The sequence below is a fragment of the Nocardia jinanensis genome (assembly GCF_014645735.1).
Lineage (GTDB): Bacteria > Actinomycetota > Actinomycetes > Mycobacteriales > Mycobacteriaceae > Nocardia > Nocardia jinanensis.
In genome coordinates, this window is record NZ_BMMH01000020.1 from 1 (window position 1) to 57,671 (window position 57,671).

At 66.9% G+C, this 57,671-nt stretch carries 48 protein-coding genes and 2 tRNA genes (1 of these 50 running past the window's edge); 30 read left to right on the plus strand and 20 right to left on the minus strand.

The window, feature by feature from the left end:
- The first annotated feature begins 697 nt into the window (after positions 1-697).
- The 6 genes from IEY68_RS29410 to IEY68_RS29435 all read left to right on the plus strand — a co-directional run bounded on the left by IEY68_RS29410 (position 698) and on the right by IEY68_RS29435 (position 12,416).
- Positions 698-1,234: a DUF732 domain-containing protein gene (locus IEY68_RS29410; protein WP_063000386.1), complete on the plus strand. Its 537-nt coding sequence runs from the start codon at positions 698-700 to the stop codon at positions 1,232-1,234.
- Between the two features lie 9 nt (positions 1,235-1,243).
- Complete coding sequence (locus tag IEY68_RS29415; RefSeq protein ID WP_063000380.1) at positions 1,244-2,230, plus strand: cutinase family protein; 987 nt, start codon at positions 1,244-1,246, stop codon at positions 2,228-2,230.
- 171 nt (positions 2,231-2,401) lie between these two features.
- A complete protein-coding gene (locus tag IEY68_RS29420; RefSeq protein ID WP_063000382.1) occupies positions 2,402-3,421 on the plus strand; it encodes an LLM class F420-dependent oxidoreductase in 1,020 nt (339 codons plus the stop codon).
- Positions 3,422-3,608: 187 nt separating this feature from the next.
- Complete coding sequence (gene fadD32 / locus IEY68_RS29425; protein ID WP_058854791.1) at positions 3,609-5,519, plus strand: long-chain-fatty-acid--AMP ligase FadD32; 1,911 nt, start codon at positions 3,609-3,611, stop codon at positions 5,517-5,519.
- A 112-nt stretch (positions 5,520-5,631) separates the two neighbouring features.
- Complete coding sequence (pks13, locus tag IEY68_RS29430; protein WP_082681326.1) at positions 5,632-10,875, plus strand: polyketide synthase Pks13; 5,244 nt, start codon at positions 5,632-5,634, stop codon at positions 10,873-10,875.
- Positions 10,872-12,416 carry an acyl-CoA carboxylase subunit beta gene (locus IEY68_RS29435; protein WP_058854790.1) on the plus strand — a complete coding sequence of 515 codons (1,545 nt, stop codon included), beginning with the start codon at positions 10,872-10,874 and terminating at the stop codon, positions 12,414-12,416. The genes pks13 and IEY68_RS29435 overlap by 4 nt, the downstream gene beginning before the upstream one ends.
- Before the next feature lie 59 nt (positions 12,417-12,475).
- Here IEY68_RS29435 and IEY68_RS29440 read toward each other — a convergent pair whose 3' ends face one another.
- Positions 12,476-12,976 carry a peptidylprolyl isomerase gene (locus IEY68_RS29440; protein ID WP_058854789.1) on the minus strand — a complete coding sequence of 167 codons (501 nt, stop codon included), beginning with the start codon at positions 12,974-12,976 and terminating at the stop codon, positions 12,476-12,478.
- 193 nt (positions 12,977-13,169) lie between these two features.
- On the opposite strand from IEY68_RS29440, the gene IEY68_RS29445 reads away from it, so the two are divergent.
- The 5 genes from IEY68_RS29445 (at position 13,170) to IEY68_RS29465 (ending at position 22,628) form a co-directional block, all read left to right on the plus strand.
- Positions 13,170-16,487 carry an arabinosyltransferase domain-containing protein gene (locus tag IEY68_RS29445; RefSeq protein ID WP_058854788.1) on the plus strand — a complete coding sequence of 1,106 codons (3,318 nt, stop codon included), beginning with the start codon at positions 13,170-13,172 and terminating at the stop codon, positions 16,485-16,487.
- A 47-nt stretch (positions 16,488-16,534) separates the two neighbouring features.
- The gene (locus tag IEY68_RS36870) at positions 16,535-16,663 is read left to right on the plus strand and encodes a hypothetical protein (protein ID WP_267886574.1); all 129 of its coding nucleotides are present in this window, start codon (positions 16,535-16,537) and stop codon (positions 16,661-16,663) included.
- A 118-nt stretch (positions 16,664-16,781) separates the two neighbouring features.
- Positions 16,782-18,794, plus strand: a complete 2,013-nt coding sequence (locus tag IEY68_RS29455) for a galactan 5-O-arabinofuranosyltransferase (RefSeq protein ID WP_058854787.1) — start codon at positions 16,782-16,784, stop codon at positions 18,792-18,794.
- 322 nt (positions 18,795-19,116) lie between these two features.
- Complete coding sequence (locus IEY68_RS29460) at positions 19,117-22,344, plus strand: arabinosyltransferase domain-containing protein (RefSeq protein ID WP_229719109.1); 3,228 nt, start codon at positions 19,117-19,119, stop codon at positions 22,342-22,344.
- Between the two features lie 122 nt (positions 22,345-22,466).
- On the plus strand, positions 22,467-22,628 hold the full coding sequence (locus IEY68_RS29465; RefSeq protein ID WP_169333235.1) for a hypothetical protein: 162 nt from the start codon (positions 22,467-22,469) through the stop codon (positions 22,626-22,628).
- Positions 22,629-22,793: 165 nt separating this feature from the next.
- On the opposite strand, the gene dprE2 is transcribed toward IEY68_RS29465, so the two are convergent.
- A complete protein-coding gene (gene dprE2 / locus IEY68_RS29470; protein ID WP_058854784.1) occupies positions 22,794-23,573 on the minus strand; it encodes a decaprenylphospho-beta-D-erythro-pentofuranosid-2-ulose 2-reductase in 780 nt (259 codons plus the stop codon).
- Entirely contained in the window at positions 23,570-25,051 is a 1,482-nt protein-coding gene (gene dprE1 / locus IEY68_RS29475; protein ID WP_058854783.1) for a decaprenylphosphoryl-beta-D-ribose oxidase, read from the minus strand. The genes dprE2 and dprE1 overlap by 4 nt, the downstream gene beginning before the upstream one ends.
- Before the next feature lie 457 nt (positions 25,052-25,508).
- Between dprE1 and IEY68_RS29480 the strand changes: the two genes are divergently transcribed.
- Positions 25,509-25,946: a GtrA family protein gene (locus tag IEY68_RS29480; RefSeq protein ID WP_082681331.1), complete on the plus strand. Its 438-nt coding sequence runs from the start codon at positions 25,509-25,511 to the stop codon at positions 25,944-25,946.
- 96 nt (positions 25,947-26,042) lie between these two features.
- On the opposite strand, the gene IEY68_RS29485 is transcribed toward IEY68_RS29480, so the two are convergent.
- The gene (locus IEY68_RS29485) at positions 26,043-26,540 is read right to left on the minus strand and encodes a hypothetical protein (RefSeq protein WP_189094552.1); all 498 of its coding nucleotides are present in this window, start codon (positions 26,538-26,540) and stop codon (positions 26,043-26,045) included.
- Between the two features lie 192 nt (positions 26,541-26,732).
- Here IEY68_RS29485 and IEY68_RS29490 point away from each other — a divergent pair, with 192 nt between their 5' ends.
- Entirely contained in the window at positions 26,733-27,389 is a 657-nt protein-coding gene (locus IEY68_RS29490; protein WP_058854782.1) for a DUF4282 domain-containing protein, read from the plus strand.
- 119 nt (positions 27,390-27,508) lie between these two features.
- Here IEY68_RS29490 and IEY68_RS29495 read toward each other — a convergent pair whose 3' ends face one another.
- Together IEY68_RS29495 and rfbA are read right to left on the minus strand one after the other, a co-directional pair.
- Positions 27,509-28,063: a dTDP-4-dehydrorhamnose 3,5-epimerase family protein gene (locus IEY68_RS29495; protein WP_058854781.1), complete on the minus strand. Its 555-nt coding sequence runs from the start codon at positions 28,061-28,063 to the stop codon at positions 27,509-27,511.
- Positions 28,064-28,071: 8 nt separating this feature from the next.
- Positions 28,072-28,944, minus strand: a complete 873-nt coding sequence (gene rfbA / locus IEY68_RS29500; RefSeq protein WP_058854780.1) for a glucose-1-phosphate thymidylyltransferase RfbA — start codon at positions 28,942-28,944, stop codon at positions 28,072-28,074.
- A gap of 567 nt (positions 28,945-29,511) precedes the next feature.
- Between rfbA and IEY68_RS29505 the strand changes: the two genes are divergently transcribed.
- Positions 29,512-30,525: an ATP-grasp domain-containing protein gene (locus IEY68_RS29505; protein ID WP_229719110.1), complete on the plus strand. Its 1,014-nt coding sequence runs from the start codon at positions 29,512-29,514 to the stop codon at positions 30,523-30,525.
- A gap of 69 nt (positions 30,526-30,594) precedes the next feature.
- Positions 30,595-32,550: a hypothetical protein gene (locus IEY68_RS29510; RefSeq protein ID WP_058854778.1), complete on the plus strand. Its 1,956-nt coding sequence runs from the start codon at positions 30,595-30,597 to the stop codon at positions 32,548-32,550.
- 4 nt (positions 32,551-32,554) lie between these two features.
- Here the strand turns inward: IEY68_RS29510 and IEY68_RS29515 are convergent, their stop codons facing one another.
- Positions 32,555-33,376: an LLM class F420-dependent oxidoreductase gene (locus IEY68_RS29515; protein ID WP_058854803.1), complete on the minus strand. Its 822-nt coding sequence runs from the start codon at positions 33,374-33,376 to the stop codon at positions 32,555-32,557.
- 199 nt (positions 33,377-33,575) lie between these two features.
- Between IEY68_RS29515 and rfbB the strand changes: the two genes are divergently transcribed.
- Positions 33,576-34,586: a dTDP-glucose 4,6-dehydratase gene (gene rfbB / locus IEY68_RS29520; protein WP_058854777.1), complete on the plus strand. Its 1,011-nt coding sequence runs from the start codon at positions 33,576-33,578 to the stop codon at positions 34,584-34,586.
- A gap of 51 nt (positions 34,587-34,637) precedes the next feature.
- Here the strand turns inward: rfbB and IEY68_RS29525 are convergent, their stop codons facing one another.
- Together IEY68_RS29525 and IEY68_RS29530 are read right to left on the minus strand one after the other, a co-directional pair.
- The gene (locus IEY68_RS29525) at positions 34,638-36,158 is read right to left on the minus strand and encodes a DUF2142 domain-containing protein (protein WP_229719111.1); all 1,521 of its coding nucleotides are present in this window, start codon (positions 36,156-36,158) and stop codon (positions 34,638-34,640) included.
- Positions 36,155-37,204 carry a glycosyltransferase gene (locus IEY68_RS29530; RefSeq protein WP_229719112.1) on the minus strand — a complete coding sequence of 350 codons (1,050 nt, stop codon included), beginning with the start codon at positions 37,202-37,204 and terminating at the stop codon, positions 36,155-36,157. The genes IEY68_RS29525 and IEY68_RS29530 overlap by 4 nt, the downstream gene beginning before the upstream one ends.
- 119 nt (positions 37,205-37,323) lie before the next feature.
- Here IEY68_RS29530 and IEY68_RS29535 point away from each other — a divergent pair, with 119 nt between their 5' ends.
- Both IEY68_RS29535 and IEY68_RS29540 read left to right on the plus strand, forming a co-directional pair.
- The gene (locus IEY68_RS29535; protein ID WP_058854776.1) at positions 37,324-37,866 is read left to right on the plus strand and encodes a GtrA family protein; all 543 of its coding nucleotides are present in this window, start codon (positions 37,324-37,326) and stop codon (positions 37,864-37,866) included.
- Positions 37,867-38,047: 181 nt separating this feature from the next.
- Positions 38,048-39,952, plus strand: coding sequence for a glycosyltransferase (locus IEY68_RS29540; RefSeq protein WP_058854775.1), 1,905 nt, complete (start codon positions 38,048-38,050; stop codon positions 39,950-39,952).
- A gap of 60 nt (positions 39,953-40,012) precedes the next feature.
- Here IEY68_RS29540 and IEY68_RS29545 read toward each other — a convergent pair whose 3' ends face one another.
- The 6 genes from IEY68_RS29545 to IEY68_RS29570 form a co-directional block, all read right to left on the minus strand.
- Positions 40,013-40,864, minus strand: a complete 852-nt coding sequence (locus IEY68_RS29545) for an SDR family oxidoreductase (protein WP_058854774.1) — start codon at positions 40,862-40,864, stop codon at positions 40,013-40,015.
- 257 nt (positions 40,865-41,121) lie between these two features.
- Positions 41,122-41,808 (minus strand): hypothetical protein, encoded by a 687-nt coding sequence (locus tag IEY68_RS36500; RefSeq protein WP_229719113.1) that lies wholly within the window; start codon positions 41,806-41,808, stop codon positions 41,122-41,124.
- 125 nt (positions 41,809-41,933) lie between these two features.
- Positions 41,934-42,845, minus strand: coding sequence for a galactofuranosyltransferase GlfT1 (gene glfT1 / locus IEY68_RS29555; protein WP_058854801.1), 912 nt, complete (start codon positions 42,843-42,845; stop codon positions 41,934-41,936).
- A gap of 284 nt (positions 42,846-43,129) precedes the next feature.
- On the minus strand, positions 43,130-44,002 hold the full coding sequence (wzt, locus tag IEY68_RS29560; protein WP_058854773.1) for a galactan export ABC transporter ATP-binding subunit Wzt/RfbE: 873 nt from the start codon (positions 44,000-44,002) through the stop codon (positions 43,130-43,132).
- A gap of 13 nt (positions 44,003-44,015) precedes the next feature.
- The gene (gene wzm, locus IEY68_RS29565; RefSeq protein WP_082681328.1) at positions 44,016-44,906 is read right to left on the minus strand and encodes a galactan export ABC transporter permease subunit Wzm/RfbD; all 891 of its coding nucleotides are present in this window, start codon (positions 44,904-44,906) and stop codon (positions 44,016-44,018) included.
- A 168-nt stretch (positions 44,907-45,074) separates the two neighbouring features.
- The gene (locus tag IEY68_RS29570; protein WP_156426161.1) at positions 45,075-45,665 is read right to left on the minus strand and encodes a bacterial proteasome activator family protein; all 591 of its coding nucleotides are present in this window, start codon (positions 45,663-45,665) and stop codon (positions 45,075-45,077) included.
- Between the two features lie 168 nt (positions 45,666-45,833).
- On the opposite strand from IEY68_RS29570, the gene IEY68_RS29575 reads away from it, so the two are divergent.
- Entirely contained in the window at positions 45,834-47,036 is a 1,203-nt protein-coding gene (locus IEY68_RS29575) for a cysteine desulfurase-like protein (protein WP_058854772.1), read from the plus strand.
- A 55-nt stretch (positions 47,037-47,091) separates the two neighbouring features.
- Here IEY68_RS29575 and IEY68_RS29580 read toward each other — a convergent pair whose 3' ends face one another.
- Complete coding sequence (locus IEY68_RS29580; RefSeq protein WP_058854798.1) at positions 47,092-48,102, minus strand: NAD(P)H-quinone oxidoreductase; 1,011 nt, start codon at positions 48,100-48,102, stop codon at positions 47,092-47,094.
- Positions 48,103-48,173: 71 nt separating this feature from the next.
- Here IEY68_RS29580 and IEY68_RS29585 point away from each other — a divergent pair, with 71 nt between their 5' ends.
- The 3 genes from IEY68_RS29585 (at position 48,174) to IEY68_RS29595 (ending at position 50,342) form a co-directional block, all read left to right on the plus strand.
- Positions 48,174-49,349: an alpha-hydroxy-acid oxidizing protein gene (locus IEY68_RS29585; protein WP_058854797.1), complete on the plus strand. Its 1,176-nt coding sequence runs from the start codon at positions 48,174-48,176 to the stop codon at positions 49,347-49,349.
- A 76-nt stretch (positions 49,350-49,425) separates the two neighbouring features.
- Positions 49,426-49,513: transfer RNA gene (locus IEY68_RS29590), tRNA-Ser, on the plus strand.
- A gap of 214 nt (positions 49,514-49,727) precedes the next feature.
- Positions 49,728-50,342 (plus strand): putative glycolipid-binding domain-containing protein, encoded by a 615-nt coding sequence (locus IEY68_RS29595; RefSeq protein WP_267886573.1) that lies wholly within the window; start codon positions 49,728-49,730, stop codon positions 50,340-50,342.
- A gap of 7 nt (positions 50,343-50,349) precedes the next feature.
- Here the strand turns inward: IEY68_RS29595 and IEY68_RS29600 are convergent, their stop codons facing one another.
- Positions 50,350-51,318, minus strand: coding sequence for a prephenate dehydrogenase (locus IEY68_RS29600; protein WP_229719114.1), 969 nt, complete (start codon positions 51,316-51,318; stop codon positions 50,350-50,352).
- A 58-nt stretch (positions 51,319-51,376) separates the two neighbouring features.
- Between IEY68_RS29600 and IEY68_RS29605 the strand changes: the two genes are divergently transcribed.
- The 3 genes from IEY68_RS29605 (at position 51,377) to IEY68_RS29615 (ending at position 52,661) form a co-directional block, all read left to right on the plus strand.
- The gene (locus tag IEY68_RS29605) at positions 51,377-51,916 is read left to right on the plus strand and encodes a tRNA adenosine deaminase-associated protein (protein WP_058854770.1); all 540 of its coding nucleotides are present in this window, start codon (positions 51,377-51,379) and stop codon (positions 51,914-51,916) included.
- A gap of 28 nt (positions 51,917-51,944) precedes the next feature.
- Positions 51,945-52,379 (plus strand): nucleoside deaminase, encoded by a 435-nt coding sequence (locus IEY68_RS29610; RefSeq protein WP_058854795.1) that lies wholly within the window; start codon positions 51,945-51,947, stop codon positions 52,377-52,379.
- 191 nt (positions 52,380-52,570) lie between these two features.
- A tRNA-Ser gene (locus tag IEY68_RS29615) sits at positions 52,571-52,661 on the plus strand.
- A gap of 132 nt (positions 52,662-52,793) precedes the next feature.
- Here the strand turns inward: IEY68_RS29615 and IEY68_RS29620 are convergent.
- Positions 52,794-53,600 (minus strand): ferredoxin reductase, encoded by an 807-nt coding sequence (locus IEY68_RS29620; RefSeq protein WP_058854769.1) that lies wholly within the window; start codon positions 53,598-53,600, stop codon positions 52,794-52,796.
- 174 nt (positions 53,601-53,774) lie between these two features.
- Between IEY68_RS29620 and IEY68_RS29625 the strand changes: the two genes are divergently transcribed.
- The 3 genes from IEY68_RS29625 to IEY68_RS29635 all read left to right on the plus strand — a co-directional run bounded on the left by IEY68_RS29625 (position 53,775) and on the right by IEY68_RS29635 (position 55,977).
- Positions 53,775-54,386 (plus strand): TetR/AcrR family transcriptional regulator, encoded by a 612-nt coding sequence (locus tag IEY68_RS29625; protein ID WP_058854768.1) that lies wholly within the window; start codon positions 53,775-53,777, stop codon positions 54,384-54,386.
- Positions 54,387-54,459: 73 nt separating this feature from the next.
- On the plus strand, positions 54,460-55,011 hold the full coding sequence (locus IEY68_RS29630) for a VOC family protein (RefSeq protein WP_229719115.1): 552 nt from the start codon (positions 54,460-54,462) through the stop codon (positions 55,009-55,011).
- Between the two features lie 117 nt (positions 55,012-55,128).
- Complete coding sequence (locus IEY68_RS29635; RefSeq protein WP_058854767.1) at positions 55,129-55,977, plus strand: class I SAM-dependent methyltransferase; 849 nt, start codon at positions 55,129-55,131, stop codon at positions 55,975-55,977.
- Between the two features lie 97 nt (positions 55,978-56,074).
- Here the strand turns inward: IEY68_RS29635 and IEY68_RS29640 are convergent, their stop codons facing one another.
- Positions 56,075-56,695 carry a DUF4352 domain-containing protein gene (locus IEY68_RS29640; protein WP_058854766.1) on the minus strand — a complete coding sequence of 207 codons (621 nt, stop codon included), beginning with the start codon at positions 56,693-56,695 and terminating at the stop codon, positions 56,075-56,077.
- A gap of 326 nt (positions 56,696-57,021) precedes the next feature.
- Between IEY68_RS29640 and IEY68_RS29645 the strand changes: the two genes are divergently transcribed.
- The gene (locus tag IEY68_RS29645) at positions 57,022-57,186 is read left to right on the plus strand and encodes a hypothetical protein (RefSeq protein ID WP_156426160.1); all 165 of its coding nucleotides are present in this window, start codon (positions 57,022-57,024) and stop codon (positions 57,184-57,186) included.
- Positions 57,187-57,221: 35 nt separating this feature from the next.
- Here IEY68_RS29645 and IEY68_RS29650 read toward each other — a convergent pair whose 3' ends face one another.
- Positions 57,222-57,506 carry a hypothetical protein gene (locus tag IEY68_RS29650; protein WP_156426159.1) on the minus strand — a complete coding sequence of 95 codons (285 nt, stop codon included), beginning with the start codon at positions 57,504-57,506 and terminating at the stop codon, positions 57,222-57,224.
- A 138-nt stretch (positions 57,507-57,644) separates the two neighbouring features.
- Here IEY68_RS29650 and IEY68_RS29655 point away from each other — a divergent pair, with 138 nt between their 5' ends.
- Positions 57,645-57,671, plus strand: partial view of a helix-turn-helix domain-containing protein gene (locus IEY68_RS29655; protein WP_058854764.1) — the beginning only. Its footprint extends 786 nt past the window's final position; the window shows 27 of its 813 coding nt (coding positions 1-27); its start codon is at positions 57,645-57,647; its stop codon lies beyond the right edge, outside the window.

Sequence of the window (57,671 nt, forward strand, 5' to 3'; positions counted from 1 at the left end):
ACCTTCGAGGAAGTGTGCCCCACGGCTCACTCCCCAAGACTGATTAGGGTTGAGGCCGTCTCGCCGTTCAGGCCTCGAAGCGCATGCGCGAAGCGCGAGTCTCGAGGCCTGAACGGCGAGACTCAGGGCCTCGACCCCCGCGCGCGCCAGCGCGCCGAAAACACAGCACCTTTGCGAGTGAGCCAGCCTCTCGCCTTTGCGAGTGAGCCAGCCTCTCGCCTTTGCGAGTGAGCCAGCCTCTCGCCTTTGCGAGTGAGCCAGCCTCTCGCCTTCGCGAGTGAGCCAGCCTCTCGCCTTCGCGAGTGAGCCAGCCTCTCGCCTTCGCGAGCACGCTCACCCCCACCATCGCAAGCAAGCCACTACCGACCTTGATCCGTGGTCTGTTCACTGCTCACGGCGATCCCCCGCCGATTTGTGAACTGAATCACTGCCCGGTCTCATTCTGTCGACTCGGCTGTCACCTTCACAAACCCGCCATACGCCGTCCGTCGGGCAGGCTCGCACAGTACCGCCACCGCTCCCCACCGGTCGGGGAGTCGACGGCACTCCACAGTCTGGTATTACCCTCGGTGGTCGCGGCCCGGGGCAACCCGCCGGGCCGGGACGCAAACCAGACGGTCAACCCAGTAGTTCTGCGGCCCCGATTCGAGCGGCCGTGAACCCCGCGCACCGCGCGCCGGAACACAGGATGGAATGTATGTATCGGACCCGAGGCACATTGCTCGGTGTGGTGGCGGCGGTCGCGGCCGCCGGATTGCTCGCCGGCTGCGGCGACGAAGAATCGACCGCGACCAGCACTCCCACGCTGTCGACCCCGGCCGCCGCGCCGTCCGCGAGTTCGGCTCCGGCTTCCCCGGCCGAGAGTCAGGCCCCGGCCCCGGAGGGTGAGGCGCCTGCTCCGGAGCAGCCCGCCGAACCCGAGGCACCGCCCGTGGAGCCGGAGCGTCCCGCCCCGGTGCCGCCGGAGGCGACCGAGTCCGGGCAGCTCGGTGAGAAGGAACAGACCTTCGTCGACGAGCTGGGCAAGCAGGGTGTGACCCCTTCGTCGCCGGATATCGCACTGAGTATCGGCAACTACGTCTGCCAGGGCGTGGCCGCCGGGACCTCCGATGCCGATATGGCGACATTCGTGAACGCGATGGCCGGTTCGGATCCGTCGTTCGACCCGGCGAAGATGCCGGTCGAACAAGCGGGTCAGATCTACATCAACACCGCCAAAGCGCACTACTGCTAGTGGTTGCCGATGAGTAGGGGACGTACCGGGCGCCGTCGGCCCGGAGGTTGTCTGACCGCGCTCGCGGTGGGAGTCGTCGGGCTCGTCATCGTGATTGTGCTCTGGTATCTGCTGGCCGGTTGTCTGCGGGAGCCCGGGCCCGGCCCGGGTCCCGAGCCGGGGCCGGGCGAGCCGACCAGCCAGCCCGCGAGCTGCCCGGATGTGCAGATGATCTCGGTGCCGGGTACCTGGGAGTCCAACAGTGACGACGATCCGCACAATCCGGTGGCCAATCCGGCCTCGCTGATGCTCAATGTGAGCAATCCGGTTCAGGAACAGTTCCCGGCCGGGCGGGTCGATGTCTACACCGTCCCCTACATCGCGCAGTTCTCGAATCCGGTGGCGTTCCCGCCGGACGGTCAGGCCTCCTACAACGTGAGCCGCACCGAGGGCATGCGACGGACCTTCGATTTCCTGACCCAGCGTCATCAGGAGTGCCCGCTCACCACCTATGTGCTGGCCGGGTTCTCGCAGGGCGCGGTCATCGTCGGAGATATCGCCGAGCAGATCGGCAAGGGTAACGGCCCGGTGCCCGCGGACCGGGTGCTCGGGGTCACGTTGATCGCCGACGGCCGGCGGTCCGGTGAGACCGGCGAAGGTCAGCCGATCCAGGTAGGCACCCCGCCGCCCGGGGTGGGCGCGGAGGTGGCGCTGGCCGGTCTGACCGTGCCCGGGATAACCATGACGGGTGCCCGCAAGGAAGGGTTCGGGGAATTGGCCGACCGGGTGTACACGATCTGCGCTCCCGGCGATCTGATCTGCGACGCGCCTCGCAACGCGCTGACTCCGGCCAATATCCTCGGCAGTGTCGGCACCCTGGCCCAGGCGGTGGGTAACCCTGTGCACAGCCTCTACCACAACTTCGTGGTGGATCCCGACGGCACAACCGCCACCCAGTGGGCGGCCGACTGGGCGGTCGGTCTGGTCGGTAGCGCGCCGACGCCGCCGCACTCGTGATCCGCGGATACCGGGGCGGGCGGCGGCGTGTCGGCCGTCTTGTGACAATTCACCGCCCTCAGCGTGTTCCCCGGCGCCCGGCAGGCTGTAAAGTGCGCTGGTGATCGCGCATCCAGCGGCCCTGCGCCGGCCCGGGGTGCGCAGACTTCCGATATCCAGGAGCATGAGTTCATGACAGAAGCCGCCGTACCGGTGGATGAGTTGAGCGCGCTGGGCACTCCGCTGCGTAGGTTCCGCTTCGCGGCCGCGGGTGAGGGAAACAAGCAGGAGGGCGGCGCCCGCAAGTTCATCCAGACGGCGCAGCAGGCCGAAGAGTACGGCTACGACACCTTCGTGGTGCCCGACCATCTCGGTGACCAGATCGGTCCGATCGCCGCTCTCGGTGCGCTGACCCAGGCCACCGACCGGATTCGGCTCGGTACGTCGGTACTGGCCAACGGTTTCCGGCATCCGGTGGTGCTGGCCAAGGATCTGGCCACCATCGATGTGCTGTCCAAGGGCCGGCTCGAGGTGGGCATCGGAGCGGGCTGGAAGGCCGACGAGTTCGAGGCCGCCGGGCTGGACTACGACCGCCCGGGCGTGCGCCTGGCCAAGCTCGACGAGACGCTGACCATTCTCGATACGCTGCTGCGCGGCCAGGAGTGCACCTTCGAGGGCAAGTACTACCAGGTACACGGTGTCAAGGGGACGCCACGCCCGCGGCAGGGCCCGCGGCCGCCGCTGTGTACCGGAGGCGGCGGGCCCCGGATGCTGAAGCTCGCGGCGAAACACGCCGACATCATCTCCATCGTTCCGGTCACCACCTCGAACGGTAAGGGTCTGCTCTCGGGTATCACCCTCGAGAAGACGATCGAGAAGGTCGAGCTGATCAAGGAGGCCGCCGGGGACCGGTTCGATCAGATCGAGCTGAACTGGGCGATCACGGCCATCGTCATCACCGACGACCGGGAGAAGACCGCCGAGATGGCGTTGTCCGCCATCGAACGCGGACTGCACCCGGACCTCGAGGTGGATGTCCGGCTCTCCGTCGAGGAGATCTTGAACTCGCCTTATGTGGCGATCGGCACGTTCGAGGAGATCGCCGACCAGATGCGACGTGTGCGGCAGCTCACCGGATTGTCCTACGTGGGCATATTCCCCACTCAGATGGACGCATTCGCTCCGGTGATTCCCTTGCTCCGGGAGGAGTGAGAAGCTCGTCTCTGTAACATGTCTCTGGTTTGAGAACATCTAGCCGATAGCGGTCACCGCGCAGACCGCACCCAAAACCCGCAGGGTCGGTTCTCGAATGGAGAGCACCCGCGGCGAAAGCGAGTCGGGGCCACACAGTAAATAGCGGCTATCGTGCCGTTGCCGCGTGCGCCTCGGAGGAGAAGGAATGGACGAGACTTTCGACGACTACCTGGACGAGAACGGGAACATCACAATTCCCGATGATCGCACCCTGGTCGACCACGTCGAGAAGCACACCCGCAACGACGCGAACACTCTGGCGTACCGCTACATCGACTACTCGCGCGAGCGCGATGGTGAGGTACACGAGCTGACGTGGCAACAGTTCGGGGTCCGGCTGCGCGCGGTGGCCGGTCGCCTGCAGCAGGTCACCAAGCCCGGTGACCGCGTGGCGGTGCTCGCGCCGCAGGGACTCGACTATGTGATCTCTTTCTTTGCCGCGATCTACGCGGGCACGATCGCGGTGCCGTTGTTCGATCCCGACGAGCCGGGTCATACCGACCGGCTACACGCGGTGCTCGGCGACTGCAAACCGTCGGCCATCCTCACCGCCAGTTCGGCGGCTGCCGGGGTACGCCAGTTCTTCCGTTCGCTGCCCGCCGCGCAGCGGCCGCGCATCATCGCCGTGGACGCGATTCCGGACAGTGTCGGCGACAGTTGGGTGCGCCCGGATATCGCGGTGGACGATATCGCCTACCTGCAGTACACCTCGGGTTCCACCCGGACCCCCGCGGGTGTGGAGATCACCCACCGCGCAGTGGGCACCAATCTGCTGCAGATGGTCGACGCCATCAATCTCGACTGGAACTCCCGCGGTGTCACCTGGCTGCCGCTGTTCCACGATATGGGCCTGCTGACCGTGATCCTGCCGGCCGTGGGCGGCAAGTTCATCACCATCATGTCGCCGGCGTCGTTCGTGCGGCGCCCGTACCGGTGGATCAAGGAGCTGGCCGCGGCGTCCGACGGCGCGGGCACCTTCGCCGCCGCCCCGAACTTCGCCTTCGAGCACGCGGCCGTGCGCGGTCTGCCCAAGAACGGCGAAACGCTGGATCTGTCCAATGTGATCGGCCTGATCAACGGCAGTGAACCGGTGACCACCTCGTCGATGAAGAAGTTCAACGACGCGTTCGCGCCCTACGGACTGCCCAAGACGGCCATCAAACCGTGCTACGGCATGGCCGAGGCCACGCTGTTCGTCTCGGCGACCAAGGCCGAGGACGAGGCCAAGGTCACCTATGTGGACCGCAACGAGCTCAACGCCGGGCGTATGGTTCGGGTCGAACAGGGCACCGATAACGCGATCGCCCAGGTGAGCTGCGGTTATGTGGCCAAATCCCAGTGGGCGGCGATCGTCGATCCGGAATCGGTCGACGGTGACGCCCGGGAGCAGCCCGACGGCCACGTGGGTGAGATCTGGTTGCACGGCAAGAATATGGGCATCGGGTACTGGGGCCGGGAGGCCGAGACCGAGGCGACCTTCCGGAACAAGGTCGTCATCCCGCTGGCCGAGGACAGCCACGCCGAGGGCACCGCGCCCGACGCCCACTGGATGCGCACCGGCGACTACGGGGTCTACTTCGACGGCGAGCTCTACATCACCGGCCGGGTCAAGGATCTGGTGATCGTCGACGGGCGTAACCATTACCCGCAGGACCTGGAGTTCTCCGCGCAGGAGGCCAGCAACGCGCTGCGCCCCGGGTTCGTGGCGGCGTTCTCGGTACCGGCCAATCAGTTGCCGTCCGAGGTGTTCGCGCAGGGCAGCCATTCGGGCCTGAAATTCGACGCCGACGACGCCTCCGAGCAGCTGGTGGTCGTGGCGGAGCGTGGCCCGGGCGCCGGTAAGGCCGATCCGCTGCCGATCGCCGACGCGGTGCGGGCCTCGATCTCGCAGCGCCACGGTGTGACGGTACGAGATCTGCTGCTGGTGCCGGCGGGTTCGATCCCGCGTACGTCCAGCGGCAAGATCGCCCGGCGCGCGTGCAAGTCCGCATACGTCGAGGGCACCCTGCGGGGCGGCTACACCCAGCAGGCATTCCCGGACGCGCCCGAGGAATAAGCCGGCAACGAGCCGGGTCGCGACTCGAGTGAGCGAAGCGAAGCGCCCATCCACCACAGCGATGCGCAGGCTGTTGCCGGGCACCGCGTACAGACAGGTAGCTTGAGGACTGATGGCTGATAACGAGGGCATGTCGCCGGAGACGACCGAGAACCTTCCCGCCGCCGAGGAGGATCGCGCCGCCGGGACCGGCGACGTGCCCTCGTCCGGCGATACGGCACCGGGTGCCGAGCTCTCGGTCGCCGAACTGCGGGAATGGCTGCGGCGCTGGGTCGCCGATGCCACCGGGCAGTCGGTCGACAAGATCACCGTGGACCGTCCGATGGAGGAGTTCGGCCTGGCCTCCCGGGATGCGCTGGCACTCGGCGGTGAGATCGAGGAACTCACCGGGGTGGTGCTGAACGCGACTGTGGTCTGGCAGCATCCGACGATCGCCTCGCTGGCCGATGTCATCGTCAACGGCCCGCCGGAGGTCACGCTCGAGGCGCTCGACGATCAGTTCTACACCGCCGGATACGTGCCCGGCGACGCGCACGATATCGCCATCGTGGGTCTGTCGACCCGGCTGCCGGGCGCGGGAAACACCCCGGAATCGACCTGGGAATTCCTGATCAACGGTGGTGACGCCATCCGCGACCTGCCCGAGGGCCGGTGGGCGGAGTTCCTGAGCGAACCGCAGGTGGCGGCCGAGGTCGCCGCGGGCAATGTCCGCGGCGGCTATCTCGACCAGCGGGTCGTCACCGACTTCGACGCCGAGTTCTTCGCCATGTCACCGATCGAGGTCGAGCGGATCGATCCGCAACAGCGGCTGGTGATGGAACTGACCTGGGAGGCGCTCGAGCACGCGCGGATCCCGGCCAGTGAGCTGCGCGGGGAATCGGTCGGTGTCTATATCGGCACCTCGACCAACGATTTCCAGCTGATCGCCGCCATGAGCCTGGGCGAGACCGATCCGAACGTGCCGGCATCGGCCGAGGCCTACAAGATCATGGGCAGCGCGAGCAGCATCATCGCCAACCGCGTGTCCTATTTCTATGATTTCCGCGGTCCGTCGCTCGCCGTGGACACCGCGTGCTCGTCCACCCTGGTGGCGGTGCACCAGGCGGTGCAGGCACTGCGTGCCGGTGATGCCGACGTGGCGTTGGCCGGTGGCGTCAACATGCTGCTGATTCCGATGACCACGCTCGGATTCGACAGCATCGGTGCGGTGGCGAAGGACGGCCGCATCAAGGCGTTCTCCGCCGATGCCGACGGGATGGTGCGTTCCGAGGGCGCCGGGCTGGTGGTCCTCAAACGGCTCGCCGACGCCGAACACGACGGCGACAACATTCTCGCGGTGATCAAGGGCTCCGCGGTGAACAGCGACGGCCGGTCCAACGGCCTGGTCGCCCCGAACCCCGATGCCCAGGCCGATGTGCTGCGCCGCGCCTACCGCGACGCCGGGATCGTCCCGTCCACCGTCGACTACATCGAGGCGCACGGCACCGGAACCCTCATCGGCGACCCGATCGAGGCCGATGCCCTGGGCCGGGTGGTCGGCGCCGGTCGCGCGGCCGACGCCCCGGCTCTGCTGGGGTCGGCGAAGACCAATTTCGGGCATCTGGAATCCGGTGCGGGCGCGGCGAGCCTGGCCAAGGTGCTGCTGGCGTTCCAGCACGATGTGCTGCCCGCCAATATCAACTACGCGGGCCCGAATCCCTACATCCCGTTCGAGCAGGCCCGGCTGAAGGTCGTCGACGAGCCGACTCCGTTCCCGCGCTACAGCGGTACCGCGACGGTCGGTATCTCCGGTTTCGGCTTCGGTGGGACCAATGCGCATGTGGTCGTTCAGGAGTACGTACCCGCCGCGCCGGTGGCTGTCTCCGAACCGTTCCTGCCCGATGCGGACAGCGACACGCTGGAGGTGGCGAGCACCGATGTGGTCGCCGAGGCCGAGGCGGTCGCCGCCGACGCCGCCCCCGAACCCGAATGGTCGGCCGACCGTGCCGAGCCGCTGCCGGTGATCCTGGCCGTTTCCGCCTATCTGCCCTCGCGCCGCCGCCGTGCCGCCGCGGATCTGGCCGACTGGCTGGAAACCGAAGCCGGACAGCGGACTCCGCTTGCGGATGTGGCCCGGTCGCTGGCCAAGCGCAGCCATTGGCGTTCGCGCGGTGTGGTGCTGGCCAAGGATCACACCGAGGCGGTGGCCGGTTTGCGGGCGATCGCCGCGGGTAAACCGGGGCAGGGCGTCTTCACCGCCGATTCTCCGGCCGCACAGGGACCCATGTGGGTCATGGCCGGTTTCGGCGCCCAGCACCGCAAGATGGGCAAACAGCTCTACCAGGAGAACTCGATCTTCCGGCGCACCGTCGACGAGGTCGACGAACTGGTGCAGGACGAGTCCGGCTACTCGGTGCGCGAGATGATCCTCGACGACGCCCAGGACTACGACGTGGGCACCTCCCAGGTCGGTATCTTCACCGTCCAGCTCGGCCTCGCCGCGCTGTTGCGCGCGCACGGTGCCGAACCCGCCGCCGTGGTCGGGCACTCCATGGGCGAGGTGGCCGGTGCCTACATCTGCGGCGGTCTCCCGCTGGAAGATGCCGTGCGCACCATCTGCGCGCGGTCGCGGCTGATGGGCGAGGGCGAGCAGATGCTCTCCGACGCCGATGTGCGGAATATGGCACTGGTCGAGATGAGCGCCGACGAGGTCGCCGCGCTGCTGCCGGAATTCCCCGATGTCGAGGTCGCGGTGTACGCGGCGCCGACCAACACGGTGATCGGCGGTCCGGTGGACCAGGTCTCGGTGATCGTCGGCCGGGTGGAGGCCGCGGGCAAATTCGCTCGTGTCCTGCAGACCAAGGGCGCCGGGCACACCTCGCAGATGGACCCGCTGCTGGGCGAACTCGCCGCCGAACTGGCCGGGATCGAACCGACGAAATTGAAGGTCGGCCTGTACTCGACAGTCGACAAGGAGCAGTACTACGCGCCCGGGCACGACCCGGTACACAACGAGGACTACTGGGTGAAGAACATGCGGCACAGCGTGTACTTCACCAACGCGGTGAAACTCGCGGTCGATTCCGGGATCACCACGTTCCTGGAACTCGCGCCGAACTCGGTGGCGCTGATGCAGGTGCTGGGCACCACTTTCGCCGCCGGGCTGCCCGACGCCCAGCTGATCCCGACGCTCAAGCGCAAGGAAGACGAATCGGCCGGGGTCATAGCCGCACTCGCTCAGCTGTACGTGCACGGGCATCCGGTGGACCTGGGCTCGCTGGTGCCGGACGGGCCGTACGCCGATATCCCGCGCACCGCGTTCGTGCGTAAACCGTACTGGCCCAAGGTGAGCGGTTTCTCGGCCGGCGGGAACACCCGGGCGCCGGGTGTTTCGGTCGCGCTGCCGGACGGCCGGCACGTATGGGAGGTCCAGGCCGCGTCGGTCGACGATCTGCCCACGCTGGTGCGGTCGGCCGCGACGCAGGTACTCGCCGAGGTGAACCCGGGCGCCAGTGTCGCGTACGCGCCGCTGCCCGCGTCCGGTTCGCTCACCACGACACTCACCCCGCATCCGGGTGGTGCGTCCATCCAGGTGCATGCCCGTGACGGCGCGCAGTTCCGGCTGCTGTTCGACGCGGTGGTCACCTCGGGCTCCGCTTTGCCCGTCCCGGCCGAACCGGCCGCGCGCCCGGCCGCGCCCGCGCTCACCGAATCCGAGGTCGTCGAGACCGTCGACACCGCCGGTTTCGGGGACCGCTGGAAACCGGACAGCGGTCAGACGGTGGAAGAACGGTTGGCGCTGATCGTCGCCGAATCCATGGGCTACGCGGTCGAAGACCTGCCGATGGAAATCCCGCTCATGGAACTCGGGCTGGATTCGCTGATGGCCATGCGGATCAAGAACCGGGTCGAATACGAATTCGACATCCCGCAGCTACAGGTCTCGGCTGTCCGCGACGCCAGCCTGCACGAGGTCGGCAAGGTGCTCCACTACGCGATCGAGCATCGCGACCAGGTCCAGGAAATGGCCGATCAGCAGGCCAGCGGGGAATCCGGCGCGCTGAGCGTGGACGATGATTTCGTGAACGCCGCCAAGGCCGCCATGGAGTCCGGGGAGGACCCGGTCGCCGCGCTGAACCAGGCGACAGGTGGCGTCGTCGAGAGTTCCACAACTACGAGTGAACCGGCCACGCAGGAAAGCCCCGTTGCGCCGAAGGCCGAGCCGGCGCCGGCCGCCGGTGCCGCGCTGTTCGGCGGCGGTGCCGCGGCCTCGGATGAGGACAACGTTCCGCCACGTGACGCGGCCGAACGCCTCACCTATGCGTCCTGGGCCACCATCACCGGCGAATCGGCCGGGGGGATCTTCAACACCCTCCCGATCCTGGACGAGGACACCGCGGAGAAGCTCGCGGCCCGGCTCACCGAGCGGGTCGGTGCGGAGGTCACCGTCGATGATGTGCTGGATTCGGAGACCATCGAACAGCTCGCCGATGTGGTGCGCACGCTGCAGGACAGTGGTGCGGACGTGGACGGTTTCGTACGTCCTATCCGGGCACGGGGTGAGAATTCCGACGCGGTACCGGTGTTCGTCTTCCATCCCGCCGGCGGAAACACCCTGGTCTACGAGCCGCTGCTCAAGCGGTTGCCCGAGGGCACGCCGATGTACGGCTTCGAGCGGGTCGAGGGCGCGATCGAGGAACGTGCCCGGGAGTACGTGCCCGAACTTCGCAAACTCCAAGGTGAGGGCCCATACGTCCTCTACGGCTGGTCGCTGGGCGCCGTCCTGGCTATGGCTGTCGCGCAGATTCTGCGTGCCGAGGGCGCCGATGTGCGTCTGGTCGGCCTGATCGACCTCGCCATCCCGGCCGAACCGGAGAACAACAGCCCGCAGGAGCGGTTGGAACGGATGCGGCGCTATCAGGTCTTCGCCAAGAAGACCTTCAATATCGCCGGCGAGCTCGACGACGATCAACTCCGTGAACTGGCCGACTCGACCGAGGAGGAACAGTTCAAGATGATCACCGATCTGATCAAGATGACCGGTGCGAAGATCCCGGGCGGCGTGCTCGAGCATCAGAAGACCTCCTGGGTCGAGAGCCGCGAGCTGCAGCGGGTCCGGCCCTCGCACTACGACGGCGATGTGGTGCTCTATCTGGCCGACCGTTACCACGACGGCGCCATCGAACTCGAACCTCGTTTCGCCGATCGCCGACCCAACGGCGGCTGGGACGAGTACCTGCCCAACTTGGATATCGTCCGTATCCCCGGTGACCATCTCCAGATCATCGATGAACCCAGAATCGGCCGAATCGGCGCAGACCTGACCGCTAAACTCGCCCAGATCACCTCGAGTGCAGCTGGGAAAGGGCGCAAGTGAGCACGACTGCCGAGAAACTCGCCGATCTGCGTAAGAGGCTGGAGCTGGCGCAGGAACCGGCGGGGGAGGCTGCTGTCGCGAAACGGGCGCGCAAGGGGATCCCCAGTGCTCGCGACCGGATCAAGTTGCTGCTCGACCCGGGTTCGTTCGTCGAGATCGGTGCCCTGGTCCGCCGGCCCGGCGATTCCGACGCGCTGTACGGCGATGGTGTGGTGACCGGCCACGGGCTGGTCGGCGGCCGTCCGGTCGCGGTGTTCTCCCATGATCAGACCGTGTACGGCGGGTCGGTCGGGGAGATGTTCGGCCGCAAGGTGGCCGCGGTGATGGAGTACGCCGCCAAAGTGGGCTGCCCGCTGGTCGGTATCAACGACTCCGGCGGTGCCCGGGTACAGGAGGCGGTGTCCTCGCTGGCCTGGTACGCCGAACTGGCGACCCGGCAGGAATTGCTGTCGGGGATGGTCCCCACCATCTCGCTGATTCTGGGCAAATGTGCCGGTGGAGCAGTGTATTCGCCGATCAACACCGATGTCGTGGTCGCCACCGAGGCGGCCTATATGTTCGTCACCGGGCCCAAGGTCATCCGCGAGGTCACCGGTGAGGACGTCAGTCTGGAGGAACTGGGCGGCGCACACAGCCAGGCGCAGTACGGCAATATCCACCATGTCGCCAAGGATGAGCAGGCGGCCTTCGACTGGGTGCGCGAGTACCTGTCGTATATGCCGACCAGCTGTCAGGAACAGCCGCCGATCATCAACCCCGGCCTGGAGCCGGAAGTCACCGATTCGGACCGGGAACTGAACGGGATCGTGCCGGATTCCGACAATGCCGGTTACGACATGCACGAAGTGCTGTTGCGGATCTTCGACGACGGCCACTTCCACGAGTACGGCGCCGAGGCCGGCCGCAACATCATCACCGGGTTCGCCCGGGTGGACGGTCGCAGTGTGGGTGTGGTGGCCAATCAGCCGATGGTGTACGCGGGCGCACTCGACGCCCGCGCCTCGGACAAGGCCTCGCATTTCGTCCGGCTCTGCGACGCCTACGAGATCCCGCTGGTCTTCGTGGTCGACACCCCTGGCTTCCTGCCCGGCGTGGAACAGGAGAAGGTCGGCGTCATCAAACGCGGCGGCCGGTTCCTGTTCGCCTTCGTGGAGGCGACTGTACCGAAGGTGACCGTCGTGGTCCGCAAATCCTACGGCGGCGGCTACGCGGTGATGGGGTCCAAACAGTTGGGCGCCGATATCAACTTGGCCTGGCCCACCGCCCGTATCGCTGTGATGGGTGCGGAGAGCGCGGTCAGTCTCATCGGGGCAGCACAGATCGCGGCCGCGCCCGAGGATCAGAAAGCGGCCGTGCGCCGGCAGATGATCGATTTCTACAATGCCACCGTGGCCACACCGTGGGTGGCCGCCGAGCGCGGTTTCATCGATGCGGTGATCGAACCGTCGCAGACCCGGCTGGAACTGCGGCGGGCGCTACATCTGCTGCGGGACAAGACCGTTGTCCGCAACCCGCGCAAACATCACCTGCTGCCGCTGTAGACGGTTCCGGTTCGGGTTGCTCCGATCAGAACAACCCGAACCGTCGCGTACGGACGTGCTCAGCCGGTGATGGTCGCGGATTCGATGACCACGTTCTCGACCGGTACGTCCTGGTGCATGCCCTGCGACGAGGTGGATACGGCGGCGATCTTGTCGACCACCTCGGTGCCGTCGGTGACCTCGCCGAAGACGGTGTATCCCCAGCCCTGGCCCGCGGGCTGGGTGTGATTGAGGAAGTCGTTGTCCGCGACATTGACGAAGAATTGCGCGGTCGCCGAATGCGGATCGTTGGTACGCGCCATGGCGACCGTGTACTTGTTGTTCTTCAGGCCGTTGGCGGCCTCGTTCTGGATGGGCGCCTGAGTCGGTTTCTGCTGCATCTGGCTGTCGAAACCACCGCCCTGGACCATGAAGCCCGGGATAACGCGATGGAAGATCGTGCCGTCGTAATGTCCCGACTTGACGTATTCGACGAAGTTACGGACGGTGTCCGGCGCCTTCGCCTCGTCGAGCTGGAGGCCGATGGTTCCGTAGTTCGTCTCGAGATTCACCTTGGTCATGCCCCTACCTTTCCATTATCGCCGCAATACCCCGCGCATAAGGGGGTGTTTCCCGGCCGATTGTGCCAGCCGCCCCTCTTTACCCCATTCCGGTGGTTCATATGCCCCGGATGCCGGGTGTGTTTTCGCGCGGTTCGGGTACGCGCCGGGGCACCACCGGGCCCTGCGGGTCGCGTCCAAGTAGCATGCCAGCGTGCCAGAAGTCGCCACCGCAGTACTGACGAAGACGCCACCGGAGCCAGAGCCGAGGGTCGCGCCGAAGGATTTCCGGATCGCGCGTCTCGTCGCGATCATCACCGGTGTGCTGGGGGCGCTGTTCGCGATCGCCACGCCCTTCCTGCCGGTCACACAGACCACGGCGACGCTGAGCTGGCCGCAGAACGACACGCTGGCGAACGTGGAAGCGCCGCTGATGTCGCAGGTGCCGATCGACCTCACCGCGACCATCCCGTGTTCGGCGGTGAACCAATTGCCCCCGCAGGGTGGCATGCTGCTGGCGACCGCGCCCCCGCAGGGTGACCGGGCCGCGCTCGAAGCACTGTTCGTGCGCGTTTCGGAGACCTCGGTCGATGTGGTGGATCGCAACGCGGTGGTGGCGACCGCCGACCGCGCGGCGATGGCCGACTGTTCGGCCATCACCATCCATTCCGACAGCGCGGCCACCACCGCGGCGTTCGAAGGGCTCACCACCGGCACTGGCGAGCCCAACGCCGGTCGGCTGGTCGGGGACCTGCGCCCGCAGATGGTCGGTGTGTTCACCGATATGACCGGTGGTATCCCGGCCGGACTGAGCCTGGACTCGACGCTCGACACCCGGTTCACCTCCAGCCCGACCTGGATCAAACTCGTCGCGATCGTCGCCGCGGTGGTGTGCACGCTGCTGTCGCTGGTGGCGCTGGCGCGACTGGACACCAGCGACGGGCGCGGCCACCGCCGATTCCTGCCCGCGCACTGGCTCAAACCGACCATTGCCGACGGAGGTGTGATCAGCACCCTGCTGATCTGGCATTTCCTGGGCGCCAACACCTCCGACGACGGCTACATCCTGAGCATGGTGCGGGTGGCGCCGGACGCGGGCTATATGGCCAACTACTTCCGCTGGTACGGCGTACCCGAGGCCCCTTTCGGCTGGTACTACTACGTGATCCAGCTGTTCTCCGAGGTCTCCACGGCGAGCCCGTGGGTACGGCTGCCCGCCCTGGCCTGCGGGATCCTGTGCTGGATGGTGATCAGCCGCGAGGTGGTACCGCGGCTGGGCAACGGACTGCGCGGAGCGCGCGGACGGGCCTGGTTCGGCAGTGTTCCGCTGTGGACCGGCGGCCTGGTCTTCCTGGCGTTCTGGCTGCCCTACGACAACGGTCTGCGGTCGGAGCCCATCGTCGCCCTGGGTGCCCTGCTCACCTGGGTTTCCATCGAGCGTGCCATCGCGACCGCCCGGCTGCTGCCGGCCGCGGTAGCCGTGGTGGTCGCGGCGTTCACGCTGGCCGCCGCGCCCACCGGCCTGATGTGTGTGGCCGCCCTGCTGGCCGGTATCCGGCCCATCACCCGCGTCATCGTGCGCCGGCACCGGGAACACGGGACCATCGCGCTGCTGGCGCCGCTGGCCGCCGCGGGCTTCCTGGTACTCACGGTGGTCTACAGCGATCAGACCTTCGCCGGGATCCAGGAGGCCAACCGGGTCCGGCAGCTGGCCGGCCCCAATCTGGCCTGGTACGAGGACTATCTGCGTTACTACTACCTGTTCGTCGAAACGGTCGACGGTTCGCTGTCGCGCCGTTTCGCCTTCCTGGCCATGCTGCTCTGCCTGTTCACCACCATGCTGGTGCTGCTGCGCCGGCGCCGGGTGCCGGGTATCGCCGCCGCTCCTACCTGGCGGTTGATGGGTGTGGTGTTCGGCACGATCTTCTTCATGATGTTCAACCCGACCAAGTGGACCCACCACTTCGGCGCGTACGCGGGTATCGCTGGTTCGCTGGCCGCGGTGACCGCGGTCGCGGTGTCGGCATCGGCGTTACGGGCGCGGAAGAACCGGGCGATCTTCCTGGCCGGGCTGCTGTTCACGCTCGCGTTGGCCTTCTCCGGTATCAACGGCTACTGGTACGTGTCCAGCTACGGAGTGCCCTGGTTCGACAAGAGGGTGGTGCTGGGTGGTATCTCCTCCAACACCGTGATGCTGGTGTTGTTCGCGGCTGCCCTGCTGCTGGTGGCCTGGCATGTCCTGCGTGAGGGCTACGCCAAACCGCCCACCTCCACGCGCACCGCCCGGGGGCGGCGGGTCCGCAAGTTCGCGGCCATTCCGCTCACCCTGGTGGCCGCGGCCATGGTGTTGTTCGAGGTGCTCTCCATGGCCAAGGGCGCCTACTCGCAGTACCCGGCGTATTCGCTGGGCCGCGGCAATATCGACGCGCTGACCGGGCAGAGCTGTGGTCTCGCCAACGATGTGCTCGTCGAGTCGAACGCCAACGCCGGGCGGTTGAACCCGATCATCGATCCGGCGCATCCGCCGACGAACCCGAACGATCCGCTGGCCGGTGTCGACCCGGTCGGTTTCGATCCCAATGGTGTACCCGACGATCTGTCCGCGGACGCGGTCGAGGTGAAACCGGGTACCGGTAACACCTCGAACCAGTCGGTGGGTGCCGCGTTCGCCGAAGGCCAGAACGCGGGAACCGGTGGTGGTCAGGGTGCGCAGGGTGTGAACGGCAGTACCGTGGCCCTGCCCTTCGGCCTGGATCCGGCCGCCACACCTATCCTGGGCAGCTACCAGGACGGTGTGCAGCAGCCCGCGTTCGTCTCGTCGAGCTGGTACGAGCTGCCCGAGCGCTCGCCCGACCATCCGCTGGTGGTCATCACCGCGGCCGGTCGCATCCTGTCCTACGACGACACCGGTGCCATGGAGTACGGCCAGTCGCTGACCGTCGACTACGGCAAGCGGCAGCCCGACGGTTCGATCACCCAGCTCGGGACCTACCTGCCCCGCGATATCGGTCCGTTCCCGTCCTGGCGCAACCTGCGGGTTCCGCTGGACGAGATCGCCCCCGAAGCCGACGCGGTCCGGGTGGTCGCCAATGATCCGATCCTGATCGGCGACCAGTGGCTGGCGTTCACCCCGCCGCGGGTACCGAAACTGGAGTCGGCCAACGATTACCTCGGTTCCGAGCAGCCGGTCCTGCTGGACTGGGCGGTCGGCCTGCAGTTCCCCTGCCAGCGTCCGTTCCGGCACGTGAACGGCGTCGCCGAGGTGCCGAATTTCCGTATCCTGCCGGACCGCCCGCTGGCTGTGAGCTCCACGAACACCTGGCAGGCCCAGGAGTTCGGTGGCCCGCTCGGGTTCTCTCAGATGCTGGCGAAGTCGACCACGATCCCGACCTATCTGAAGAACGACTGGGGTCGTGACTGGGGCACGCTGGAACGCTACGACCAGTACTACGACGCGGTTCCCGCGCAGCTGGCGACCGGTACCGAGACCCGCAACGGGTTGTGGGATCCGGGCAGGCTGCGGGTTTTCTGATCTGCTGACGACAGTGCCGACCGGACTATTGGAATGTACAATTTCCAGTGTCCGGTCGTGCGCATCACGGTCTGGTGATCGTGCACGATGATTCGGACTTTGTGACTGCGACAAGGCTCTCGGTCGAACTCCAGCAGATCAATGTGCACGAAGGCCCGTCCGATTCCGGCTACTGACCTCCCTGCTCCCAGAGAGCTTCAATCTGTCGCTCCGTGCGAACGGCGGCCCCCGCGAATCCTGCACTAGGCTGACCGACGCCCAGTAGGTGGATCGGAGCCGGAGGTAAGTACGCCGATGACGACGAGTCGCGGCGCGCGGTTGGTGCGTCAGGTCGGGGCCGGAGTCGGCGAAGCGGTGCTGGCGACGGTGGTCGCCGTAGTGGTGGTCGCCGTGGGGCTGATCGCGTTCTCACTGGTGCAGTGGCCGGCGTTCAATTCTTCCAACGTGGTGCGCGCCCTGACCACGGTGGGCCAGGTAGGGGCGGCGGCGCTGATCGCGGGTTCGATCGCCCTGCTGCGGTCGCGGCGGTCGCGACGGCTGGCGAAACTGCTGTCCTGGACCGGTATCTCGGCGTTCGTGACGGTAACCCTCGGGATGCCGCTCGCGGCGACGAAGCTGTACCTGTTCGGGATCTCGGTGGATCAGGAGTTCCGTACCGAGTACCTGACCCGGCTCACCGACAGTGCCGCGCTGCGCGATATGACCTACGCCGATCTGCCGCCCTTCTATCCGGCGGGCTGGTTCTGGCTCGGCGGCCGCGTGGCGAATCTGCTCGGGATGGACGGCTGGGAGGTTTTCAAGCCGTACGCGATCGGATCGATCGCGGTGGCGGCGGTGGTTTCGCTGGTGCTGTGGACCCGCCTGATCCGGGCGGACTGGGCGGTGGGAGTCACCAGCGCGGTGACCGCGGTGGCGGTCACCTACGCCGCCCCCGAGGCCTACGGTGCGGTGATCGCCATCCTGCTGCCGCCGGTTCTGGTCATGGCCTGGGGAGCGCTGTATCGGCCCGCCGAACTCACCCGTACCACCGCGAAAACCGAGGACGCGCCGAGCGGTGATCCGACCGCGGGTGGCTGGGCGGCGGTGGTGGGCACCGGACTGTTCCTGGGGATCGCCGCAGCCTGCTACACGCTGTATTTCGCCTTCGCGGTGTTCACCGTCGTGCTCATGGCGGTGGTGGCCGCCGGACTCGGCCTGCGGGCGCGCTACGCCGCCCGGACACCGCGCCGGATCGCGGCACACACCGGGGAGTCGCACGCGCCGGTGGGCAGTGCCGGGCAGGCGATCGGCGCTCCGCTGCTGCGTCTGATCGTGATGGGGGTTATCGCCGCACTGGTCGCGCTGCCGGTGTTCCTGCCGTTCCTGATACGCATGCTGGACCGGCCGAAGCTGCAGTCCGGCGGCGCGTTCCACTATCTGCCCGAGGCCGGATCCGAACTGCCGATGCCGATGGCGCATTTCTCGCTGCTGGGTGCGCTGTGCCTGGTCGGTGTCATCTGGTTGGTGATGCGTGCGAGCTCGTCGCGGCGCGCCCAGTCGCTCGGGCTCGGTGTGCTCGCGGTGTATCTGTGGTCGCTGCTGTCGATGCTGGCGACGGCGGCCGGCTCGACGCTGCTGTCCTTCCGGTTGGAACCGGTGCTGCTGGTGCTGCTCGCGGCCGCGGGCGGGTTCGGTTTCGTGGAGGGCGCCCGCGCGGTCTATCAGGCGCTCAACGAACCGGCGCGGTTCCGCTGGGTGGCCATCGTGCTGGCGACAGTGGGTGCGCTCGCCTACTGCCAGGACATCCCACATGTCCTGGCACCGGAGATCACCACCGCTTACACCGATACCGATGGCGACGGAAACCGTGCCGACCAGCGCGACCCCTCCGCTGTCCGGCACTACCGCAACATCGACAACGAACTGCGGGCGCAGACGGGTCGTGAGCCGTCGCAGAATGTGGTGCTCACCGGGGACACCACCTTCCTCGCCTACTATCCGTACTTCGGTTTCCAGGGGATGACCTCGCACTACGCCAACCCGCTGGCCGACTACGCCGATCGATCCGCGGCTATAGAGGCGTGGAGCGAAAAGGCCACACCGGATGAACTTCTCGATGCGATGAATGCCGCGCCGTGGCGCGCACCCGACGCCTTCCTGTTCCGTCGCAGTGGTGACGAGTACACGCTGCGGCTGGCCGCCGATGTTTATCCGAACGATCCGAACGTCAAGCGCTACACCGTCGCGTTCCCGGCGAAATTGTTCGACGACCCGCGGTTCACCACCACCGATATCGGTCCCTTCACCCTGGTCGTCGTGAAACGTTGAGCGATGGCGGCCGCCACGGCCGCAGTCCGCGCCAGGAATGTCCACCGGGCGTACCTCCGCCTACGCTCCGGCCGTGCGCGTTGTGCGTACCTCCGCCTACGCTGCGGCCGTGCGCGTTGTGCGTACCTCCGCCTACGCTGCGGCCGTGCGCGTTGCGCCCACCCGGCCCCCGCTTCGGCTATGTGCGTTTCGCGCACCTCGGTCTCCGTTCCGGGCCGTGCGCGTTCTGCGTGCCGCACCGCCGCTGCGGCCGTGCGCGGCCCGGCGGATCGAGCACCGATTAGAGTCGAGCCCCGTGCGACCGGACCGATCTCCTCGAGCGTTGAACCGTATCCGCCTGCTGGCTCTGGTTTCCGGGCTACTCGGGTTCGTGCTGGCGATTGCGGCGCCGCTGCTGCCGGTACGCCAGGACCGGACCAGCCTGGACTGGCCGCAGGCGGGCGCCGCCAGTGTCGAGGCGCCGCTGGTGAGCTATCAGCCGCTGCGACTGGATCTCACAGTGCCGTGCACGGTGCTGAGCGGCGCCGAGGGCACCGTGGTGGAGACGGTTCCCGACGGTTCGGGGCAGTCATCGGCGCGGGGGCTGCGCGTCACGGTTACCGGCGACACCCTGTCGGTGGTGCTGCGTGATGTACCGCTGCTCGCTGCCGAGCGCGCCGAACTGGGTCGCTGCCAGGCGCTGACCGTCAACTCGTCGGCCGCCGTGACCACCGCGGAGCTCACCGGCGCCACTCGCGCGGACGGAACACCGTTCCGCGCGGAGGTGGGCCGGGATATCCGGCCGCAGATGGTCGGGGTGTTCACCGACCTCCCCGCGGCGCAACTCGACGGTATCCGGTTGCACGCCGATATCGATTCCCGTTTCACCTCGTCGCCGACCCCGCTCAAGACCGCCGCCATCGTCGGCGCGGTGGTGTTCACGGTGCTCGCCCTGATCGCGCTGCATCTGCTCGACACCACCGACGGGCGCCGCGCCCGCCGCTTCCTGCCCGCGCACTGGTGGCGGTTCCGGCTCGCCGACGGTGCGGTACTCGGTGTACTGGTCGGCTGGCACATCATCGGGGCCAACACCTCCGACGACGGCTACATCCTGAACATGGCCAGGGTCTCGGAGAAGTCCGGGTACCTGGCGAACTACTACCGCTGGTTCGGGGTTCCGGAGGCGCCGTTCGGCTGGTCCTACGAGGTACTGGCCTGGATGACCCGTATCTCGGAGTCGAGCCCGTGGATGCGGCTGCCCACCCTGCTGGCCGGGATCGTGTGCTGGCTGGTGATCAGCCGGGAGGTGCTGCCCCGGCTGGGCGCCCGGGTCCGGGGTAACCAGATCGCCTTGTGGACCGCCGGTCTGGTGTTCCTGGCGTTCTGGCTGCCCTATGACAACGGTCTGCGCCCGGAACCGCTGATCGCCGCCGGCGCGTTGCTCACCTGGTGTTCGATCGAACGCGCGATCGCCACCGCGCGGCTACTGCCCGCGGCGGTCGCGGTGCTCATCGCGGCGTTCTCGCTGGCCGCCGGGCCGACCGGCCTGATCTGTATCGCCGCGCTGATCGCCGGATCCCGTCCCGTTCTGCAGATCATCATCGCCCGCGCTCGGGGTGGAGCCTCACGTGGGCAGGCGTTGTGGCGTTACACGAGCCTCATCGCGCCGGGTCTGGCCGCCGGAACCCTGGTGCTGGTGGTGATCTTCGCCGATCAGACGCTCTCGACCGTGCTGGAGGCCACTCGCGTCCGGACCGCGGTCGGGCCGAATGTGGCCTGGTTCGACGAGCGCACCCGCTGGGATTCGCTGCTCATGCTGTCGCCGGACGGTTCGCTGGCACGCCGCTTCGGGGTCCTGCTCATGCTGCTGTGCCTGCTGGTCTGCGTTCTGCAGGTGTTGCGGAAGGGCCGGATCCCCGGAACCGCGCGCGGACCGTCGGTGCGCATCCTGGGCATTGTTTTCGCCTCGCTGCTGCTGATGATGTTCACACCTACCAAGTGGACCCACCATTTCGGCGTGTACGCGGGCCTGGCCGGTTCGCTGGCCGCGCTGGCCGCGGTCGCGGTGGGTACCAACGGTATCCGGGCGCCGCGCAACCGCGCGTTGTTCGCCGCGGCCGTGCTGTTCCTGCTGGCGATCACGTTCACCGGGTCGAACGGCTGGTGGTACGTGTCCAGTTACGGCGTCCCGTGGTGGGACAAGGCGCCGCTGATCGCGGGCAAGGGCCTGTCCACCCTGTTCCTCGGCCTGGCCGTGCTCGCGCTGCTGACGGCGCTGTGGCTGCACTATCGCGCGCCCTATCGCGGCGGTCCGCCGTCGCGTTCGGCCCGGTACGCCTCGGCGCCGCTCACCGTGGCCGCGGCGCTGCTGGTGCTCTTCGAGATCGCGTCGCTGACCAAGGCCGCGATCGGGCAGTATCCCGCCTATTCCGTCGCGAAATCGAATATCCGTGCCCTGGCCGGTGATTCGTGCGGACTGGCCGACGATGTGCTGGTGGAGACCGATACCGCCGATTCGCTGCTGCTGCCGTACGAGGGCGATCCCGCCGCCGGCCTGATCTCCACCGACCCCGATGCGAAGACCGCCGGATTCACCCCGGACGGGGTCGCCGAAGATCTCACCGCCGACGCCGAGGAAACCACCTCCGGAGGTGCGAATTCCGTCGAATCCGATACCGAGAACAAGACCACCGACACCACCGGCGCCGGTACCGGCGGCGGCACCTCGGTGCAGGCCGGTATCAACGGTTCCACGGTGGCGCTGCCGTTCGGTCTCGACCCGGCCCGGACCCCGGTGCTGGGTAGTTATCAGGACGGTGACCAGCAGCAGGCCGAGCTCACCACGCAGTGGTACCGCCTGGATCTGACCGACGAGATGCGTGCCGATCCGGCCTACCGGGTGCTCGCCCTCACCACCGCTGGGCGGATCAAATCGGTGGATGCCGATGGAGTGCTGACCTACGGTCAGGACCTCACGGTGGAGTACGGGACACGCAACGCCGACGGGAGCATGCAGGTGCTCGGGTCGGTGACACCGCTCGATATCGGCCCGAATCCTTCGTGGCGCAATCTGCGGGTGCCCCTGGACCAGCTGCCCCGGGAGGCGAACGCGGTCCGCCTGGTGGCGGTGGACAACGACATCACCGCCCGGCAGTGGCTGGCGGTCACGCCGCCGCGTCTGCCGCGTCTGGCCACGCTGGACTCCGTTGTGGGACACACCGACCCGGTCCTGCTGGACTGGCACGTCGGCCTGGCCTTCGCCTGCCAGCGGCCGTTCGATCACAGTCACGGGATCGCGGAGGTGCCACGCTGGCGGATCCTGCCCGACCGGGTCGGCTCCGATGCCTCCAATGCGTGGCAGGACCATATCGGGGGCGGTCCTCTCGGCTGGACGGAGTTGCTGCTGGAGGCCGATTCGATCGCGACCTATCTGTCCGACGACTGGGCCCGGGACTGGGGTTCGCTCGAACGTTTCACCCCGTATCGCCCCGACGCCGGACCGGCCGAACTGACCGTTACCGAGGAGGATCGGGGCGGTGCGAGCACCGACGATCCGATCCGCGTGAGCTGAACGGGGTTGTGCTACATCGAGACTCGTCTATCAAGTGGGATGGCTCACATGTGGGTTTATTTCCATGAGAGGGAACTGCCGAACGGATGACGAACGGCGGCACGGCCCGTACGCTGGTTCGCATGACTTCGGCCTTCGACGATATGGAACTGCGCGATCTCGTCGGTCTGCTCACCGATGAGGAGCAAAAGGAACTACGACCCTCGGTATTACGCGTCCTCGGGCGCTTGCCGTCTCAGGAGGTGCTGCGCCGCGAACTGGGCCAGCGAATGACACGCGTGTGACAGCGGCCACGGAATACCGTGGCCCGTTGGAAGTACCGAATACGACGAGGGCCGTCGCACACCGGAGAAGATCCGGAAGCGACGGCCCTCGAGCTTTCGCGGTGTGACGGTTCCGCCGGTGCGTCCGCGCGGCGCGGACGCGACCCGGGGAAGCCGGACCGTGTATCAGACGGGCAGCCGGCGGAAGATCGGCCGCGGGATATGGCGCAGGATCATCATCACGTACCGGAACGCTCCCGGCGCCCAGATGAGTTCCTTACCCTTCTCCGAGGCGGCGACCGCCAGTGCGGCGACCTCTTCCTTGTCGACCGTCAACGGCGCTTCTTTGGCGCCGGTGGCCTTCCAGTGCTCGATCGTGGTGGTGGTGCGCACCTGACCCGGCCGGATGACCAGCACCCGCGCGCCGTGCGGGCGCAGCGCCTCGCCGAGACCGAGGTAGAAACCGTCCAGCCCGGCCTTGGTGGAGCCGTAGACGAAGTTGGAGCGGCGTACCCGCTCACCGGCCGCCGAGGACATGGCGATGATCCGGCCGAAGCCCTGCGCCTTCATCTTCTCGCCGATCAGTACGCCCACCGATACCGCGGCGGTGTAGTTGATCTGCGCGATCTGCACCGCTTTGCGCTGGTCCTGCCACAGTTCCTCGGCATTGCCGAGCAGTCCGAACGCGACGATCGCGACATCGATGTCACCGTCGGCCCAGGCCTGGTCGACCACCTTCGGGTGGCTTTCGGTATCGAGGGCGTCGAAATCGATCACATCGACCTGGCTCGCCCCGGCGGCTTTCGTCTGCGCGACGGCGGTATCGCGCAGCGGGTCGTTCGGGAGCGTGGCCAGCACCACTCGGGCCGGGCCCTTCTTCAGGTACTCCGCGACGATCGCGAGGCCGATTTCCGAGGTCCCGCCGAAAAGCAGAATGGACTGCGGATTGCCTACCGCGTTGATCACTGAAGCTCCAGCCTTCTCGCCATATCGGATATGAAAACGCCTGTCGGGTCGACGCTGCGGCGCACCTTGATCCACTCGTCGATCCGGGGGTACATCTGATGGAAGGCTTCGGCGGTGGTGCGCGAATCCTTACCGGTGTAGAGCCGCCCGCCGAATTCCAGGACCCGCTTGTCCAGTTCGGTGACGAACTCGTTGAGCCCGGGCGCGATCGGGAAGTCGAGGCAGACGTTCCAGCCCGGGATCGGGAAGCTCAGCGGCGCCTGATTGCCCTCGCCGAACAGTTTGAACACATTGAGGAACGAGTAGTGCCCGCTGGCCTGGATATCGATCAGGATCTGCCGGAACTCCGCAACCGCCTCCGGCGGCACCACGAACTGGTACTGCAGGAACCCTCGCGACCCGTAGGCCCGGTTCCATTCGCCCAGCATATCGAGCGGATGGTAGAAGGCTGTCAGATCCTGCGGCTTCTGCCGATAGGTCGCGCCCTTGCGGTACCAGATCTCGGTGGCGAGGGTGAAGGTCTTATTGTTGAGCAGGCCGTTCGGGAAGACATCCGGGAAGGTGAGGAAGGTCTTCCCGGTGAATCCCAGCGGGTTCTTCTGCAGTTTCTTCGGCAGCTGGTCCAATTTGGCCAGCGAACCGCGTGAGATCACCGCCCGGCCCAGTTTCGGCATCGGGCTGAGCGCGTCGAACCAGGCCGAGCTGTACTCGTAGTTGTCCTCGGTGCCGTCGCTGTGGAACGCGATGGTCTCGTCGAGGCCCGCGGTCACATCGCCGTCGGCGATGAAGTACGCGGTTTCGGTCGGGGTCATCTCGATCGTCGCGCGCAGGATGATGCCGGTGAGACCGCAGCCGCCGACCGTGGCCCAGAAGAGCTTGGCGTTCTTCTTCGGGCCGACGGTCTGCACCTCGCCGTCGGCGGTGAGCAGCTGGATCGAGCGCACATGGTTGCCGAAGCTGCCGGCGCTGTGATGGTTCTTACCGTGGATATCGGAGCCGATGGCGCCGCCCACGGTCACCTGCCGGGTGCCGGGCAGGACCGGTACCCACAGGCCGAACGGGAGGGCGGCCTTCATCAACTGGTCGAGGGTGACACCCGCGTCGACGTCCACCAGCCGGGTGTCCTGATCGATGCGGTGGATCTTGTTCAGGGCGGTCATATCGATGACCAGCCCGCCCGCGTTCTGCGCGTTGTCGCCGTAGGATCGGCCGAGCCCGCGGGCGATCACACCACGCCGCAGATGCTCCGGTTTGCCGTCGTTGTCCTCGGCGACCATGGCGACCGCGCGGGCGATGAGTTCGGGATCACTGGTCGAGAGAACCTCGGCGGTGGTGGCCGCTGTGCGGGCCCATCCGGTGAGCGTCCGGGTTCGCGTGGGTAGGGTGAACCCGGGACCAGCGGTATCTGCGTCGCCGGTCGGCGGGGTCTCGGTACCGGACGCCTGAGTCGAGGTCGGAGCTTTCGTGGACATCGGCATAGAGGCTACAGGCTGTGTTTGTTTGCGTCGCCTTCGGCGCCGCGGGGTCGGGCCCTATTAACCCCGGTTCTTCACTCCTTCGCTCAGTCGCTGCGCTCCTTCGCTTCGTCGCTCCAGAACCGGGGCGGGCCCGACCATGGAGGTCGGCCATCCGGAATGGTGGAACGTGAAGGTGTGCCTCGGTCGGTGTGGGTAGGTTGACGACTCTGTGGGTGCTCGGTGGTCGCGGATCTCTGGGCGGTCGGCTACACGTGATCGGTCGCTTCGGAACCGGGGCGGGCCCCGACCACGAAGGGGGACCAATTCTCGGGTTGTGAGCTACCCGCGGGCCCATAGGTGGCTCTGGACAAGTACATTTCCGTCGGTGGGCTCAGAAAGCAACGCAGTAAGCCGGAGCGCCCGGGTGGCGCCGGATGGCGCCGGGGAAGTTTCCGTCTCGCCCGAGGAGCCGGTCGCGGTGTCCGAGCGGGAGAATCCGGGGGATCCCGGGCCGGAGAGCGCGCAGATCGGTCTGGTGACACAGCTGGTGCGGTTCGCCGTCACCGGCGCGCTGTCGGCCGTGGTCGACTTCGGGCTGTATGTGCTGCTGCTCGAAGCGGTGGGCCTGCCGGTGAACCCGGCCAAAGCGATCGGTTTCATCGCCGGCACCACGACGGCCTACCTGATCAACCGCCGCTGGACCTTCAACGCGGAGCCGAGCCGGACCAGGTTCATCGCGGTGGTGATCCTCTACGCGCTGACCTTCTGCGTGCAGGTCGGTATCAATTGGATCTTCTACCACGCCTTCGACGAGGGCGTGTGGTGGCGCGTCCCGCTGGCCTATGTCATCGCCCAGGGCACGGCCACGGTGATCAACTTCGTGGTCCAGCGCCTGGTCATCTTCCGTATCCGTTAGTTCCGCACACCGCAGAGCCCCGGCCGTCCAGCAGGACGACCGGGGCTCACTGCTGTGGGGGTTCTTCGGATGCCGCGGATGATCGCGGCAGGTACCTCAGGCGCAGGCGACGCTGGTCAGCCGGTGCGGGCGCCGCGCGCATACGGAACGTACCGCCGCGCCGATCGCGACCACCGGGGGGATCCAGCGGGCTTCTTCCGGGCCGACACCCCAGCTGGCCGAACCGGCCGAGAGGTGGGTGGGCGGCAGCGGGATGCCGTCGCCGTCGGTGTGCACGACCGCGCCGGCCTGCCGCAGCGCCTCGATCGCACGCGGGGCCTTGCGCATCCCGGTGACGAGGTGGATCTCCCGACGCTCGGCGCCCGGGATCTCGATCACCGGACCGGTCAGGTTGTTCGCGCGCATGTAGCGGCGGACCGACGCGGCCAACTCCCCGGTGACCTCGACGGCGGACAGGTCTTCGTCGGTGATCAGGCACAGACCGTTGGTCGTTTCGGCGACCGTCCAGCCACGCTGGGCGTAATCCCGCGCGGCAGCGGACTTTGCGGCCGCCGAGACGGAAGTCGGAAACGTCGTACGCACTGTCATCTCCATTCCCCGGTATAGATAAGCTCCGGCTTTCATGGGTCGTATCGGTGCCGGGTGCCCGGGGCGTTACGCCGTTCCAGCGATTTTTTTCGACTGTCGGCTTCCTCTCATTTGTGGCAGCAGTCGACATCCACTGGTACTGGACGATCGTCGGGATCCTGGTTGGCTTCGCGCGCGGAATCCGGGGAGGATTCCGTTATGGCCAGCGAGGCAGCGGACGAATCCCCGAGAACCGGTCCGGCGGCGGCCGGAGCACCTGAGCCGGCGGTTTCTCCCGCACCGGCCGGTAGTGCCGGAGTAAGACCGCCGGAGCAGGACGATACTGCGGAATCGCCGGGTCGGCGAATCAGGCGGAAACTCAGCTGGCGCGCGGAAGCGGCGCGACGCTTCGCCGACGCGGCCGCGGCCGAGGAGGCGGAATCCCGCCCGGAACCGGGTGACCGGGCCGAAGCGGTCCGGTACTGGGGCGCCGACGCGGTGCGCGGACTGCTGGATGTGCAGTTCCGCCGTCCGGCGACCAGGACGCTGTTACCGCTGGTCTATCTGCTCGGACTGGTGTTCGCGGTGGCCGCTCCGGTGGTGGTCACCGTCCTCGCGTGGCGGGTATCCGCGCTGCTCGGCGTGGTCGCGGCGCTGCTGGCGATACCGTTCGCGCTGACGATCGCCGCGGCGGTCCGTCTGTTCCTGGAGTTCCTGGTGAACGCCTCCAGGCTCGCGACCCGGGTGGAGCACATCAGTGACCTCGCCGATGATCTGTTCCAGGTGCTGTCGGAGGTCGCCGAACCGGTGAACCAGTTGTCCGAGGATGTACGGGCGGTGCAGTTCTGGCGTTTCCGCCGCGGACCCCGCAAATAGCCGAGCGGGCTGTGGCGAATCGCTCAGCGGTTGCGCGCCCGTATAACTCGGTGGCCGCGATCCGGATCACTCGGCGGGTGTACGGCCGAAGCCTTCGACTGCCCGGCACCCGTGTCGTTTCAGCTGCCGCGCAGCCGCGGGGCAGCGGCGTCCTTGGCGGAACGTAGATAGGTGAGCCGCCGCCCGTCGCGTCCGGTCTCCGGCCACTCGATCGCCAGATCCGGATCGAAGGCGTCCATATCGTGGTCGTGTTCGGGGCTGTACTCGAGGGAGCACAGATAAGTGAGGACCGAATCGTCCTGCAGGGAGAGCACTGCGTGCCCGAGTCCCTCGGACAGGAAGACCGAGCGGCGATAGATATCGTCCAGTACCACGCTGTCCCAGCGGCCGAAGGTGGGCGAATCAGCCCGCAGGTCGATCACGACGTCGAGGAACGCGCCGCGCCCACAGGTCACGTATTTGGCCTGCCCCGGTGGATCGTCGGTGTAGTGGATGCCGCGCAGCACTCCGGCGGCGGAGACAGAGGTGTTGACCTGGAGCAGATCGAAGGACCGGCCGGTGGCCTTCTCGAACTCCGAGGCCCGGAAGGTCTCGGCGAAGGCGCCCCGATCGTCGCCGTGGATCTTCGGAGTGAAAACCCAGGCGCCGGGGACCGACATCTCACTGATCCGCATCTACCCACTCACCAACTTCGTCCGCGCTCGAGCAGATCGAGCAGGTACTTACCGTAACCGGAGCGGGTGAGCGGATCGGCGAGCAGGCACAGTTGCTCGTCGTCGATATAGCCCATCCGCCACGCGACCTCCTCCGGGACGCCGATCTTCAGGCCCTGCCGCTCCTCGATGGTGCGGACGTAGTTGGCGGCGTCCAGTAGCGAGTCGAAGGTCCCGGTATCCAGCCACGCGGTGCCGCGAGCCAGGACGTCGACACTGAGCCTGCCCGCTTCCAGATAGGCCCGGTTGATATCGCTGATCTCGTATTCACCGCGGGCCGAGGGTCGCAGCCCGCGCGCGATCTCCACCACGTCGTTGTCGTAGAAGTACAGCCCTGGGACCGCGTAGTTGGACCGCGGCTGTTTCGGTTTCTCCTCGATGGAAACCGCCTTACCGTGGGCGAATTCGACCACACCGTAGGCGGTGGGATCGGATACCCGGTAGGCGAAGATGGCACCGCCGTCGAGTTCGGCGAACCGGTGCAGGCTCGTACCGAGACCGGGCCCGTGGAAGATGTTGTCGCCCAGGACCAGTGCGGCGCAATCGCCGCCGATATGGTCGGCACCCAGTACGAACGCCCGGGCGAGACCATCGGGAACCGGCTGCACGACGTAGTCGATCCTGATGCCGAACTGGGACCCGTCGCCGAGGAGCCGGGCGAACGATTCGGCGTCCTCGGGCGTGGTGATCACGAGGATGTCCCGGATCCCGGCCAGCATGAGAGTGGACAGCGGATAGTAGACCATCGGTTTGTCGTAGACCGGGACCAGCTGTTTGCTCACCCCGCGCGTGATCGGATGCAAACGCGACCCGGTGCCGCCCGCCAGTATGATTCCGCGCATATCCGGTCAGTGTGCCAGCCCGCGTGTGCGCGGCCGCGTGCGGCGGTGTTCCAGAACCGGTGCGGCGGTCAGGGGGGTACCGGAACCGGCGGCCGCCGCCGGTGATCCGGCTCATGTGGTAAGACCTGGGTACCGTTTGGTATCCAGCTGCCTGGGTACTCCGGGAAAATGAGGGCGATACAGGGATCCGAAGCAGATCCGTCTCGATATTTTTGTTGAGGATTCGGTCGAGTATCCGCCCGAATTCCGTGCCGGTACGGCTTCCGTGCGCGGCCGCGATATTGCGCCCTCGAGATCTGATAGGTATGAAATAGGATTGAGAGGGGAGATGCTTTGTCGGTTCCGGCTGTCGAATCAAGAAATCGAAACCCGGATAAGGGGTATATAGCGCTGCTGGGTTGGAGCCTCAATGCGGTAGAGGCGATCGACCGATTCGACCGGCGTTATGTGGTGGTCGCCCCGGAATGGGCGGAAGAATACTGTAACGCGCACGGTATACCTTATATTCGCTGGAATTTCGAAAGGCTCAACGAACGTTCGGTCGAAATCGCCGAGACGTTGCGCGATATGGGTGTGGACGTTGCCATCCCGATCTTCGAGGAAACCGTCGAGTGGGCGGGAGCGATAAATTCTGTCCTGATGAACAACCCGCGATTGTTCGGTCAGGCCATGTTGTTGCGGGACAAGGCCCTGATGAAACGCCGCGCACAGCTCGGCGGTATCAGGGTGGGTATATTCGAGGAAGCACACGAGCGCGATGACGTGATCCGATTTCTCAAACGGGTCAACCAGACATTGATGAAGCTCGACGGCGACCCGAACGATCCCATCCACATCAAGGCGTTCGACAAGGCGGGCTGCCTGGGGCATCGGGTGATCCGGACGCCCGACGAGATCGAGACCATCCCCGATGACGACTTCCCGGTCCTCATGGAATCCCACCTCGACGGCTGGGAATTCGCGGTCGAGGCCTGGATCCACGACGGCAAGATCCGGTTCCTGAACATCTCGGAATACGTGACACTGGGTTATTCCGTTTTCGTGCCGGCGACACCGGAACTGGAACAGTACCGGCCGGAGATAACCCGCCAGGTGGAACGGCTCATCAAAACTTTCGATATCGAATTCGGATTCGTGCATCCCGAGTACTTCGTCACCAGCGACGGCGAGATGTATTTCGGTGAAGTCGCCTACCGGCCGCCGGGGTTCAAGGTGTTCGAGTTGCTGGAGCGGTCCTACGGGTTCAATGCCTACCACGGGCTGGTCCTCGCATTCGACCCGAAGACGACAGAAGAGGAGATAGCGGACTTCTTCCCGAAGGAGGTGGTGGACGCCAAAGGGCATGCCGGTACCTTCGGGGTCTACCCGCGCCGTCGGGTGGTCAGTCGATTGTCGATACCGGAGGAGACCGAAGATCATGAGTATTTCGAAACACATGAGCTCAGTGCTCCGGCGACCGAGAAAGTCATGAAACGCACAGCATTCGGAAACCATTGGGGTCTTCTGTACTTCTTCGGGGAGGACCCGTACACTCTCCGGGATCTGTTGAAAAGGCAGGAAGAGCTCGATTTCTATATTTGATCCGTTGTCGGCAACGGGTTCGTCGGGGAGGTTCGGCGATTGAGTCCACTCAGCAGCGGTGGGGAGTCCATGGACAGGCATCTGGCCAGATTGGACGACGCCACCCAGGCACTTGCGGATGCCGGAGACTTCGGTAAGCAGGTCAAGCTGTCGCGAGTATTCGGCGCCCTGCGCCGGGTACTGCTGCTGCCCGGCGGCTGCACCGCGGTGCGGTCACGCGCGGCACGGCTGGACATCGCCGGGCTTTTCCTCGGTACGGACTGGGCACGCCCGCAGATCCTCATCCCATCGCTGAGCAGTGGTTCGCTGCGCAGCACCAATCCGGACACCGTCGTCCTGGAAACGGTGAGCAATCTGCGGCTCCTGGAGGTCGCCAAGGGTGCCTATGTGCACCCGCTGGTCTCCGCGGAACAGGCCCACCACCATCTGTCGCAGGTCCTCGCCATCAATCTGTCGTTGCTGTTCACGCCGCCGTCGGAGGCCGAGCGGACACAGCAGGGACGAATGGCCCAGGTGTCGCGGGAACTGCTGCGGCATCTGGTGGAGGAGGTGGGATACGAGAAGGTCCTCGAGAATCTGGTCGACGAGATCTGGCGGATCCTGCGGCAGCGCCCGATCCAGGTCGAGCCGGTCAAGCAGATGATCACCCAGATCGCCGTCGCGCGCAGTAATCCCGATATCGATCTGGGCGCGGGTGGTCTGGGCGCGGACCGGCTGATCAGCAGCCTCTACGGCACCACCGAAGCCTGCCGCGAGGATCCCGGTGTCGAGGTCTACCGCGCTCGGCTGGAGACGATGGACGACAACGCGCTGCAGTACGAGACGGCGGGTTTCGCGCGATCGATGCACGATACGGGGCTGGTCTCGCCCTACCACGCGGTACTGCTGCGCTTCCTGCTGGGCAAGGGCGAATACCTCCTGGGCGAAGCGCTGGGCTTGTCCAGCACCGGTCGCGAATGTCTGCTCTGTTATCACGAACTGGTGCGGCGGCTGATCGACGAGACCGTGCACGTCGAGACGGCGCAGTGTATCTACGGGCTGGCGTCGATGCTGGAACGCGGCATCCTCTACCAGCCCCCGGTCGCCCCGGCGCTGTGGCGGCAACTGGCATTGCAGTTGTCGGCGCATTCCGAGCAGCGTCTGACCCAGGTCTTCGGATCCGAGCCGTCGCCCCGTGCCCGGCTGCTGTCGGGCATGCTGTCGGTGCTCGGGCTGCCGCTGGGGATAGGGCAGGGCGACAACCCGACCTGCCAGTCCGCGCGGGCGCTGTCGATGTGGTCCTACAACGACCCCGACTATCTGCTGCAGACGCTGGCCTGGGCCGTACGCGACGACGAGGTCGTGATGCACTTCGAGGGCGAGCCGATCTCCTCACGGAACAGTGCCGGCGGACTCGCCACCGAACTGCCGATGGACCTGGACCCGGTATCCCTACTGGTCGTGCCGCATCTGGATCGTATCTACGCGGAGATGGGACGGCGCTGTATCGGCCGGGAGGGCGACCCTCATCGCTGGATCAATCCCGAATTCCACGGTTGGTGGTCGGGCCGCGGCTTCCGGATCAATGTCGACGTGGCCACCGGCAACCTGACCGACCTGGACGAATTCCTGCGGCACTTCTATGCCAGTTATCACCCCTTCTACAACGGTAATCAGCCGCTGATCCACCCGCAGCCGGCCGGCGTGGCGGTGACCGACAGTGCCGCCCGTTTCGTGGGCTGGCACGCGATCACGGTGCTGCGGGTGGCACTGGACCCCCAGGAGCAGATGCGGGTCTACTTCTACAATCCCAACAACGACAGCGGCCAGGACTGGGGCGACGGGGTGGTGGTCGGCACCGCCGGGCACGCCGAACGGTTCGGCGAAGCCTCGTTGCCGTTCGAACAGTTCGCCTCGCGCCTCTACATCTTCCACTTCGATCCGCTCGAGCCCGGCGAGCTGGCCTCGGTCGACCGGGAGGAGCTGGACCGGGTGGTCGGCTACGTCCACCGCAGCTGGGGTGCCACCCGGTTGCCCGCCGGATGATCGTTCAGTCGCGGTATCGTTCGACCAGTTTCGCGAGTTCGTCCAGGTCGCGCAGCGAATCCGCCTCCGGCCGCGTTTCCAGCTTCAGGGTCACCCGTTCCACGCCGGCCTCGGCGTAGGCGTCGAGTACTGCCGGGTCCGCCGGGGCCGGGGTGACCGTCACCGGCAGACCGGTGGCGGTGAACTCGGCCAGCTGGGCGGGTACCGCGGCGGCATCGGCCACACCGTTGGGAATCCATCCCACACCGTGCCGGATCGCGCGGCGCGCCGCGACCTCCCCACCACCGATGAAGATGGGCGGATGGGGTTGCCGGTGCGGTTTGGGCCAGGCGTAGATCGGATCGAAATCGACGAATTTTCCGTGGTATTCGGCAAGGTCCTCGGTCCAGATCCGCACGATGGCCTCGAGTTGCTCGTCGAGCAGAGCTCCGCGGGTGCGCGGATCGGTGCCGTGATCGGCCATCTCTTCCCGGTTCCAGCCGACGCCCACCCCGAAGACCACCCGGCCGCCGGAGATCTGGTCGAGGGTCGCGACCTCCTTCGCGGTGTGGATGAGATCCCGCTGGATCAGCAGCGTGACCCCGGTGCCCAGTACGAGCCGATCGGTGACCGCCGCGATCGCGCCCAGCACGACGAATGGGTCGAGGGTGCGGAAATAGACTCGGGGCAGGTCGCCGCCGCCGGGGTACGCGGACTCCCGGCTCGCGGGGATATGCGAATGCTCGGCGAGGAACAGCGATTCGAAACCGCGTTCCTCCAGTGCCGGGCCCAGCACGGTCCCGTTGATTCCTTCGTCGGTCAGGAAGGTGTTGACGCCGATCTTCATGACAGGTCCGAACGCCATATCCCCCCGCGAATATTTCACCCGCCGGGCCCGCGGTCGCTTCGGTACCCGCCAACGGCCGAGAGCAATGGCCACGAGGTGTGGAGGTTGTTGCGGTACCCGGGAACGGCGCAGGTCGGCGCCTTCGGCGTCGCCGAATCGCCGTCGGTGCGGCGGGTCGGGCACGACGTACAGTGAACCCGTGCGTCTACTCGTGACCGGTGGAGCCGGATTCATCGGAGCCAATTTCGTACAGCTCACCGTCGCCGAACGGCCGGATACGACGGTTACGGTGCTGGACGCGCTCACCTACGCGGGCAATCGGGCCTCGCTCGATCCGGTGGCCGATCGGATCGACTTCGTACACGGCGATATCGCCGATCTGGACCTGGTCGACGAGTTGGTCAGCGGTGTGGACGCGGTGGTCCACTTCGCCGCCGAATCGCACAATGACAACTCGCTGGCCGAACCCTGGCCTTTCGTGCAGACCAATATCGTCGGCACCTATTCACTGCTGCAGGCGGTCCGGCGCCACGATGTGCGCTACCACCACGTCTCCACCGACGAGGTCTACGGAGACCTCGCACCCCAGGACCCCCCGTTCTCCGAACACACGGCCTACAACCCCTCGAGTCCGTACTCGGCGACCAAGGCCGCCAGCGATATGCTGGTCCGCGCCTGGGTGCGTTCCTTCGGCCTCCGCGCCACGCTCTCGAACTGCTCCAACAACTATGGGCCCTACCAGCATGTGGAGAAGTTCATTCCACGCCAGATCACCAATCTGATCGAAGGCGTGCGCCCGCGGCTCTACGGTGCCGGCCATCAGATCCGCGACTGGATCCATGTGGAGGACCACAATCGCGCGGTCTGGGATGTGCTCGACCGGGGCCGGATCGGCCGTACCTATCTGATCGGCGCCGATAGTGAACTGGACAACCGGACGGTGGTGGAACTGCTCCTCGCCGAATTCGGCCGGGAACCCGATGATTTCGACCATGTCACCGATCGCGCCGGACACGACCAGCGCTACGCCATAGACGCCGGTCCGCTGCGGGAGGAACTCGGCTGGGCACCCCGCTACGCGGACTTCCGGGCCGGGCTGTCGGCCACCGTCGCCTGGTACCGGGAGCACGAATCCTGGTGGCGGCCGGTCAAAGCCGCCACCGAGCGCGCCTACACCGACGCGGGGGAGCGGACGATATCCCTCCCGTGAGCTACCCGGTCCGGCGCTGCGGACCGGGTAGCTCACCGGAGGAGAGAGCCGTCAGGCCCATACATAGAGGTGGTACTTCGCCATCGAGGTGATCAGTGAGATCAGTGCCGCGACCACGATGGTCACCGCGGCGTATCGGCCGGGGGCGCGGTCGCCCGGGCCGCGGAGCCGGAAGGGCATCCAGCGCAGCAGTACCGCGAAGGACACGATTGCCAGCGGAATGAAGTAGCGGCCCTGTACCCCGTCGATGATGTAGTAGCCGACCGGGGTGAAGGACATGTAGAGCGTCACGTAGATCATCGCCACACTGGCCGCCATGGTCAACGCGACCACCAGCGTGCGCCGGAAATCCGGCCGGTCGAACCGTTCCGCCATACCCACGCTCACCGCGAAGGCCAGCAGGCAGGCCACGACCGCGGTGGCGGGGACCTCGATGTAGGCGAAACCGAGTTCACCGAAGAATTCGGTGAACCATTCCTGGTCACGCCGCAGAATGCTCTCCCAGAAGGTGCGCAGGAAGCCGAACGGGCCGGTGAGGATGCCGGTCAGCTGTTCGCCGGTGTCCACCGTGTACCACTGTTCCCGGGGCCGCATCAGGCTGGTGCCCTCGCCGGTGGGTGCGGCGATCTTCATCCACACCGCGAACCCGATCGCGCCGACCGCGGCGCAGGCCCAGGTGAGCCAACGGCGCCAACCGTCGAGTCCCAGGCGCGCGGCGGGTATCAGTACCACCAGCATGGCCAGCAGCACATAGGTGGGTTTGCACAGCGGAAGCAGGATCGCGGTGGCCAGTACCGCGGTGGTTTCGACGCGGCCCAGTCGCTCACCGAGGAACAGGGCCTTCACCAGCAGCACCGAGACCAGGACGGCGAGCGCGTTGGTGAGCGTGTCGGCGGTGACCGTTCCGGCCTGGAACACCGCGATCGGTAGTACAGCCACGGTGAAGGCCAGCCATTGGATGCGGTGCTTCCGCAGCGCCCACAGGCCGAAGCCGACCACCAGCAGGTAGGCGGCCAGCCCGGACAGCCGGGTCAGGCGCACCATGGTGCCGGCATCGGCGTCGATCAACTCCGCGAACCGGATACCGATCGCGTTGGGCACGTAGGGAACCGCGGAGTAGGCAGCGGTGTTGGTGAACCAGATGATCTTGCGCTCGTCGGTCACCGGGGCATCGCCGAGCCGCTGGTAGGCCGCCGGATCGGCCACGTCGGGGTACGGTTCGCCCGGGTTGTGGGTGTAGTCGTTCAGCGCGTACCCCATCAGCGCCTCGACGGCCGCCGGTACCTCACCGCCGTAGGACACGCCGCGGTCGTCTTCGATGCGGGTGGGGTTCAGGCCACCATGGGCCACCTGGTAGGCGCGCCCGAACTGGGTGAGTTCGTCGTGACCCCAGAACGGCGGGCTCATCACCGCGAACACGAGTCCGAAGATCCCGGCCAGCAGTGTGAACGCGACGGTCGCCGGACCCACCCGGCGCAGCACGACCTCTCCGGTACGACGGGATCCGGTCAGCACGGAACGACCCGCGGCCTGCTCGGGTCCGGCAGGGCGGGTATCGGTGTCGGCGGTCAACGGATATCCCCGGCCACCGGGTCCGGGCGGTCGTCCTCGGTCGCCGCCGGTTGCGTTCCCGCTCCGGGGGCCTCGTATCGGAGGTAGATCAGCCGGGACGCCTCGTGCCGGGAACGGCGGATACCGTCCAGGATCAGTCCGGCGGTCCAGGCGAGGAAACCGACCAGCAGCAGGGTGCACGCGAGGAACAGGGTGGGGAAGCGGGGCACCGTGTGGGTGTCGTAGTACTCGATCACGATCGGAACGGTCAGCACCACCGAGATGAGCCAGCTGACCGTGCCCAACAGGCCGTAGAAGGCAACGGGGCGTTCGTGCCTGGCCAGCCCGACGATGAGGGCCAGGATCTTGAAACCGTCGTGGTAGGTGCGCAGTTTGCTCTCGCTGCCGGCCGGACGGTCCCGGAAACCCACCGGTACCGCGGTTTGCGGTACCCGCAGGTGCAGCGAATGCACGGTGAGTTCGGTTTCGATTTCGAATTCGCGCGATACCGCGGGGAAGCTCTTGACGAAACGGCGGGAGAACACCCGGAATCCGCTGAGCATATCCTCGACGTTCTCGCCGAAGACCTTGCCGACCACACCGTTGAGGACTCTGTTCCCGGTTTCGTGGCCGGCCCGGTAGGCCGATCCGTTCTCATCCTGTTTCCGGACGCCCAATACGTGGTCATAGGGGCCGGACAGGAGAGTTTCGATCATCGCCGGTGCCGCGGACGCCTCGTAGGTGTCGTCGCCGTCGATCATGAGGTAGATATCGGCTTCGATATCGGCGAAAGCGCGGCGCACCACATTGCCTTTGCCCTTCGCCCGCTCGGCGCGGACGATCGCCCCGGCGGCCCGGGCCTTCTCGGCGGTGGCGTCGGTGCTGAGGTTGTCGTACACATATACGACAATTCCGGGCACCGCGGCCTTCAGGTCGGTGACGACCTTGGCGACCGATGCTTCTTCGTTGTGACACGGAACCACGGCGGCGATGCTGTGACGTCCGGGCATGAGCGAGGGTGCTGCGTGGTTACGCTGCGCAACCGTCTCCGGGCCTGACTCGCTCATGCTGTGCTCGGTGGATTCCACCAGGTCAAATCCTCGAAATCGACGGATATGGGAACACGGGGAGAGTACCGGGTCCCCGTAGGAGAGGATGGCTCAGGTCACTGCGGTACCGTCGGCGCGTGTCATCTGGTGAGTCATCGGTCGTCGCCGCCGCCGACGCTCCGGCCTCCCGTTCGCTGTCCGAGCGGCTGTGGACCGGGCTCCGGCAGAGTGCGGCGTTCCTGGTAGTCGGCGTGGTCGGCTTCCTGGTCGACGCGGGGATCTACAACCTGCTGGTGTTCGATCTGGGCGCCTGGGGTGGCGAGGGTCTCATGTACGACGTCCCGTTGCCCGCCAAGATCATCGCCATCGCGGTGGCCACGGTGGTCACCTACTTCGGCAACAAGTGGTGGACGTTCTCGCACAAGCAGTCCGGTAGCCCGGCCCGCGAGTATCTGCTCTACGCGGTGATCAATGTGATCGCGATCGGGCTGCAATTGGGTTGCCTGGGTTTCTCCAGGTATGTCCTGGATCTGTCCACCCCGCTGGCGGACAATATCTCTGGAACATTGGTCGGTCAGATAGTTGCCGTGGTGTTCCGGTATTGGGCATATGACAAGTTCGTGTTTACCGGGGAACCCGATCGGGAAACGACCAACCGGGCGACCGGCGTGGCTGATTGATATCCTCGGGCCCGCCGCGAACCGTATTCAGGGACATGTCTGTCCCGTCGGCACAGCATGAACGAGTCAGGCCCGGAGGCGGAAGTGCGATACCTTCGCCTGCGTTTCGGCCTCCGCGTCAGTACGCGGACCGATCGCCGGTCTCGCTCATGCGCTAAATATTGAGGATTTCGAGGACTTCATGGACCAGTCGGCTATGCAGGCCGTTACCGAGACGAACGATCATGCTGCGGTCGCGCCGGAGTCGCTGCGCGCCGAACACCACCGGGCGCCGCAGAGACTGGTGCTCGCCCGGGGCATCTTCACCGGGCCCTCGGCGAAGATCAGCGACGAGCTGTATGCGGTGGTCAAGGGCCGTGCCACCCGCGACCGGATGACCCTGAGCCTGGACAAGGGATCGACCGCGCACACCAATACCTACTTCGGGCGTTTCGCGGCCAGCTACTGGCAGCGCTGGACCGTGGTCACCGAGGTGCAGGCCAGGATGGTCCTGCAGGTCGGAAAGCACGCCAGAGTGCGGATCGTGGCCTCCGATATCGCCGGACACCGCCGGATCGTCGGCACTGCCGAGGTCACCGCCAGCGGTCCGTTGACGCTGACCGCGCCGCTGGACCAGTTCGTCGACGGCGGCGCGCTGTGGATGGAGTTCGAGGCGGTCGGGGGCGATCTGGAGATCTCCGAGCTCACCTGGACCGCTACCGCTCCCGAGACCGTGCGCCCGGTCGCCATCGCCATCTGCACCTTCAACCGCGCCCAGGACTGCGCCGAGACCATCGCCGCGCTGGCCTCCGACCCGACCGTTCTCGGCTCGCTCGACGCCGTGTACGTGGTGGACCAGGGCACCGATCTGGTGGAGAACCGGCCGCTGTACCAGGCCACCCGGTCGATGTTCGGGGAGAAACTGCGCTATATCCGCCAGCCCAATCTGGGCGGCGCGGGCGGTTTCACCCGTGGACTGTACGAGGTGTCCGCGGCCAACGAACACGCCGACGTGATCCTCATGGACGACGATATCCTCTGCGAACCCGAAACCGTGCTGCGGTTGCAGGCCTTCGCCAACCTGACCGTGGAACCGACACTGGTCGGCGCGCAGATGCTGTTCCTGCTCAATCCCGACTACCTCAATGTCGGCGCCGAGGACGTGCACCTGCACCGGCTGATGCACGGCCAGAAGGTGCCCAAGGCGCTGCGCAACACCAGCATGCTGAAGAAGAACCAGGAACGCCGGGTCGACGCCGGCTACAACGCCTGGTGGACCTGCCTCATCCCGGCCGAGGTAGTGAAGAAGATCGGGCTCCCGCTGCCGATCTTCTTCCAGTGGGACGATGTCGAATACGGGGTCCGCGCCCGCGAACACGGGTTCGTCACCGTCACGCTGCCCAACGCGGCTGTCTGGCACGCGGACTTCTACTGGAAGGACTTCGACGACTGGGCGCGCTACTTCAGCACCCGCAACTCGCTGATCGTCAGCGCGATGCACGCGGATCTGAATCCGAGCACGGTCACCCGGCAGCTCCTCCGCAATATCTCCGAATATCTGGTCGGCATGCAGTACGGGCTCGCGCACACCACGCTGCAGGGCATCGAGGACTTCCTATCGGGTCCGTCGATCCTGCGTGACGGCGGTATCGAGCCGCTGAAAAGAGCCCGCACCAGCCGCTCCGACTACACCGAGACCGTGAAGCATCCCGCGGCGACGCCGCCGGTGGACTCCTCCGAGATCCGGGTGCGCCGCGCCGGCGGCGAGCCCAGCCGCCTGCTGGCGGTGCTGATCAAACGGGCTATCCAGCAGTGGACCGGCCGGGTCCAGCCCGGGCTCGTCGGGATCACCCGTGAGGACGCGCACTGGTGGCATGTATCGCTGTTCGACCACGTGGTGGTCACCGACGCCTCGCAATCCGGGGTCCGGGTCCGCAAGCGTGACAAGGCCACCGCACGGGCCCTGCTACTGCGTACGGTGCGGGTGCTGCGCCGGCTGTACAAGGAACTGCCGGACCTACAGCAGCGCTACCGCGCCGCGCACGCCGAACTCACCAGCCGCGAGAACTGGGAGCGGCTCTACGGGATCGATTCCGACCCGCGCTGAGCCGGGCGGTACGTACGTGGTGGGCCACGCCGGCGCGTCCGGCGTGGCCCGTCGCCGATCTCAGAGGAACAGGTCGGTGGTGAGTGGCTCGTCGCCCGGCGTCACCCGGTATTTGTCCAGGTCGGTGATGCCGTGGGCGGCGAGCACTTCGTCGTCGAGGAAGAAATTGCCGGTGGTTTCCGTGGCCGGTGAGGTGAGCACCAGGTAAGCGGCGTCGGCATAGATGTCCGGGGTCCGCGAGGTGCGGACCATCTCCTCCCCGCCGAGCAGGTTCTGCACCGCGGCGGTGGCGATGGTGGTGCGGGGCCAGAGCGAATTGACCCCGACACCGGCGGATTTCAGTTCTTCGGCCAGCCCCAGCGTGGTCAGCGACATCCCGTACTTGGCGATGGTGTAGCCGAGCGAGGACCCCGCCCATTTCGGATCCAGGTTCAGCGGCGGCGAGAGCGTCAGGATATGCGGATTGCGCCCGGCACCGGCCGATTCGCGCAACGCCGGAATGCACAGCTTCGACAGCAGGAAGCTGCCACGGCAGTTGATGTCCTGCATGAGATCGTATTTCTTCATCGCCAGCGAATCGGTGGGCGACAGATCGATGGCGGACGCGTTGTTGACCACGATATCGATACCGCCGAACCGTTCGGTCGTGAGCCGGACCGCCTCGGCGACCGAATCGTCGATCCGCACATCGCCGACGAACGGCAGTACGGTTCCCCCGGCTTCCTCCAGTTCCGCGGCCGCGGTGTGGATGGTGCCCGGCAGTTTGGGGTGGGGCTGATCGGTCTTGGCGATCAATGTGATGTTCGCACCGTCGGCGGCCGCCCGTTTGGCGATCTCCAGCCCGATACCGCGGCTGCCACCGGACATGATCATCGTCCGGCCGCTCAGCGGTGTGTCTCCGGTAGCTGTCATTGCCTGCCCTCCTGTAGTCGCGGCCGCCGCCCGCCGGCGTGCGGTCGGCATTGCGTTTCGAGCGTAGGCAACAGGTGCGGGCTTGCCCAGGGGCCGCGCAGCCCGGCGGCCCGGTATCGGGCGGAGTACCGGCCGGCCACCGGAGCAATGTGCCGCGGGCCGGCGCAGGGCTCGTGACCGTTGCCGTGCCGCAGCCGGACCGGCCGGGATCCGCGCGCGGCCGGGCGTAGACGCCCCGCCGCGCGCGGACCGCCGACTCACATCGTGGAGAGCATCAAGATGATGTTCAACAGGAAGATCAGGGCGACGAACGCCCAGATCACGTACATGACCACCATGCCGGGAGTTTTCTGCGGTACCGGGCCGATCGCTCCGTTGAGGAAGATCAGCGCCGGTGTCCGGTAGTAGTACCGGACCGCCTGGCCGGGCTGGACCGGTACCGCGACATCGGCCGGACCCATATCGAACAGCCACGGCGTGGCGACCCGCACGTGGTACTGACCGGCACCCACCGGAATATGGTTGGCGCCCCAGCGGGTGTTCGGCACCCGCTGCCCGTTCACGGTGATCTTGGGTTTGGTGATCGCGAGCAGGAACGCCATCGGGGTGTAGGAACAATCCACCGTGATACCCGGCGGATCGTTGGGCGCGGCCTGCGGCTGCTGACCGTAGGGGCCCGGCTGCCCGAACTGGGCGGGTGGCTGCCCGGTCGGCTGCGGGTACGGGCCGCTCCCGTACTGCTGCGGTTGCGCGGGAGGCTGACCGTAGCCCTGTGGCGGCTGCCCCGGGGGCGGCGCGCCCCACGGCTGCGGGCCGCCCTGCGGCCCCCCTGGGTACTGTGGCTGCCCACCCGGGTTCGGTGCCGGCGCGTACTGCTGTTGCGGCGGCGGGAACTGGCCGGGTGCGGGCTGACCTTGTGGCGGCTGACCGCCGGGGTAACTCATCGATCTCCTCCCGAATCATGCAGATTGTCAGCCGAACTTACCTGGCGGGGAGGAAACTCTCGCATCGACCGTCAACCCTGGTTGTCCGGTGGGTGATCGATCGGCCGCCCGCGCGAGCCGCCGGGCTATTCCGGTTTCTGGAACTGTTCGTTGCGGCCGAGGCTGCGCAGATGGAACCACTCGCGCAACCCGGCCGGATCGCGGCGGGTCACCAGGAAGAACCAGGAGAAACGAATCCATTCCTGGGGCAGCAGCTTTCGCATCCCGGGCTGCGACATCAGGTACCCGCGGTTGCGGTAGGTGAAGTACCGCTTCACCGGATCGTCCGGGTACTGGGTGTGCATCCGGCCACCGAGGATCGGCTTGAACTCCGCCGCGCCGTTGGGGTGTAGATACGCCGTTTGCAGGCAGGTACCGAAGGGCAATCCCGAGCGCACCAGCCGACGGTGCACCTCGACCTCGTCCCCGCGTACGAACAGCCGCAGATCCGGTACACCGATCACATCCACCGCCTGCGCGGAGATCAGGGCGCCGTTGAACAACGAGGCGATCCCGGGCAGGAAGTCCTCGCCGCCGAGCTCGGAACGCAACCGCCGCCACACCACGCCGCGGCGCAGCGGGAACGCCAGCTGGTCCGGTTCGTCGATATCGCAGACGACCGGTGAGACCTCCACCAGTTCGTGGCGGCGCGCGCAATCGAACAGGGTGGCCAGCACTTCGGGGCCTTCGGGCCGCCCGTCGTCGTCGGCCAGCCACACCCAGTCGGCACCGAGGCTCAGCGCGTGCAGCATGCCCAGCGCGAAACCGCCCGCCCCGCCCAGATTGTGCGCCGAACCGAGATAGGTGGTCTCGATCGGCTGATCGGCCACGAGTTCGGCCACTTCGGCTTCGTTGCCGTTATCGATCACGATCAGGTGATCGACGGCCCGCGACTGCGTGGCGACCGCCTTCAGCGATTCGGCGAGCAGATCGCGTCGCTTGTGCGTCACCACCACGGCGACGATCTTGGCGTCCGGTCCGTACTCGACCTCGGGCAGAACCGCGTCGCCCGCGTTGTGCTCTCGCGAGGGATCCGAAGCCGGACGCCCGGGTCCGCCCGTGCTGTGCGGATCGGGTCCGAGCGAGGGTTCTACCTGGTCATGCTTCGCTTCGGTCTCGGGGCCCGACTCGCTCGTGCTGTGTTCGTCGGGCACGGTCGAAGGCGCTGCGTGGTCGCGCTTCGCTTCGGTCTCGGGGCCCGACTCGCTCGTGCTGTGTTCGTCGGGCACGGTCGAAGGCCCTGCGTGGTCGCGCTTCGCTTCCGCGTCCGGGCCTGACTCGCTCATGCTGTGTTGTTCTCCAGTTCTCGTTCGCCGTCGGCCGACCGCTGTGCTGATTCGTCGGCGCCCCGGCCGGACTTCTCGGCCTCGATCTCCCGCAGGACCGTCGCCACATGATTACCCGCGTCCGGACCCTCGTAGGCTCGCACGACCTCTTCGATCCCGCCGCGCAACCGGATCTGGCCGTGATCGATCCACATCGCGGTATCGCAGAGCTGGGCCAGGAATTCGTTGGAATGGCTGGCGAACACCAGGATGCCCGATCGGGCGACCAGTTCCTGCAACCGGATTCGCGCTTTCTTCATGAACTCCGCGTCGACCGCGCCGATCCCCTCGTCGAGCAGCAGGATCTCCGGGTCGATGGAGGTCACCACGCCCATCGCCAGCCGCACCCGCATACCGGTCGAATAGGTGCGCAACGGCATGGCCAGGTATTCGCCGAGTTCGGTGAAATCGGCGATCTCGTCGATCTTGGCCAGCATCTGCTTCCGGGTCTGTCCCAGGAACAGGCCGCGGATGATGATGTTCTCGTAGCCGGAGATCTCCGGGTCCATCCCGACCCCGAGATCGAACACCGGCGCCACCCGTCCGCGGATCCGGGCACTGCCGCGCGAGGGCTCGTAGATCCCGGACAGCAGCCGCAGCAGCGTGGACTTACCCGCGCCGTTGTGGCCGACCAGGCCCACCCGGTCGCCCTCCTTCAGCGACAGGTTGATATCGCGCAGCGCCTCGACCACGACGACATCGGACTGATTGCGGCCGATCGAACCGCCCGCCTTGCCCAGGAACGCCTTCTTCAGCGACCGGGACTTCGCGTCGAAGATCGGGAACTCCACCCACGCCTTGCGGGTTTCGATACTCACGTGATCACTCATGATCGCCTGACTCCTAAACCCAGTAGGGCACGCGCGAACGGTACTGACGCAACGCGATCGCCGCGGCGATCCAGCCCACCACGGTGATGGCACCGACGATCGCCCAGTGGTACAGCTTCTGGTCGTCGCCGAGCAGCGGCGCGCGCACGATCTCCAGATAGTGGTAGGTGGGTACCACCTCGGCCAGCCGAGCCCGCTCGGCGACCTGACCACCCTGCTCGCGCAGGCTGTTGGTGTTCCACATCACCGGGGTCAGCACGAACAGCATCAGCGTCATACTGCCCAGGATCGGCGCGATATCGCGGTAGCGGGTGCTGAAGATGCCGAACAGTACCGAGACCCACATGGCGTTGAGGAACAGCAGAACCAGGGCCGGTATCGCGAAAACGACAGTCCAGTGCAGATCGCGCCAGACACCGAACAGCGCCAGCACCACGAAATAGATCAGCAGGTTGTGCGCGAAGAACAGGATCTGCCGCCACACCAGCCGGTACACGTGCACACTCAGCGCGGAGGGCAGCTGTTTGATCAGTCCCTCGTTGGCGACGAAGACATCCGCGCCCTCGAGGATCGAGGCGTTGATGACGTTCCACACGATCAGGCCGACCGCGACATAGGGCAGATAGTCGGTGAGCGGCTGGCCGAGTAGCGCGGCGTACAGGATACCGATGGCGGTGGCCTGTACACCGGTGGCGATGGTGATCCAGAACGGACCCAGTACCGACCGCCGGTAGCGCTGTTTGATGTCCTGCCAGCCCAGCGAGAGCCACAGTTCGCGTTGCCGGAACCCGTCGCGGATATCGCGCCAGGCTCGGGCCCACGACTGCGAATCCGATTCGATGGGGTCCGCGTCGATCACCTCGGTGGTGTCGGCGTCGGCGACCGGGGTCTGCTCGGAACTCACGGGCAACTCATCTGCGGCGGGGTCGTGGTCGGGGCGCACCGGGCTCTCGTCGGTGCTCTCCCGGGCCTCGGTGTTTACCAGGTCGGAGCGAGCGGAAGCTGCAGGCACGGTGCACGACACTACCCCGGCCGGTGAGTCCCGGTAGCGCTGGCATATATACCACCGCGATCAAAGGTATTGTCCGGTGCCTCCGATGGTCTGGCCCGGCTGCCCGCCGCGACCGTCGGCGGCGTGGATACCCGGTGGCAGGGCACCCTGGCGCATCTGCTCGAGCTGCGCCCGTGCGGCCATCTGCTGGGCGAACAGGGCGGTCTGGATACCGTGGAAGAGGCCCTCCAGCCAACCCACCAGCTGCGCCTGCGCGATACGCAGTTCCGCGTCCGAGGGGATGGCGTCCTCGCTGAACGGCAGGGCCAGCCGCTCGAGTTCCTCGCGCAGCTCCGGTGCCAGGCCCTGTTCCAGTTCCCGTATCGAGGATTTGTGGATCTCGGCCAGCCGGGTCCGGCTGGCGTCGTCGAGCGGAGCCGCCCGTACCTCCTCGAGCAGCTGTTTGATCATGGTCCCGATGCGCATGACCTTGGCCGGCTGTTCGACCATATCGGCCAGCGACTCGGAGTTGTCGCGCTCGGTCGCATCCTGCTCGGGGGTCTCCCGGCCGGGGTACGACGCGCTCGTCGCGGCGCCCGCGGGCAGCACCAACGGACGGCCTTCGGGGCCGATCACGACAACGGGATCCGATGCGTCATCCGATTGCGTCATGGTCCCCATCATGTCGTGTTCGCGCCGAACGCGCTAAGCCGGTGGTGGTGACGAGGTCGGGCCCGGAGGCGGAAGTGGAGCCCGACGACGCAGGGACCTCGCTCGTGCCCGGTGAAATCGGCTGTACCAGGGTTACCGAGATATGGGCCCTGCCTTAAAGTGACCTGCATGACTTACGACGTCGCGCGGGTCCGGGGACTGATCCCCTCCCTGGCCGACGGCTGGATCAACCTGGCTCCGCAGGCGGGCATGCTTGTTCCGGATTCTGTCTCGCGCGCGGTGTCCACCGGTTTCCGCTCGTCGTCGTTCTCCCACCTCGGCCGCCACGGTGCCGCCAAACGCAGCGCCGATATCCTGCACGACGCCCGGGTAGCCGTGGCGGATCTGGTCGGGGCGGACCCGAGCGGGGTGGTGCTGGGGCCGGATCGCGCCGTCCTGCTGGCCTGGCTCGCCGAATCCCTGAGTTCCCGGCTGGGCCTGGGTACCGGGATCGTGTTGTCCAGGCTGGACGACGAAGCGAATGTGGCGCCCTGGCTGCGCATAGCCAACCGGTACGGGGCGCATGTGCGCTGGGCCGAGGTGGAGATCGAGACCTGCGAGATGCCGGCCTGGCAGTTCGAGGAGCTCATCGGACCCACCGCGCGGCTGGTCGCGCTCACCGCGGCGTCCCCGATCGTGGGTTCGGCGCCCTCGGTGCGGGTGGCGGCCGAACGGGTGCACGAGGTCGGCGGGTTGCTGGTCGCCGACGCGGTCGGCGCCGCGCCTTACGCCCTGATCGGTATCGATGACCTGAACGCCGATGTGGTGGCGTTGAGTGCACCGAGCTGGGGTGGTCCGCAGGTCGGCGCGCTCGTCTTCCGTGACCCCGCCTTCCTGGACCGGATCCCGTCCATGGCGTTGAACCCGTATGCCAAGGGGCCTGAACGGCTCGAGGTCGGTGGCCACCAGTACGCGCTGCTGGCCGGGCTCACCACCTCGATCGACTATCTGGCCGCGCTGGACGAACGGGCCGGGGGCACCCGCCGGGAGCGGTTGGAGCTGTCGATCACCTCGCTGCAGGATTACCACGACCAGCTGTTCGACCATTTGATGAGCACCCTGGAGAAGATCACCGGGCTCACCGTGATCGGCCGGGCCTCGACCCGGATCCCGACGGTCAGTTTCACCATCGACGGTATGCAGGCGGAGAAGATCGCCGCCGAACTGGCCGATAAGCGCATCAATGTATTGGCCGGTTCGCACGGCGGCAGCCGGTTACTGGACGCTCTGGGTGTGAACGACGAAGGCGGCGCGGTGACCATCGGTCTCGCGCCGTACACGACTCGCCGGGAAATCGATCAGCTCGGCCGAGCCCTGACCGCGCTCGGCTGACCGGCTCGCCCCGGTTCCGATGGGCTGGAGTGAGGGCCCTGCGCTCCGCTTCCGCCTAGCTCGTGCCGTCGTTCCCGATCCGCAGGATCACCTTGCCGAACGTCTCGTGCTCGTCGAGCAGTTCGTGCGCCCGGCCCGCCTCGGTCACCGGGACCTCGGCATGGATCACCGGCACGATCGCTCCTGCCTCCAGCAGTGGCCAGACATGCGCGCGGACCTCGGCGATGATATCGGCCTTGCTGCCGCGACCCGTGGCCGGACGGTCGCGCAGTTTGATCGCGCGCACCGTCCCGCGTTTGCCCATGAGCTCACCCAGGTTCAGTTCGGCACTCACTCCGCCCTGCATGCCGATCACCACGATCTGGCCGTCGAGTGCCAGCGCCGCCACATTGCGGCCCAGGTAGGCGGCACCCATGTTGTCGAGGATGATGTCGGCGCCCGGTCCGCCCAGGCCTTGTTCGGCGCGTACCAGGTCCACGAAATCGTGTTCCCGATAGTTGATCAGTACGTTCGCGCCCAGTTCCGCGCAGCGCGCCAGTTTCGCGGCGGACCCGGCTGTCACCGCGACCCGGGCGCCCAGTTGCACCGCCACCTGGATGGCATGTGTGCCGATCCCGCTGCCCCCACCGTGGATCAGCAGCAACTGCCCGGAATGCAGGCCCGCGGTCATCACCAGATTCGACCAGACCGTCGCCGCGACCTCGGGCAGCCCCGCGGCCGCCGCCAGATCCAGACCGTCCGGGACCGGTAATACCTGCCCGGCCGGCACCACCACCTGCTCGGCGTATCCGCCGCCGGACAGCAGCGCGCACACCCGGTCACCGACCGACCACTCCCGGACGCCCTCGCCGACCGCCGCGATCACACCCGAGCATTCGAGCCCCGGTACGGAGGTGGTCCCCGGCGGGGGTGCGTAGAACCCGCGCCGCTGGAGCAGATCGGCCCGGTTCACCCCGGCCGCCGCCACATCGATCAGTACCTCGCCGTGTCCGGGTGCCGGGTCCGGGGCGCCGGACCACTCCATCACTTCGGGGCCGCCGAATCCGTTCAAGTTGATCGCTCGCACGGGACCCATACTGCATCAGAATTTGCGCAGTGGGTGCCCGCGACGTGCCGGACACGGCTACCGTGAGCGCCGTGAGCAGCTTCATCGACTTCCAGAACGAGATCTACCTCCAGGGAATGGGCGGGACGGTCCCCGAGCTGCCGATGACCGCGGACGGTTTCGCGGACCGGGCCCGGGAGTTGCTCGACGCACGCGCCTACGCCTATGTAGCCGGTAGCGCGTCCACCGAACGGACGGCTCTGGCCAACACCTCGGCGTTCGATCGGTACCGGATCGTGCCGCGCATGCTCTGCGGTACCAGTGGGCCGGGCGCACGTGACACTTCCGTCGAGGTGCTCGGCACCAAACTGGCCGCACCGGTGCTGACCTCGCCGGTCGGGGTGTTGGAACTGCTGCACGAGAAAGGCGAGGTCGTGGTCGCGCGGGCCGCCAAGGAGCTCGGGGTGGGCACCGTCGTGTCCACCGCGTCCTCGTCGACCATCGAGGAGGTGGGCGAGGTCGCTGGCGACTGGTGGTATCAGCTGTACTGGCCCGCCGACGACGAGCTGGCGCGCTCGTTCGTGGAGCGCGCGCAGCGGGCCGGGGCGAAGGCGATCGTGGTCACCGTCGACACCCCCTCCCTCGGCTGGCGGCCGCGCGACCTCGAACTGGGGCATCTGCCCTTCCTCCTGGGCAAAGGCATTGCCAACTATCTGTCCGACCCGGTCTTCCGGGCCAAGCTGCCGGCACCACCGGAGGAGAGCGAGGACGCCCTGCGGATAGCGATCCTCACCTGGGTCGGCTTGTTCGGCAACCACACGCTGCGCCCGGCCGACCTGGCCAGATTACGAGAATGGACCGATCTGCCGATCGCGGTCAAAGGCGTCCTGCACCCCGATGACGCCCGGCTGGTGGTCGATGCCGGCGCGGACGCGGTATGGGTGAGCAACCACGGCGGTCGGCAGGTCGACAATTCGATCGCGGCGCTCGACGCGCTCGGGTCGGTCGTCGGCGCGGTCGGGGACAGGGCCGATGTGCTCTTCGACTCCGGCGTCCGCTCCGGCTCCGACGTCCTGGTCGCCCTCGCCCTGGGCGCCAAGGCGGTGGGCTACGGCCGGCCCTGGGCATATGCGCTCGGTATCGGCGGCGCCGTGGGAGTCCGGCACGCGCTGCGCCTGCTGCTCGCCGATTTCGATTCCGCCATGGGCCTTTCCGGATGCGCCGATCTCGCCGGCATTACTCGTGAGCTGCTCGCGGTCCCACGCTGAGCGAGCGGACGGCCACCTTGTGACCGGTAGTCGGCTTTCGGTCGCCACCGGTCCCATCGGTTACCATCGAGGCCCTGGAGACGTGGCAGAGCGGCCGAATGCACTCGCCTTGAAAGCGAGAGTCGTGAGAGCGACCGGGGGTTCAAATCCCTCCGTCTCCGCCAGAACAGCAGTCGAGAGCTGGTCTCGGTGATCGGTTTCGGGTCGACGGATACGACCGAACAGCTCATCGTGTCGGCGCACCCGGATTTCGTCAGGGCTGTGGTGCGGCTCCGCGCGGAGTCGCGCGACTGAGGACCGGTATCGGGGATTCGGCGGTCGGGCGGGCGCGACCCGCGCTCGGGCGCGGCGGGCACGACTGTTGCGTACGGTGGACACGTGACGCAATCGAGCGACGTAACCCCCGGTCCGGCCGTGACGCCGGTGCCCGGGCGGTGGCCCGCCGTGCTGACCTGGCGCGCGCACGACGGTTCGCGGATGGAATCGGTTCGCGTAACGCTCAACGGCAACCGGATCCGGGCCAGCGGCCGCATCATCGGCGGTGGTTGTGGCGAGCACACCGCGTTCAGCGCCTCCTATGATCTGGTCACCGACGAGAACGGCGCGACCAGGCGGCTGTCGTTGAGCAGTACCACCGCAGCGGGGGAACGGCACGCCTCCCTCGCCCGGGACCAGGAGAACTACTGGCTGGTCGATGCCACCGGCACCCATATCCGGTCCACCTTCGGTGGCGCGCTGGACGCCGATGTGGTGCTCAGCCCGTTCTTCAACACCCTGCCCATCCGCCGGTTCGGGCTCCAGCACGCCATGGAGGATGTCCAGGTCCCGGTGGTCTACGTCCGGTTGCCGGAGTTGACGGTCCAGGAGGCCGATCTCACCTACAGCAGCGCCAAAGACGGGATCAGCGTTCTCTCGCCGGTGTCCAGCGCCACCCTCACCGTCGACCCCGACGGTTTCGTTCTCGACTATCCCGGTTTGGCCGAGCGGGTCTGAGCGGGGATCAGTCGCTTCCGGTCGCGGGTGTGAGGTGGGTGACGACCCCGCCCGCACGGCCCGCCTCCTGCAGTTTCTCCAGCCAGCCCGCCGCGCCGGGGACGATCCCGGTGATCTCCCAGCGCTGCGCCGATTCGTAGCGCCGGCGAGCCGCGTGACCCGCCGTGGTGAGCTCGGCGAGCGAGGTATCCGAGCTCAGGGACTTCTTGGCCTCGCTCAGCGTGGTCAGGGTCTCGTCCAGGACCGCCAGCAGCGCGTCGGAGTTGGGTTCGCAGATCGCGCGCACCAGGTCGGGCGCGGTCCCCGCGACCCGGGTGCCGTCCCGGAACGACCCCGCCGCCAGTCCCAGCGCGAGGTCCCCGCCGCGCGCGCCCGCCACCGCCAGCGCTTCGGCGAGGACGTGCGGTAGATGCGAGATCCGGGCCACGGCGCGATCGTGTTCGGAGGCGATCACCGGTACGGCCACGGCACCGCAGTCCAGGGCCAGCCGGGTCACCCGTGCCCAGGTGTCCGGGTCCGTTCCCGGATCGACCCCCACCGCCCACGCCGCCTCGCGGAACAGTTCCGGATCGGTTGCCTGCCAGCCCGATTCGGCGGTACCCGCCATCGGATGCCCGCCCACGTAGCGAGCCTGCAGGCCGTATCGGCGTACCGCCGCGGCGACAGGGGCCTTCACACTCACCACATCGGTGAGCGCGCAACCCGGCGCGTACTCGGCGATCGCGTCCAGCATCGCGTTCACCGCCGGCATCGGCACCGCCACCACGATCAGCGCGTCGTTCTCGGCGGCCCGGCGCAGTACTGCCGGGAGATCGTCGCCGACATCGAAACCCGAGGTCCGGGCCGCCGCCACGCCCGGCGCGGAGCGGTTGTACCCCCAGGCGGTCCAACCGGCTACGGTCGCTGCACGCAGCAGCGATCCGCCGATCAAACCAGTCCCGAGAACACAGAGCGCCGTATGGTCGTCAGCAGTCACCGGAACAGATTCGCATACGACTTCATCTAACGGCCCCGGGCCGACTACCGTTGCGCCCATGGCAGCACAGCGCGCGGGCACGAACAAGGCGGCGTCGGATGATTACGACGACGTAGAGGGGTTCGCGGTGGCCGTTGTCCGGGAAGACGGTACGTGGCGGTGCACCCCGCTGAGTTCGGCCGCGCTCACCACCCTGTCGGCGGCGGAGAACGAGCTGAAAGCTCTGCGTTCCTCCGGCGCGGTCTTCGGGCTCCTGGACGTCGACGACGAGTTCTTCATCGTGGTCCGTCCCGCCCCCAGCGGCACCCGGCTGCTGGTGTCGGACGCGACCGCGGCGATCGATTACGACATCGCCGCCGATGTTCTCGAGGAACTGCATATCGAGATCCCCGATATCGATCCCGACGAGCTCGACGATGTCGAACCGTGGGAAGAGGGCGACCTCGCCATCCTGGCCGATCTGGGTCTTTCCGAACCGGTACTCAGCGTGATCCTCACCGAAACCGATCTCTACCCCGACGAGCAGCTCACGATGATCGCCCAGCGGCTGGGCTTCTCGTCGGAGTTCTCCGCGGTGCTCGACAAACTGCCGCGCTGAGTTGAGCGCCCCGCTCTCCGATACCGAGATGGTGCGGACGGCTCTGGCCGTCGCCGCCACCGCCGACCCGCGCGATGTTCCCGTGGGGGCGGTCGTGTTCGACGGTTCGGGCCGCGAACTGGCTCGCGCCACCAATGCGCGCGAGGCCACCGGTGACCCCACCGCGCACGCCGAGGTGCTGGCTCTGCGCCGTGCCGCCGCGATACACGGCGACGGCTGGCGGCTCACCGGCACCACTCTCGCGGTAACCCTGGAACCGTGCACCATGTGCGCCGGGGCGCTGGTCGCGGCCCGGGTGGACCGGTTGCTTTTCGGGGCGTGGGAGCCGAAGACGGGCGCGGTCGGTTCGCTGTGGGATGTGGTCCGTGATCGGCGTCTCAACCATCGCCCCCAGGTGCGTGGCGGAATCCTGGAGGCGGAATGCGCGGCGATCCTCGACGACTTCTTCCGGGCCCGACGCTGAGAGTTCGTCAGGGCCCGACGCTGAGCGTTCGTCGGCCACCGCGCCGAATGCGTGACCGGCAGCGGGCCGAATGCTGTCCGGGCACCCGGTGCGCAATTCGTCGGCGGTGGCGCTGGAGCGGGTCGTCCGGGAGATTCGCAGGTCCGGCCCCCGATTTAGGGATACGAGGACGGTCCGGTATTCTTGCGGGCGGTGGCGTGTCCGAGCGGCCTAAGGAGCACGCCTCGAAAGCGTGTGAGGGGTAACCCCCCTCCGAGGGTTCAAATCCCTCCGCCACCGCCACAGCCCTTTACCTGCTCACACAGGTGAGGGGCTTTTCTTTTGCCTGCGGTAGCCGGGCCGGCCGGTCTCGCTCTGCCGGATTCTGTGGAACCCGCGGTCCGCTGCTCGACCACTCCCGGTCGCGCTCGTCGGTCAGTGGCTCGGCCGGGAGGCTACCGCGTCCGGATCCGGGGTGGCCCGGGTAGCCGGGAAGCGTTCCAGATGCAGTGTGCAACCGGGATTCACCCGCGGCAGGGCGCGCGCGGCGGCTTGCTGCATCAGAGAGGGACCGCAGACGTACACGGCCGCACCCGGGTTCGCGCGAGCGAGGATCTCCTCCATATTCGGAGTTCCGAACTCGTCGTCCGGCCGGACGACCGCGTCGGGGACCCGGTCCAGGAAGGGCATCGCATCCCGGCTGCGCCCGGTATAGACGAGGGTGCCGCGCCGCCCGGCGGCCTGCGCCATGGGCAGGATCGGGGTGATACCCATACCGCCCGCGACGAAGAGGTATTCGGGCGCGTCGATGAAGGGGAAGGTGTGCCGAGGTCCGTGGGCCCGGAGTGTGTCACCGCTGCGCAGGCTTTCGTGGATTTCGATCGAGCCACCCTTGCCGTGCGGCATGAGCCGGACGGCGATCCGGTAGGCGGAGCGGTCTCGGGGATCTCCGCACAGCGAGTACTGACGCCGGCGACCCGACGGCAACGAGAGTTCCAGGTGAGCGCCCGGTAACCAGGCCGGAAGTGGATCGCCGTCGGGATCCACCAGGATTACGGTCACCACATCGACAGCTTTGCGCCGGATCGCGGCGACTACGAGTCTGCGATTGAATCCACTGTGCCAGAGCACCTTCGAGTGCGGCAGTAGCGAAGCCGGCCGGTGGGCGACGAATATCGAACGGCAGACGTCCACGGCCGTGCCGATCATCTGGAGACCGCGCGCCGGTACCTGGGTGCCCATCAGTTGTCTCCCGATAGTCGAGACATGCGACGCACCAGATGGAAACAAGCGGCTGCTTGGCTGGTCTGCACCATTCGGCGAATGTACATCGCAACATAATTAATAGCAATGTTGCAATATTGCGAGTGCCCGATAGGTGTTTGCAATCACGCCGTACTTGCTAGCGTTAGCTGCATGTCCGCCGCGTACACATCGTCACCCGGGCTGCAGGACGGTATCGAGGCTCGCATTCTGGACGCGGCGTTGATCAGATTCAGCGAGTTCGGCGTGAAGAAGACGACCATCGAAGACATCGCCCGGCAGGCCGGCGTCGACCGCGTCACCATATATCGCCGCGTCGGCTCCCGCGACGATGTGGTGCAGGCGGTCGTGAGCCGGGAGGTAGCCGCGGTCCTCACGGAGGTCGACGCCATCTCCACCCGGCACGAGACTCTGGCGGATCTGGTCGCCGATATTTTTGTGACAGTCATCACACGGTGGCGGGAACATGTCCTGGTCAAGCGCATGCTCACCGTCGAACCGGAACGAATCCTGGAGAAGTTGACGGTAGAGGGCGGCCCGGTCTTCGCCATGTCGGTGGCGGCCGCCCACACCGCCCTGTGCCGCGCCGCGGATTCCGGCCTGTTCATCGAACCCGCCGACCTGCTGACCCGCGCGGAAGTGGTGTGCCGCCTGGTGCATTCGTTCATCCTCTGCCCTTCCGGCCTGGTGCCCTTGGAATCCGACGAGCAGCTGGCCGAATTCGCTCGCGCCTACGTGGTTCCCATCGTCACCGCCGAGACCTGAAGGCATCCCGCCTGCGGGACACTCCGCCGAATGAGGTCGGGTTCTGACCTGTGCGGGTGCCAAGCTCGCGGGCATGACGACAACACCGCTGATCGATCCCATCTCGGACCTCGGCAACGGATACGGAAGCCTCAACGCGTTCGCCGCGGTCAAAGGCCCCGGCGGTGCCCGGGCCTTCATCGAATTCCTCGGCGCGGTATTCGACGGGCGCGAGACCCCGGAGGCGCACGCCGTCGATACCGACGGTCTGCTGATCCACGCGGAGGTCCGGATCGGGGATTCGTGCCTGATGATCGTGGATTCGAAACCGGACTGGGTGTTCACGCCCGCACTGCTGCAGGTCAACGTATCCGATTGCGACGAGATACTGCGGCGGGCCGCCGCCCGGGGATCGCGGGTGATCACCGCGACGACACCGTTCTACGGCGCCTCCTCGCTCGCCCGATTCGTCGATCCGTGGAGCAATGTGTGGTGGCTGTTCGGGCCCGCGATCGAGAACGCGCCGGAACCGGCCTGGGACCCGGACGAGGCAACCGAGGAGTCCGAGATCCACGCGACGATATGCCGGGCGATGCGCGAACTGTCCGTACCCGCGGATTCGACGGGGGTAGCCCGCGAGGCGTAGTGGTCGCGACGCGCGTTGGTTTCCGAGGCCCGGGATCATCCGGCGGTGGCTCTGTCGCGGCATGGCGTGGTGAGCGGAGATCGGCGAACAGCGCGCATCGACCTGGAGAATTCAGGTATGACCGCTCTCGTCCTGACGCCCGAACGCCGCACCGAACTGGCCGCCTTGCTCGACGACGAAGCCCGGTTGCGGACGGAGTATCCGAAGGTCGCCGAGTACCTGTCCACCGCGCCCCTGCTGGACGGCACCGGCGACCCGCACGCCGACGCCGCCTTCGACCTGCGTTTCGTGCACTTCATGACCGGCGGCGAGGCCAAGTCGGGCAATCCGTACTGGGAGATCGTCGCCCCCGGCACCGGCGCCCTCGGGGACCGGCGGGTCGTCGACGGCGGCAATGCGAAAGGAAGCGTCAGACTGGGGTTCGCCCAGACCATCCTGCAGGCCGCCTACGCCTACGCGATCCCCTCACCGGAGACACTCGACTGGATCGCGGCGTTCGGGGCCGGTCATCCGCTGGTCGAGTTGGGCGCCGGTCGTGGTTATTGGGCGCGGATGCTCGCCGATCGCGGTGTCCCGGTGACAGCCTTCGACTCCGCGCCCCCGGACATCTCGGCGAACGTATCGTTCCCGGGGAGCGCCGGGAGCCGTGCGGTGTGGTTCCCCGTGGGCGGAGTCGGCGGATTCGAGGCCGAGCTGAACGAGGCTTCGGTCCTGTTCCTGTGCTGGCCCCCGGGCTGGGGTGATCGTATGGCGTCGACCGCCCTCGAACTGTTCGAGTCCCGAGGTGGCCGGCGCCTGATCTACGTCGGCGAACCCAAGGGCGGCAGAACCGGTGACGACGCCTTCTTCGATCGCCTGGCGGACGGGTGGTCGCTGGAATCCGTGGACGCCCGGCACGTCACCTGGTGGAATCTGGGTGATATCGCCCAGGGATGGGTCCGGAACGAGAACCGGTCCTCGACCTGATCCCGGAGGTATCCGGTAGAGGGAGGCGCCCGGCGGGCGCCTCCCTCGTGATCCGCCTATCCGGAGAGGCGGCGGCTCAGCCGGTCGCCGAGATCTCTCACCGCAACGCGACTTCGACCCCGCCCGAGAACATCGAGTCGTGGAACTCGATGGCCGCGGGCTGCGCGTCGGCGGGGATATCGAACGCGATGACGACCGCCATCTTGTTTCCGGGATTGATATCCGCCCCCACGATCGCGGAATCGTTGACATTGACCTCTGCCATGGTGTCGTTGGTGAATTCGCGACCCTGGCTGTCGATCAGCGTCTGGTTCGTGCCGAAATAGGACTGCGGCCGGTCGCCGGTATTGGTGACCGTCGTATGCACGAGGACGTACTGCCCCTGTGCCTCCTTCTGTAGATACGGGTTGGTGCCCACCGTTTTCAGGCCGGTCTCGACCTCGGTGACCACGAACTCGAACTTGCCGTCCCGGACCGCGGACCCCGCGGGGGCGGTCTCGGAGTCGGCCGCCGCCCCGGCCGCCGCCTCGATGGGACCGGCCGAACTACTGGTCGTATCGGAGTCGCTGCCGGAATTGCCGACGATGGCAACGCAGCCACCGAATCCGCACAGTGCGACGATGCCCACCGGAATGAGCCACGGCCACTTGGCTTTCTTGCGCGGCTGCTGAGGCGGGACGCCGTAGGGCTGATGTGGTGGGTAGGGCTGATGGGTCAAGGTTTCCCCTTGTTCAGGTTGGTCGGAGTGCGCAGTCTGCGACCCGGTCCCTGTCCATACAGCAGGATGTGTGATGTGTTACATAGTTGTCCTGGGTAACTATTACTAGATGGCAGCTCGGGTGCGGGGGGCTTATCGTCGTGAGGACCGAAGACCGTGGACGAAGCCGGATCGGTTGAGAATCGAAGGCTGCCAGGCGGAGCATCGCTGACGGCGTCTCCAGGATCGAACAGTTCACGCTCCACCACGCCGGCCGTCGTCACCAGGTCCGCGAGTGTGGTCACCAGGATCCAGGAGCGATTCCGCCGCACCTCGTCTTCCGTGAGGTGGGGAACCGCAACTACTTCGGCATCGGATTCCAGCAGATGATGAACGGCGATCAGCGCCGCGAGTACGGGCGCTGTGTCGGTGACGACTGTGTACACGATATCGAGGTGATGGGCCTGGACGAGGCGCTCGATATCCTCTTTGTCGCAATCGGTTCGGTGTAGGACCAGCGCCCGTCTGTTCGTGGACGCCGTCCCGCTCACGGCCGTGCCTGTGCCGCGTATTCGGCCGCCGCGTCGAAGCGAGGGCAATGGTGCGCGGCGTGGGTCGCCATTATCTGGTGCGCATGCGCGTAGCCGCGTATCGGCGCTTGCGACCGGCAATGCGTGGCGTGATGGTCGAGAGTTCGCAGACCATCGGCGATCTGCCGCAGGATCCGCGGGTCGTCGGTGACCCAGGTCTTCCCTGCTTGCAGCAGTTTCAACGTCGCGGCCATTGCTCGGTTGTTCGGTGCTCGGCCGGGCAGGGCTGGAATCTCTGTCATCGAAGACCTCGAGATGTGTTGTGAGAAACGTCTGGTGGTCTCGCTTGAGACGTTCGTACGGGGAAGTAAGGGATCTTCGAGTCGCGCCCGGCCCCGCGACCGGAGGTCGCGGAACTCGGTGGACTTAGGCTTGTACCCGTGGTGGAGGCGGAGTTCTGGCGCGAC

Excerpts from the sequence above, each read along its gene's own strand:
- IEY68_RS29605 (WP_058854770.1), top strand. The coding sequence starts at position 51,377 with ATGGCAGCACAGCGCGCGGGCACGAACAAGGCGGCGTCGGATGATTAC.
- IEY68_RS36500 (WP_229719113.1), bottom strand. The coding sequence starts at position 41,808 with ATGAGTTACCCCGGCGGTCAGCCGCCACAAGGTCAGCCCGCACCCGGC.
- IEY68_RS29455 (WP_058854787.1), top strand. The coding sequence starts at position 16,782 with ATGACGACGAGTCGCGGCGCGCGGTTGGTGCGTCAGGTCGGGGCCGGA.
- IEY68_RS29495 (WP_058854781.1), bottom strand. The coding sequence starts at position 28,063 with ATGCGGATCAGTGAGATGTCGGTCCCCGGCGCCTGGGTTTTCACTCCG.
- IEY68_RS29575 (WP_058854772.1), top strand. The coding sequence starts at position 45,834 with ATGACTTACGACGTCGCGCGGGTCCGGGGACTGATCCCCTCCCTGGCC.
- IEY68_RS29505 (WP_229719110.1), top strand. The coding sequence starts at position 29,512 with ATGGGTGTGGACGTTGCCATCCCGATCTTCGAGGAAACCGTCGAGTGG.
- IEY68_RS29625 (WP_058854768.1), top strand. The coding sequence starts at position 53,775 with ATGTCCGCCGCGTACACATCGTCACCCGGGCTGCAGGACGGTATCGAG.
- IEY68_RS29415 (WP_063000380.1), top strand. The coding sequence starts at position 1,244 with ATGAGTAGGGGACGTACCGGGCGCCGTCGGCCCGGAGGTTGTCTGACC.
- IEY68_RS29630 (WP_229719115.1), top strand. The coding sequence starts at position 54,460 with ATGACGACAACACCGCTGATCGATCCCATCTCGGACCTCGGCAACGGA.
- pks13 (WP_082681326.1), top strand. The coding sequence starts at position 5,632 with ATGGCTGATAACGAGGGCATGTCGCCGGAGACGACCGAGAACCTTCCC.
- IEY68_RS29490 (WP_058854782.1), top strand. The coding sequence starts at position 26,733 with ATGGCCAGCGAGGCAGCGGACGAATCCCCGAGAACCGGTCCGGCGGCG.
- IEY68_RS29570 (WP_156426161.1), bottom strand. The coding sequence starts at position 45,665 with ATGACGCAATCGGATGACGCATCGGATCCCGTTGTCGTGATCGGCCCC.
- IEY68_RS29465 (WP_169333235.1), top strand. The coding sequence starts at position 22,467 with ATGACTTCGGCCTTCGACGATATGGAACTGCGCGATCTCGTCGGTCTG.
- IEY68_RS29410 (WP_063000386.1), top strand. The coding sequence starts at position 698 with ATGTATCGGACCCGAGGCACATTGCTCGGTGTGGTGGCGGCGGTCGCG.
- IEY68_RS29540 (WP_058854775.1), top strand. The coding sequence starts at position 38,048 with ATGGACCAGTCGGCTATGCAGGCCGTTACCGAGACGAACGATCATGCT.
- IEY68_RS29620 (WP_058854769.1), bottom strand. The coding sequence starts at position 53,600 with ATGGGCACCCAGGTACCGGCGCGCGGTCTCCAGATGATCGGCACGGCC.
- IEY68_RS29510 (WP_058854778.1), top strand. The coding sequence starts at position 30,595 with ATGGACAGGCATCTGGCCAGATTGGACGACGCCACCCAGGCACTTGCG.
- IEY68_RS29440 (WP_058854789.1), bottom strand. The coding sequence starts at position 12,976 with ATGACCAAGGTGAATCTCGAGACGAACTACGGAACCATCGGCCTCCAG.
- IEY68_RS29650 (WP_156426159.1), bottom strand. The coding sequence starts at position 57,506 with ATGACAGAGATTCCAGCCCTGCCCGGCCGAGCACCGAACAACCGAGCA.
- rfbA (WP_058854780.1), bottom strand. The coding sequence starts at position 28,944 with ATGCGCGGAATCATACTGGCGGGCGGCACCGGGTCGCGTTTGCATCCG.
- IEY68_RS29515 (WP_058854803.1), bottom strand. The coding sequence starts at position 33,376 with ATGAAGATCGGCGTCAACACCTTCCTGACCGACGAAGGAATCAACGGG.
- IEY68_RS29545 (WP_058854774.1), bottom strand. The coding sequence starts at position 40,864 with ATGACAGCTACCGGAGACACACCGCTGAGCGGCCGGACGATGATCATG.
- wzt (WP_058854773.1), bottom strand. The coding sequence starts at position 44,002 with ATGAGTGATCACGTGAGTATCGAAACCCGCAAGGCGTGGGTGGAGTTC.
- IEY68_RS29635 (WP_058854767.1), top strand. The coding sequence starts at position 55,129 with ATGACCGCTCTCGTCCTGACGCCCGAACGCCGCACCGAACTGGCCGCC.
- dprE1 (WP_058854783.1), bottom strand. The coding sequence starts at position 25,051 with ATGCCGATGTCCACGAAAGCTCCGACCTCGACTCAGGCGTCCGGTACC.
- IEY68_RS29420 (WP_063000382.1), top strand. The coding sequence starts at position 2,402 with ATGACAGAAGCCGCCGTACCGGTGGATGAGTTGAGCGCGCTGGGCACT.
- IEY68_RS29485 (WP_189094552.1), bottom strand. The coding sequence starts at position 26,540 with ATGGAGATGACAGTGCGTACGACGTTTCCGACTTCCGTCTCGGCGGCC.
- IEY68_RS29610 (WP_058854795.1), top strand. The coding sequence starts at position 51,945 with ATGGTGCGGACGGCTCTGGCCGTCGCCGCCACCGCCGACCCGCGCGAT.
- fadD32 (WP_058854791.1), top strand. The coding sequence starts at position 3,609 with ATGGACGAGACTTTCGACGACTACCTGGACGAGAACGGGAACATCACA.
- IEY68_RS29530 (WP_229719112.1), bottom strand. The coding sequence starts at position 37,204 with ATGAGCGAGTCAGGCCCGGAGACGGTTGCGCAGCGTAACCACGCAGCA.